Source organism: Rossellomorea aquimaris, from assembly GCF_003315075.1.
Classification (GTDB): Bacteria; Bacillota; Bacilli; order Bacillales; family Bacillaceae_B; genus Rossellomorea; species Rossellomorea aquimaris_C.
Window position 1 is genome coordinate 115,343 of the sequence record NZ_QNRJ01000007.1, and the last position, 57,671, is coordinate 173,013.

60 protein-coding genes, 4 riboswitches and 1 other annotated feature (2 of these 65 running past the window's edge) are annotated in these 57,671 nt (G+C 43.0%); of the genes, 21 read left to right on the forward strand and 39 right to left on the reverse strand.

Features of this window, described 5'->3' with window-relative positions; translation table 11 throughout:
* Positions 1 to 154 carry the 3' portion of a cysteine synthase A gene (gene cysK / locus DET59_RS11415; RefSeq protein ID WP_113969809.1) on the forward strand. The gene continues 776 nt to the left of window position 1, outside the view, so the window shows 154 of its 930 coding nt (coding positions 777–930); the start codon falls outside the window, past its left edge; its stop codon occupies positions 152 to 154.
* Positions 155 to 240: 86 nt separating this feature from the next.
* Here cysK and DET59_RS11420 read toward each other — a convergent pair whose 3' ends face one another.
* Genes DET59_RS11420 through pepV form a run of 3 tightly spaced genes read right to left on the reverse strand, consistent with a single transcriptional unit; the run spans position 241 to position 2,815 of the window.
* Positions 241 to 519, reverse strand: a complete 279-nt coding sequence (locus DET59_RS11420; protein WP_113969810.1) for a hypothetical protein — start codon at positions 517 to 519, stop codon at positions 241 to 243.
* A gap of 13 nt (positions 520 to 532) precedes the next feature.
* Positions 533 to 1,387, reverse strand: coding sequence for a D-amino-acid transaminase (gene dat / locus DET59_RS11425; RefSeq protein ID WP_113969811.1), 855 nt, complete (start codon positions 1,385 to 1,387; stop codon positions 533 to 535).
* Positions 1,388 to 1,408: 21 nt separating this feature from the next.
* Positions 1,409 to 2,815 carry a dipeptidase PepV gene (gene pepV, locus DET59_RS11430; protein ID WP_113969812.1) on the reverse strand — a complete coding sequence of 469 codons (1,407 nt, stop codon included), beginning with the start codon at positions 2,813 to 2,815 and terminating at the stop codon, positions 1,409 to 1,411.
* A gap of 1,136 nt (positions 2,816 to 3,951) precedes the next feature.
* On the opposite strand from pepV, the gene DET59_RS11435 reads away from it, so the two are divergent.
* On the forward strand, positions 3,952 to 4,173 hold the full coding sequence (locus tag DET59_RS11435; RefSeq protein WP_113969813.1) for a DeoR family transcriptional regulator: 222 nt from the start codon (positions 3,952 to 3,954) through the stop codon (positions 4,171 to 4,173).
* Positions 4,174 to 4,291: 118 nt separating this feature from the next.
* Here DET59_RS11435 and DET59_RS11440 read toward each other — a convergent pair whose 3' ends face one another.
* On the reverse strand, positions 4,292 to 5,017 hold the full coding sequence (locus DET59_RS11440) for a pseudouridine synthase (RefSeq protein ID WP_309472474.1): 726 nt from the start codon (positions 5,015 to 5,017) through the stop codon (positions 4,292 to 4,294).
* A 135-nt stretch (positions 5,018 to 5,152) separates the two neighbouring features.
* On the opposite strand from DET59_RS11440, the gene DET59_RS11445 reads away from it, so the two are divergent.
* Positions 5,153 to 5,380 carry a hypothetical protein gene (locus DET59_RS11445; RefSeq protein WP_113969815.1) on the forward strand — a complete coding sequence of 76 codons (228 nt, stop codon included), beginning with the start codon at positions 5,153 to 5,155 and terminating at the stop codon, positions 5,378 to 5,380.
* 130 nt (positions 5,381 to 5,510) lie between these two features.
* Here DET59_RS11445 and DET59_RS11450 read toward each other — a convergent pair whose 3' ends face one another.
* Entirely contained in the window at positions 5,511 to 7,130 is a 1,620-nt protein-coding gene (locus tag DET59_RS11450; protein ID WP_113969816.1) for a putative polysaccharide biosynthesis protein, read from the reverse strand.
* A 202-nt stretch (positions 7,131 to 7,332) separates the two neighbouring features.
* On the opposite strand from DET59_RS11450, the gene DET59_RS11455 reads away from it, so the two are divergent.
* A complete protein-coding gene (locus DET59_RS11455) occupies positions 7,333 to 8,595 on the forward strand; it encodes a BaiN/RdsA family NAD(P)/FAD-dependent oxidoreductase (protein ID WP_113969817.1) in 1,263 nt (420 codons plus the stop codon).
* A 50-nt stretch (positions 8,596 to 8,645) separates the two neighbouring features.
* Here DET59_RS11455 and DET59_RS11460 read toward each other — a convergent pair whose 3' ends face one another.
* The 7 genes from DET59_RS11460 to DET59_RS11485 form a co-directional block, all read right to left on the reverse strand.
* Positions 8,646 to 8,828, reverse strand: coding sequence for a sporulation protein Cse60 (locus DET59_RS11460; protein ID WP_113969818.1), 183 nt, complete (start codon positions 8,826 to 8,828; stop codon positions 8,646 to 8,648).
* Positions 8,829 to 9,140: 312 nt separating this feature from the next.
* A complete protein-coding gene (locus DET59_RS11465; RefSeq protein WP_113969819.1) occupies positions 9,141 to 9,455 on the reverse strand; it encodes a rhodanese-like domain-containing protein in 315 nt (104 codons plus the stop codon).
* A 296-nt stretch (positions 9,456 to 9,751) separates the two neighbouring features.
* Positions 9,752 to 12,166, reverse strand: a complete 2,415-nt coding sequence (gene leuS, locus DET59_RS11470) for a leucine--tRNA ligase (RefSeq protein ID WP_113969820.1) — start codon at positions 12,164 to 12,166, stop codon at positions 9,752 to 9,754.
* An 86-nt stretch (positions 12,167 to 12,252) separates the two neighbouring features.
* Positions 12,253 to 12,474: a binding site (T-box leader), on the reverse strand.
* 109 nt (positions 12,475 to 12,583) lie between these two features.
* Positions 12,584 to 12,727: a hypothetical protein gene (locus tag DET59_RS21655; protein ID WP_181778128.1), complete on the reverse strand. Its 144-nt coding sequence runs from the start codon at positions 12,725 to 12,727 to the stop codon at positions 12,584 to 12,586.
* Between the two features lie 118 nt (positions 12,728 to 12,845).
* On the reverse strand, positions 12,846 to 13,622 hold the full coding sequence (locus DET59_RS11475) for a 3-hydroxybutyrate dehydrogenase (protein WP_113969821.1): 777 nt from the start codon (positions 13,620 to 13,622) through the stop codon (positions 12,846 to 12,848).
* A gap of 15 nt (positions 13,623 to 13,637) precedes the next feature.
* Positions 13,638 to 14,960, reverse strand: a complete 1,323-nt coding sequence (locus DET59_RS11480) for a GntP family permease (RefSeq protein ID WP_113969822.1) — start codon at positions 14,958 to 14,960, stop codon at positions 13,638 to 13,640.
* Between the two features lie 297 nt (positions 14,961 to 15,257).
* On the reverse strand, positions 15,258 to 16,619 hold the full coding sequence (locus DET59_RS11485; protein ID WP_113969823.1) for a sigma-54 interaction domain-containing protein: 1,362 nt from the start codon (positions 16,617 to 16,619) through the stop codon (positions 15,258 to 15,260).
* Positions 16,620 to 16,793: 174 nt separating this feature from the next.
* Here DET59_RS11485 and DET59_RS11490 point away from each other — a divergent pair, with 174 nt between their 5' ends.
* Positions 16,794 to 17,303: a cupin domain-containing protein gene (locus DET59_RS11490; RefSeq protein WP_113969824.1), complete on the forward strand. Its 510-nt coding sequence runs from the start codon at positions 16,794 to 16,796 to the stop codon at positions 17,301 to 17,303.
* A 344-nt stretch (positions 17,304 to 17,647) separates the two neighbouring features.
* Here the strand turns inward: DET59_RS11490 and DET59_RS11495 are convergent, their stop codons facing one another.
* The 3 genes from DET59_RS11495 to DET59_RS11505 form a co-directional block, all read right to left on the reverse strand.
* Positions 17,648 to 18,835 carry an MDR family MFS transporter gene (locus DET59_RS11495; RefSeq protein ID WP_113969825.1) on the reverse strand — a complete coding sequence of 396 codons (1,188 nt, stop codon included), beginning with the start codon at positions 18,833 to 18,835 and terminating at the stop codon, positions 17,648 to 17,650.
* 156 nt (positions 18,836 to 18,991) lie between these two features.
* Complete coding sequence (locus DET59_RS11500) at positions 18,992 to 19,156, reverse strand: glycogen biosynthesis protein GlgD (RefSeq protein ID WP_113969826.1); 165 nt, start codon at positions 19,154 to 19,156, stop codon at positions 18,992 to 18,994.
* On the reverse strand, positions 19,153 to 19,446 hold the full coding sequence (locus DET59_RS11505; protein WP_113969827.1) for a YtzC family protein: 294 nt from the start codon (positions 19,444 to 19,446) through the stop codon (positions 19,153 to 19,155). Before DET59_RS11505 ends, DET59_RS11500 begins: the two co-directional genes overlap by 4 nt.
* 210 nt (positions 19,447 to 19,656) lie before the next feature.
* On the opposite strand from DET59_RS11505, the gene mnmL reads away from it, so the two are divergent.
* Entirely contained in the window at positions 19,657 to 20,613 is a 957-nt protein-coding gene (mnmL, locus tag DET59_RS11510) for a tRNA modification radical SAM protein MnmL/YtqA (protein ID WP_113969828.1), read from the forward strand.
* Positions 20,610 to 21,182 (forward strand): tRNA 5-(aminomethyl)-2-thiouridylate-methyltransferase MnmM, encoded by a 573-nt coding sequence (mnmM, locus tag DET59_RS11515; RefSeq protein WP_113969829.1) that lies wholly within the window; start codon positions 20,610 to 20,612, stop codon positions 21,180 to 21,182. The genes mnmL and mnmM overlap by 4 nt, the downstream gene beginning before the upstream one ends.
* 89 nt (positions 21,183 to 21,271) lie before the next feature.
* Here mnmM and DET59_RS11520 read toward each other — a convergent pair whose 3' ends face one another.
* From DET59_RS11520 to DET59_RS11535, 4 genes are all read right to left on the reverse strand, one after another.
* Entirely contained in the window at positions 21,272 to 22,276 is a 1,005-nt protein-coding gene (locus DET59_RS11520; RefSeq protein WP_113969830.1) for an LLM class flavin-dependent oxidoreductase, read from the reverse strand.
* Between the two features lie 102 nt (positions 22,277 to 22,378).
* Complete coding sequence (locus DET59_RS11525) at positions 22,379 to 24,766, reverse strand: immune inhibitor A domain-containing protein (RefSeq protein ID WP_472924302.1); 2,388 nt, start codon at positions 24,764 to 24,766, stop codon at positions 22,379 to 22,381.
* A gap of 343 nt (positions 24,767 to 25,109) precedes the next feature.
* Entirely contained in the window at positions 25,110 to 26,183 is a 1,074-nt protein-coding gene (locus DET59_RS11530) for a tetraprenyl-beta-curcumene synthase family protein (RefSeq protein ID WP_113969831.1), read from the reverse strand.
* 14 nt (positions 26,184 to 26,197) lie between these two features.
* Complete coding sequence (locus tag DET59_RS11535) at positions 26,198 to 27,001, reverse strand: alpha/beta fold hydrolase (protein WP_113969832.1); 804 nt, start codon at positions 26,999 to 27,001, stop codon at positions 26,198 to 26,200.
* A gap of 85 nt (positions 27,002 to 27,086) precedes the next feature.
* Between DET59_RS11535 and DET59_RS11540 the strand changes: the two genes are divergently transcribed.
* Positions 27,087 to 27,602 carry a gamma carbonic anhydrase gene (locus DET59_RS11540; protein WP_113969833.1) on the forward strand — a complete coding sequence of 172 codons (516 nt, stop codon included), beginning with the start codon at positions 27,087 to 27,089 and terminating at the stop codon, positions 27,600 to 27,602.
* A gap of 245 nt (positions 27,603 to 27,847) precedes the next feature.
* Here DET59_RS11540 and metK read toward each other — a convergent pair whose 3' ends face one another.
* Entirely contained in the window at positions 27,848 to 29,050 is a 1,203-nt protein-coding gene (gene metK / locus DET59_RS11545; RefSeq protein WP_113969834.1) for a methionine adenosyltransferase, read from the reverse strand.
* Between the two features lie 212 nt (positions 29,051 to 29,262).
* Positions 29,263 to 29,407, reverse strand: a riboswitch (SAM riboswitch).
* A 324-nt stretch (positions 29,408 to 29,731) separates the two neighbouring features.
* On the opposite strand from metK, the gene pckA reads away from it, so the two are divergent.
* Positions 29,732 to 31,321, forward strand: coding sequence for a phosphoenolpyruvate carboxykinase (ATP) (gene pckA / locus DET59_RS11550; RefSeq protein ID WP_113969835.1), 1,590 nt, complete (start codon positions 29,732 to 29,734; stop codon positions 31,319 to 31,321).
* A gap of 60 nt (positions 31,322 to 31,381) precedes the next feature.
* On the opposite strand, the gene DET59_RS11555 is transcribed toward pckA, so the two are convergent.
* Complete coding sequence (locus DET59_RS11555) at positions 31,382 to 31,531, reverse strand: lmo0937 family membrane protein (RefSeq protein WP_113969836.1); 150 nt, start codon at positions 31,529 to 31,531, stop codon at positions 31,382 to 31,384.
* Positions 31,532 to 31,767: 236 nt separating this feature from the next.
* Here DET59_RS11555 and DET59_RS11560 point away from each other — a divergent pair, with 236 nt between their 5' ends.
* Positions 31,768 to 32,556 (forward strand): GNAT family N-acetyltransferase, encoded by a 789-nt coding sequence (locus tag DET59_RS11560; RefSeq protein ID WP_113969837.1) that lies wholly within the window; start codon positions 31,768 to 31,770, stop codon positions 32,554 to 32,556.
* A gap of 42 nt (positions 32,557 to 32,598) precedes the next feature.
* Here DET59_RS11560 and DET59_RS11565 read toward each other — a convergent pair whose 3' ends face one another.
* The 5 genes from DET59_RS11565 to DET59_RS11585 all read right to left on the reverse strand — a co-directional run bounded on the left by DET59_RS11565 (position 32,599) and on the right by DET59_RS11585 (position 38,225).
* On the reverse strand, positions 32,599 to 33,165 hold the full coding sequence (locus tag DET59_RS11565; RefSeq protein WP_397540936.1) for a biotin transporter BioY: 567 nt from the start codon (positions 33,163 to 33,165) through the stop codon (positions 32,599 to 32,601).
* Between the two features lie 84 nt (positions 33,166 to 33,249).
* Positions 33,250 to 33,432 carry a hypothetical protein gene (locus tag DET59_RS11570; protein ID WP_113969839.1) on the reverse strand — a complete coding sequence of 61 codons (183 nt, stop codon included), beginning with the start codon at positions 33,430 to 33,432 and terminating at the stop codon, positions 33,250 to 33,252.
* 122 nt (positions 33,433 to 33,554) lie between these two features.
* A complete protein-coding gene (gene metE / locus DET59_RS11575; RefSeq protein WP_113969840.1) occupies positions 33,555 to 35,855 on the reverse strand; it encodes a 5-methyltetrahydropteroyltriglutamate--homocysteine S-methyltransferase in 2,301 nt (766 codons plus the stop codon).
* A 152-nt stretch (positions 35,856 to 36,007) separates the two neighbouring features.
* A riboswitch (cobalamin riboswitch) is annotated at positions 36,008 to 36,192 on the reverse strand.
* A 69-nt stretch (positions 36,193 to 36,261) separates the two neighbouring features.
* Positions 36,262 to 36,372: riboswitch (SAM riboswitch) on the reverse strand.
* A gap of 87 nt (positions 36,373 to 36,459) precedes the next feature.
* On the reverse strand, positions 36,460 to 37,152 hold the full coding sequence (locus DET59_RS11580) for a copper homeostasis protein CutC (RefSeq protein WP_113969841.1): 693 nt from the start codon (positions 37,150 to 37,152) through the stop codon (positions 36,460 to 36,462).
* A 134-nt stretch (positions 37,153 to 37,286) separates the two neighbouring features.
* Positions 37,287 to 38,225, reverse strand: coding sequence for an ABC transporter substrate-binding protein (locus DET59_RS11585; RefSeq protein ID WP_113969842.1), 939 nt, complete (start codon positions 38,223 to 38,225; stop codon positions 37,287 to 37,289).
* Between the two features lie 256 nt (positions 38,226 to 38,481).
* Positions 38,482 to 38,668: riboswitch (cobalamin riboswitch) on the reverse strand.
* Positions 38,669 to 38,798: 130 nt separating this feature from the next.
* Between DET59_RS11585 and DET59_RS11590 the strand changes: the two genes are divergently transcribed.
* The gene (locus DET59_RS11590; protein WP_113969843.1) at positions 38,799 to 39,131 is read left to right on the forward strand and encodes a hypothetical protein; all 333 of its coding nucleotides are present in this window, start codon (positions 38,799 to 38,801) and stop codon (positions 39,129 to 39,131) included.
* Positions 39,132 to 39,170: 39 nt separating this feature from the next.
* Here the strand turns inward: DET59_RS11590 and DET59_RS11595 are convergent, their stop codons facing one another.
* Positions 39,171 to 39,413 (reverse strand): DUF2584 domain-containing protein, encoded by a 243-nt coding sequence (locus tag DET59_RS11595; protein ID WP_113969844.1) that lies wholly within the window; start codon positions 39,411 to 39,413, stop codon positions 39,171 to 39,173.
* Positions 39,414 to 39,963: 550 nt separating this feature from the next.
* Positions 39,964 to 40,746, reverse strand: coding sequence for an alpha/beta hydrolase family protein (locus DET59_RS11600; RefSeq protein WP_113969845.1), 783 nt, complete (start codon positions 40,744 to 40,746; stop codon positions 39,964 to 39,966).
* 217 nt (positions 40,747 to 40,963) lie between these two features.
* On the opposite strand from DET59_RS11600, the gene DET59_RS11605 reads away from it, so the two are divergent.
* The 3 genes from DET59_RS11605 to DET59_RS11615 all read left to right on the forward strand — a co-directional run bounded on the left by DET59_RS11605 (position 40,964) and on the right by DET59_RS11615 (position 43,595).
* The gene (locus DET59_RS11605; RefSeq protein WP_113969846.1) at positions 40,964 to 41,965 is read left to right on the forward strand and encodes an ABC transporter substrate-binding protein; all 1,002 of its coding nucleotides are present in this window, start codon (positions 40,964 to 40,966) and stop codon (positions 41,963 to 41,965) included.
* Positions 41,966 to 42,037: 72 nt separating this feature from the next.
* A complete protein-coding gene (locus tag DET59_RS11610) occupies positions 42,038 to 42,814 on the forward strand; it encodes an ABC transporter ATP-binding protein (protein ID WP_113969847.1) in 777 nt (258 codons plus the stop codon).
* Entirely contained in the window at positions 42,795 to 43,595 is an 801-nt protein-coding gene (locus DET59_RS11615) for an ABC transporter permease (protein WP_113969848.1), read from the forward strand. Before DET59_RS11610 ends, DET59_RS11615 begins: the two co-directional genes overlap by 20 nt.
* Here DET59_RS11615 and ytkD read toward each other — a convergent pair.
* The 3 genes from ytkD to DET59_RS11630 form a co-directional block, all read right to left on the reverse strand.
* Positions 43,585 to 44,058 carry an RNA deprotection pyrophosphohydrolase gene (ytkD, locus tag DET59_RS11620; protein WP_113969849.1) on the reverse strand — a complete coding sequence of 158 codons (474 nt, stop codon included), beginning with the start codon at positions 44,056 to 44,058 and terminating at the stop codon, positions 43,585 to 43,587. The genes DET59_RS11615 and ytkD overlap by 11 nt on opposite strands.
* A 96-nt stretch (positions 44,059 to 44,154) precedes the next feature.
* Positions 44,155 to 44,493, reverse strand: coding sequence for a hydrolase (locus DET59_RS11625; RefSeq protein ID WP_113969850.1), 339 nt, complete (start codon positions 44,491 to 44,493; stop codon positions 44,155 to 44,157).
* A gap of 56 nt (positions 44,494 to 44,549) precedes the next feature.
* Complete coding sequence (locus DET59_RS11630) at positions 44,550 to 44,939, reverse strand: phage holin family protein (protein ID WP_258549652.1); 390 nt, start codon at positions 44,937 to 44,939, stop codon at positions 44,550 to 44,552.
* A gap of 229 nt (positions 44,940 to 45,168) precedes the next feature.
* On the opposite strand from DET59_RS11630, the gene DET59_RS11635 reads away from it, so the two are divergent.
* Positions 45,169 to 45,414, forward strand: a complete 246-nt coding sequence (locus DET59_RS11635; RefSeq protein ID WP_113969851.1) for a DUF6154 family protein — start codon at positions 45,169 to 45,171, stop codon at positions 45,412 to 45,414.
* Between the two features lie 61 nt (positions 45,415 to 45,475).
* Here DET59_RS11635 and DET59_RS11640 read toward each other — a convergent pair whose 3' ends face one another.
* On the reverse strand, positions 45,476 to 45,658 hold the full coding sequence (locus tag DET59_RS11640) for a hypothetical protein (RefSeq protein ID WP_113969852.1): 183 nt from the start codon (positions 45,656 to 45,658) through the stop codon (positions 45,476 to 45,478).
* A 195-nt stretch (positions 45,659 to 45,853) separates the two neighbouring features.
* Here DET59_RS11640 and ytzI point away from each other — a divergent pair, with 195 nt between their 5' ends.
* Positions 45,854 to 46,027, forward strand: coding sequence for a YtzI protein (gene ytzI, locus DET59_RS11645; protein WP_113969853.1), 174 nt, complete (start codon positions 45,854 to 45,856; stop codon positions 46,025 to 46,027).
* Between the two features lie 48 nt (positions 46,028 to 46,075).
* On the opposite strand, the gene DET59_RS11650 is transcribed toward ytzI, so the two are convergent.
* Positions 46,076 to 46,549, reverse strand: a complete 474-nt coding sequence (locus DET59_RS11650; RefSeq protein WP_113969854.1) for an S-ribosylhomocysteine lyase — start codon at positions 46,547 to 46,549, stop codon at positions 46,076 to 46,078.
* A 697-nt stretch (positions 46,550 to 47,246) separates the two neighbouring features.
* On the opposite strand from DET59_RS11650, the gene yidD reads away from it, so the two are divergent.
* The 5 genes from yidD to DET59_RS11675 all read left to right on the forward strand — a co-directional run bounded on the left by yidD (position 47,247) and on the right by DET59_RS11675 (position 52,720).
* Positions 47,247 to 47,492: a membrane protein insertion efficiency factor YidD gene (gene yidD / locus DET59_RS11655; RefSeq protein WP_220154062.1), complete on the forward strand. Its 246-nt coding sequence runs from the start codon at positions 47,247 to 47,249 to the stop codon at positions 47,490 to 47,492.
* 156 nt (positions 47,493 to 47,648) lie between these two features.
* On the forward strand, positions 47,649 to 48,611 hold the full coding sequence (locus tag DET59_RS11660; RefSeq protein ID WP_258549653.1) for a metal ABC transporter substrate-binding protein: 963 nt from the start codon (positions 47,649 to 47,651) through the stop codon (positions 48,609 to 48,611).
* 864 nt (positions 48,612 to 49,475) lie between these two features.
* On the forward strand, positions 49,476 to 50,834 hold the full coding sequence (locus tag DET59_RS11665; protein WP_113969856.1) for a cytochrome ubiquinol oxidase subunit I: 1,359 nt from the start codon (positions 49,476 to 49,478) through the stop codon (positions 50,832 to 50,834).
* Between the two features lie 24 nt (positions 50,835 to 50,858).
* Entirely contained in the window at positions 50,859 to 51,890 is a 1,032-nt protein-coding gene (locus tag DET59_RS11670; RefSeq protein WP_113969857.1) for a cytochrome d ubiquinol oxidase subunit II, read from the forward strand.
* A gap of 107 nt (positions 51,891 to 51,997) precedes the next feature.
* Positions 51,998 to 52,720, forward strand: a complete 723-nt coding sequence (locus tag DET59_RS11675) for a 3-ketoacyl-ACP reductase (RefSeq protein WP_113969858.1) — start codon at positions 51,998 to 52,000, stop codon at positions 52,718 to 52,720.
* Positions 52,721 to 52,779: 59 nt separating this feature from the next.
* Here DET59_RS11675 and DET59_RS11680 read toward each other — a convergent pair whose 3' ends face one another.
* The 6 genes from DET59_RS11680 to menD form a co-directional block, all read right to left on the reverse strand.
* The gene (locus DET59_RS11680) at positions 52,780 to 53,151 is read right to left on the reverse strand and encodes a VOC family protein (protein ID WP_113969859.1); all 372 of its coding nucleotides are present in this window, start codon (positions 53,149 to 53,151) and stop codon (positions 52,780 to 52,782) included.
* A 75-nt stretch (positions 53,152 to 53,226) separates the two neighbouring features.
* Entirely contained in the window at positions 53,227 to 54,333 is a 1,107-nt protein-coding gene (menC, locus tag DET59_RS11685; RefSeq protein ID WP_181778132.1) for an o-succinylbenzoate synthase, read from the reverse strand.
* Positions 54,323 to 55,813, reverse strand: coding sequence for an o-succinylbenzoate--CoA ligase (locus tag DET59_RS11690; protein WP_113969861.1), 1,491 nt, complete (start codon positions 55,811 to 55,813; stop codon positions 54,323 to 54,325). The genes menC and DET59_RS11690 overlap by 11 nt, the downstream gene beginning before the upstream one ends.
* Positions 55,814 to 55,909: 96 nt before the next feature.
* The gene (gene menB / locus DET59_RS11695) at positions 55,910 to 56,728 is read right to left on the reverse strand and encodes a 1,4-dihydroxy-2-naphthoyl-CoA synthase (RefSeq protein WP_044340358.1); all 819 of its coding nucleotides are present in this window, start codon (positions 56,726 to 56,728) and stop codon (positions 55,910 to 55,912) included.
* Positions 56,729 to 56,743: 15 nt separating this feature from the next.
* Positions 56,744 to 57,553 carry a 2-succinyl-6-hydroxy-2,4-cyclohexadiene-1-carboxylate synthase gene (menH, locus tag DET59_RS11700; protein ID WP_113969862.1) on the reverse strand — a complete coding sequence of 270 codons (810 nt, stop codon included), beginning with the start codon at positions 57,551 to 57,553 and terminating at the stop codon, positions 56,744 to 56,746.
* Positions 57,550 to 57,671, reverse strand: partial view of a 2-succinyl-5-enolpyruvyl-6-hydroxy-3-cyclohexene-1-carboxylic-acid synthase gene (gene menD, locus DET59_RS11705; RefSeq protein WP_113969863.1) — the 3' portion only. Its footprint extends 1,621 nt past the window's final position; 122 of the gene's 1,743 nt are visible here — the last part of the coding sequence; its start codon lies off the right edge, out of view — the gene reads right to left on this strand; its stop codon occupies positions 57,550 to 57,552. The genes menH and menD overlap by 4 nt, the downstream gene beginning before the upstream one ends.

Consider the following 57,671-nt stretch of genomic DNA (forward strand, 5'->3'; position numbering starts at 1 on the left):
AAGTGAAGAAGGTATCCTGGTAGGACCTTCATCAGGGGCCGCTTGTTATGCAGCCATAGAAGTGGCGAAGAAATTATCACCTGAAGATGTAGTCGTGTGCATTGCCTGCGATACAGGAGAAAGATATCTCTCAAGCGACCTGTTTAGGTTTTAATTACAAAATCGGAACCGGCTTGCCCCTCAAGCCGGACGATAACCAAGAGAGGCTGCGCCCATGACGGCGCAGCCTCTTTCTTATGTTTATTTAACCTTATGATACTGCGTGATGAAATGTTCAGGAGAAGACTTAACAACAAACGTCCACACTCCTTCTATCGTGTGAAGATACAAAAAAGTATAGTAAGCTGACAACGGCTTGCTTGTCACATCCATCACGTCCTTGATGGTGAAGCTTTTCGCAGGAGTCTCAATTCGATCATTGTATAAATAAAGATGCTCCTCTGTCTCTACCGTGAATTGCTGGTTGTCTTCTATTCTTCGTTCTGTCTTCATAAATGGTTGTGAACAAATCAATCTCATTTAAAGCCTCCAACTATTTTACCGGGCTTTGTTCCCTTTTTCTCTCACTAAAGAGTGCCTGCAGCTTTTTCGTTACAGAACCGGGTTTCCCATTCCCGATCACCTGTTGATCGATCTTAATGACGGGCATTACTTCTGAAGTCGTACTTGCGATGAATACTTCATCCGCTTCGAGAAGATCAGGGACAAGAAATGCCTCTTCTTGAAAGGAGATAGCATTTTTTCTGCATAAATCTTCAATGACTCTTCTCGTAATGCCATTGAGTATCAAGTTTGTTACGGGATGCGTGTAGATGACCCCACCTTTCACCATGAATGCATTCGAAGAGGAACCTTCCGTCACCGTATCACCTCGATGCAAAATGGCTTCGAAATGGCCTTCAGAAGCCGCTTCTTCTTTTGCCAGCAGGTTTCCGAGAAGATTCAAGCTCTTAATATCACACCTCAACCACCTGATATCTTCGACCAGCTTAGCTGTTACACCTTGCTCCATCTGGTGAAGAGGGACAGGGAAGTCTTTCGTATAGGCAACAACACTTCCCGTTACATCTTTCGAAGGAAAATGGTGCTGACGGGAAGACACACCGCGTGTCACTTGTAAATAAACAATCCCGTCTTGCACTTGATTGGAATCGATAAGTTCCAGAAGATGCCCAGTCAGTTCTTCTTCTGAATACGGAATGGACAGCTTCATCTTTTCAGCACTTTGATAAAGTCGCTCCATATGCTCCTTCATCGTGAACGTGTTTCCACCGTATACGCGAATCACTTCATAGATGCCATCCCCGAATTGATACCCGCGATCCTCAATATCAATCTTCGCATCGGCACGATCGATGACTTCCCCATTTACAAATACTGTGTTCATTCTGCTCTCCCCTTGTCTCTCTTATGATTCACATGCTAATTCATAGATAGCCTGTGCGTAAATAGCCGTTGCTTTCAGGAGATCCTCAATATACATATATTCATCCTTCTGATGAGCAATATCTTCACGTCCCGGGAATAATGCCCCAAAGGCTACGCCTGCCTCCAAGCTTCTGGCGTAAGTCCCTCCACCGATGCTTAATAACTCGCCTCTCTCACCGGTTTGATCCTCATATACTTTTTTCAGCGTTTGAACGAGTTCATCGTCTTTAGACACATGATGAGGTTTACTATCTGAGAAGTTCTCAATCGAATAGCCTTCTATGTTCTCAATGATTGCCTTTCCTTTTTCCATCTCAAACGTAACCGGATAACGCATGTTTAATCCTAATCGTCCGCCATCAGCATCTGAATAGCGCAGCTTCCCTACGTTGATAGTTAAATCTCCCGTAATATCGTCACGGTAGCTTACACCGAGCTGGATCCCTCTTGAATCTTTAAAGAAATGCTTGGTCGTGAACTCAAAGAATTCTTTCCCCTGAGAAGAAAGGGGCAACTGTGATAAGAATGCTCCTAAGTAGAGACCGGCATTCTTCCCATTGTCAGGCTCCATTCCATGAGAGGAAACTCCTTCTACTTCAAAAACAAGCTCGCCGTTTTCAATGTAATAGTTGCCTTTGATGTTTTCTTCCTTAGTGAAAATTTCAAAGTTTTGAACCCATTTTGTGTGGTCCTCATCGACCAATAGTACCGCTTTGGCATAGTCAGGAACCATGTTGTAGCGGCGTCCGGACTCAAAAGACAAGACTTTTATGCCCGATTGAGACGTCTCCGCCGATTTTGTTTGGACTAAATCATAGTCGGCGATCCCTTTTTCTGCATGGATGATCGGGAAGTCCGCATCAGGGGCAAATCCCATTGTAGGCATTTCTTCGTTTTTAAAATAGTGCTCTACACATCTCCAGTCGCTTTCTTCATCTGTTCCAATGATCATCCGGACCCGCTTATTGAAGGTGGGATCAAGATCCTTTACGATTTTCATGGCATAATAGGCAGCCATTGTAGGACCCTTGTCATCGATCGCTCCACGGGCGAAAATCTTACCGTCTTTTATCTCACCGCCATAAGGATCGACGCTCCATCCATCCCCTTCAGGCACCACATCCACATGACAAAGGATACCAAGAAGATCATTCCCTTCCCCAAACTCTAAATGTCCGGCAAGATGGTCCACATTCTTAGGGATGAAACCGTCTTTTTCACCAAGGGTTAACAAATAGTCCAGCGCTTCCTTCACGCCTTTCCCCAGCGGTGCTTCCTCCGTCGCATTCTCTTCATCCAGCACACTTTTAATCTGCAGGAATTGCTGCAGATCCTTAAGCAAATCGTCTTTCCGCTTCTCCACTTCATTCGTCCAATTAATACCCATTCGTATCCACCTGCTCTATATGTATTTACTTCTACATTCATTTTATACTGTTTTATGGGGAAATCCAAACAGAGAGAATCCTAAGTGCTTAGCTCTATTCAATGAACATATCGCTTGATTCGATGGGGATTCACTTTAACTCGGCTACTCTCTCATTCTTAACAACAATATTTATAAAAGGCTTTTTTCGTAAATGTTGTTTTTTTACATATAGCCTCCATGGGCTCTGTCAATCAAGTGTGTACTGGATGGTGAGGGGAACTGCTCCGCTTTCCGCGGACGCGCGGCCGAGCCTCCTCAGCTTCGCTTCCGGGGTCTCGGCACGCCCGTACTTCCGCAGGAGTCTGCGCAGTTCCCCTCACCATCTTTAATAGATTTTTAGTGACAGAGCAAAAAGGCAAAAGGCTGAATCAAAGCAGATCTTTATCATAAACAAGCTGAGATTGTATAACTTTTAATAGTTAATAAATTTAAAAGAGGGCAAGCTAAATCCTCCATTGGTAATAATAACTTATTATTAAGCTATCATAATGAGGTCCATTTGGTATCCCTCTGTATATACTCTGTTTGGAACAAACGCTCAACATATCTTCAATAGGATCTTTATTGTTTTGTCTCTCTGTCACTAGGCAGTCAGAATATAGAAGCACAGAGTGGATTGTAGCGGAAGGCACTTGACTCCTGCGGGAAATAGAGGAAAGGTCGAGACCCCACAGGGCAAAGCCCGAGGAGGCTCGACTTCCTCCCCGCGGAAAGCAAGTGCCTGCAGCGGAAAGGAACGGTCCACGTTTTGTTCCTACACTCATCCTCTGGCGTAAAGCAACTACTTCCTTTTTTCAGTAAAATAGCAATAACCTATACGAAAAGAACTTTATAAAGATTACATATATTTAGCATTTTCTTCATATTCTAGGAATACAACCATCAAGTTACTACGTAAATTGTTTGTAAATTTGGACAATAATTTTGAAATTTTGTCGGATTAGGAGTACAATGTAATTGTCTGACATCTTATGAGTAAACTTTATATGTAGAAAAGGGGTTGTCTAAAGCGCATAGTACATATGGTAGCACGTGAGGTGCACAAACGACACATGTAGTCTTTGCCTTTGGAAAAATGATGAGGGAGTGGTTCTTTGAAACCTTCAACCAATCGTATGCTAACTAGAATCAAAGCTGTGTACATGTACATTAATCAGAAAGGTACTGTAACAACTCAAGATCTTGTAGACGAATTTGGCATTACTCCTCGCACCATACAAAGAGATCTCAACGTGTTAGCGTATAATGACTTGGTGCAAAGCCCGAGTCGGGGTCAATGGACAACTACGGAGAAGAAAGTGAAGATGACTTCGTAATCAGATTTGACGGATTATCTCCCAGATCTGATCACTGAATAACGGACTAACTAAAATGACTACTAAAGCAAAGAAGCGGGGCAGCACCCTTACAGAAAGGTGCCGCCCCGTTTTATGTTTATTCCGGCTTGTATTCCTTAAGCAGCGTTACTTCTTCTTCTGTCAGCTCACGATACTCCCCGAGCTCCAGATCTTTATCAAGCTCGAGGGGCCCCATCGTTAAACGCTTCAGATACATGACGCGCTTCCCTACGCTTTCGAACATTCTTTTCACCTGATGAAATTTGCCTTCAGTAATCGTCAATTCAATATCAGAGGTCAATCCTGATTTTAGAATCGTCAATTCCCCCGGCTTTGTTTCGTAGCCATCTTCCAACGTTACCCCTTTTTTGAAAGCTTTTACATCCGCTTCTGTCACTTCCCCGTCAATCACGGCAAAATACGTTTTCGGAACATGGCGCTTCGGAGAAAGGAGCTGGTGGGATAATTGGCCGTCATTCGTAATGAGAAGGAATCCCTCTGTATCCTTATCGAGCCTTCCAACCGGAAATGGATTGAATATTTGATCTTCCAATTGAAGTAAATCAATGACGGTTTCATCCTGTCCATCTTCTGTAGCGGAGATGACTCCCGGCGGCTTATTCATGAGAAGGTAGATGAACTCACGATACTCAACCTGCTCACCGTACAACATCACCGTATCTTTTTCCGTATTGATATGTACTTTCCCATCCTTAATGACCTCTCCATTGACTTGAAGACCGCCATCCTTTAATAATTTCTTTACTTCTTTCCGGCTGCCATAACCCATATTGGCAAGCATTTTATCTATTCTCACATTAATCACGCTCCGTTTATATATTATGTTGAATTATCAGTGATTTGACCCGTCCATAGGCACCTACCCATTCATGTTTCTATTCTTAACATAGGCTACTAAAGGTAAGCAACTTTGATAAAAATAATTGAGGTGAAGCGTATGTATCCATATCGACAACAAGGTTCAGGTGGATTATTAATCCCTATTCCACTCCCTGGAGGCGGCGGACAGGGATATCCAGGTTTCCCTGGTCAAGGGTATGGCGGCGGCATCAATGACCGGCTAGATCGACTCGAGAGACAATATGAGCGTCTGGACCGTAAAGTCGACCGCTTGGAACGAAAAGTAGAGCGACTTGAAAGACAGCTTGGGTATTATAATAATTAGCGTTTCCATTTCACTTTTATTGGTGAAAGATGAATAAACCCATTAAATAAGAAAGAGGCTCACTTTCCATTACGGACCTGCGCCAGAAATAAAAAAAGGGATGATCGGCATGTATCATCCCTTTTCCTTTTTACCCTATGCGAAGTTTACTGCGAATTCTCGTAATTTTATCCCCGAATAATCTATCTGCCAATTTACTCCTTAAGCTTAAGTAGAAGTAAACGAGTGCTCCCACCCCTCCACAGATCGCGACGAGAAGAATCGATTGGAACCCGGACTCAGGGTTGAGGAATTGAACCAGTATACCATACAGCACCAATACCACTACTGCCATGACGGCATTCAGTGCTCCAATGAACATGGTTCTTCTCATAATCAGTCTGAATTGATATCTCGCGTATTTCTTGATGATATACAGATTAATTAGAATCGCTACCGAATACCCAATTACAGTGGCGATGACTGCACCTTGAGTTTCAAACAAGCGAATCAATGGTATGTTCAGGACAAGCTTGAGAAGCAGTCCGACAAGCAAGCTGAAGATTGTAAATTTCTGTTCGTCAATCCCTTGAAGGATCGCTGCCGTAACAGCAAATAAAGCAAACAGGATCGCAACAGGTGCATATGATCTTAAAATAGACGTTCCTAATTCATCACTGTGATAGAACATTGTATACGTTGGCTCAGCTAAAAGCGCAATTCCTAAAGCTGCCGGTACTGTTAAAAACAATAGAATTTGAAACGTTTGGTCGATGTTTCTACGCATCGTTTTCCGGTCGCCGCTTGTATAAGACGTCGTAATCAAAGGAATCAGCGTCATAGAAAAGGCGGTTGCCAATGACACTGGAATAATCACAAGCTTATGAGTATAGAAGTTTAATACGGCAAAGGCATGATCGGAAACTTTCGCATTTCCAATCGCAGACATCGCAGTGTTAAAGGTAATCTGATCCACCAGTTGAAATAATGGATTGGCAAGCCCTACAAAAATAAACGGAATCGAATAGGCGATGATTTCTTTGTACATCGATCGTAACGAAACCTCTTCCTGACCGCGATCTTCCTTTAATAGCTCGTCTAAATGAGGTTTTCGTTTAAACCAATACCAAATCAATGCCCCGAGACTCGCCAGCCCCCCGACAAATGCAGCAAACGTAGCTACAGAAATGGCGGTTGTCACTGATCCGTCCAAGATGTTTAATACAACATAAATCCCGCCCAGTAAGAAGATAATCCGGACAATTTGTTCGATCACCTGGGAAACCGCAGTCGGCCCCATAGATTGATGACCCTGGAAAAATCCCCTGATCAAGCTCATAAACGGAATGATGATCAGTGCAAAACTTACTGCCCGAATGACGGTTGTCACCTGTGCAACCGAAATGACCTGCTCATCACTTTTGATCGTCATTTCAGCAAAAATTGGTGCAAATGCATACATAATGAGGAACGAAACAATCCCCGTCAGCGTCATCAACACCAAGCCTGACTTAAATAGCCTTCGTCCTACAGCATATTCCCCTATGGCATTATATTTTGAAACGAATTTCGAAACGGCCAGGGGCACACCTGCAGTCGCTACAGTCAGAAAGATTGTATAGGGTACATACCCATATTGATAAAGGGAAGCCCCCTCTTCATGACCTTTTAACAAATCATCAAACGGTATAACATAAAAAAGACCCAGAAACTTCGAAATAAAGGTCCCTAACGTTAAAATAAACGTCCCTCTTATTAATTTAGATGACATAGTATCCCTCTCTATATATCTTGTTGCTCATTAAACAAACAAAATAAAATCCTACTTGAATATTTACACACTATCAGTAGTTTACTACTGTACGAATCGAATGACAATTTTTTTCGAATGTTGTATTTAAAACCCATCCCATTTAAAATAAGGAGAAACTTCTTTTGAAAACGAAAGAGCAAAACTAAAAGTTGGTGGAAAAATGGTAAAAAAATACGATGTGATTGTCATAGGTGGAGGACCATCCGGATTGATGGCCAGTATCGCAGCCGGTGAAAACGGGGCGAACGTCCTTCTTGTGGATAAAGGAACGAAGCTTGGTAGGAAGCTTGCGATTTCCGGAGGCGGCCGCTGCAACGTGACCAATCGACTTCCCATAGAAGAAATCATTAAGCATATTCCAGGAAATGGACGCTTTCTATATAGTGCCTTTTCCGAGTTCAGTAATGAAGATATCATCGCTTTCTTTGAAAAGCTGGGCATACAATTAAAAGAGGAAGACCACGGCAGGATGTTTCCCGTATCGAACCGGGCCATGGATGTTGTGGAAGCCTTATTGAAGCGCATGAAGGAGTTAAAGGTGGATACCCGGACGAGCACAAGCGTGGAGGAAGTTCTGTACGAAAATGGCGAGACGGTAGGTATCCTCTTGAAAGACGGGGAAACCATTGCCGCAAAGGCTGTCGTCATCGCGGTTGGAGGCAAGTCCGTCCCTCATACCGGATCGACCGGGGATGGATATCCTTGGGCCACAAAAGCGGGGCATACGATTACCGACTTGTTCCCGACGGAGGTTCCCCTTACATCGGACGAGCCTTTTGTTAAAAAGAAAGAGCTTCAAGGACTATCATTGCGAAGTGTTGATTTAAGCGTATTAAATCCTAAGGGAAAGAAAATCATCACGCATAAAATGGATATGATCTTTACCCATTTAGGAATTTCCGGACCGGCTGTTCTCCGTTGCAGTCAATATGTAGTAAAGGCCATGAAAAAATGGAACCTGACCCATGTTGCCATGCAAATCGATTCCATGCCTGATCAAAATGAAGAACAACTATTCCAGACTCTTCATAAGCAAGTGAAGGAAGAGGAAAAGAAAGCCGCAAAGAATATATTCAAAGGATTGGTCCCAGAGAGATACCTGTTATTTTTACTCGACCGTGCAGAAATCGATCACGATGAAAAAGGAGACCATATCTCCTCAGAGAAGATCCGACAATTTACCAAGTTGTTAAAACAATTCACCTTCAATGTGAACGGAACATTATCCATTGATAAGGCGTTTGTAACGGGGGGCGGGGTCTCCATTAAAGAAATCGAACCGAAAACGATGGCTTCAAAGAAGATGAACGGCCTCTTCTTCTGCGGGGAAGTACTGGACATCCACGGATATACTGGTGGGTACAACATTACATCTGCCCTTGTTACCGGAAGACTGGCAGGCTTTAATGCAGCAAAGGTATAATCCAAAAAGAAAGGTTGATCCCATCTGCATCTGCAGTACGATCAACCTTTTTATTTTCTGTAAACAACCATGGCCGAGAAACAATAAATTTGATCTTCCACTTCCTCCGACAATGCTGCTACATGATATTTAATATCCACGATTTTTTTATCTTCCAGTTTACTGAGAAAATGATTCATATCTTTCTCTAAATCTTTCTCATGCTCATAATCGAAGACTTTTACTTGAATCATAGAGCTCCCTCCCCATTGTTGATTGATATTATTATCGTCAGAATATTTAGTTTTCAAACAATTGGTGGGGGATTTTTTTATTGAGGATGGGGTTGTGATAGGAGGGGTTTTAGGATTTCGCCGTTATAATTTGAATTTCGCCGTTATATCCTGTATTTCGCCGTTAAATTTAATATTTCGCCGTTAAAATGAAAATTTCGCCGTTAAATCAGATTACCGGAGTATTTTCACACTGCCAGCCACACTTAAATACATCAAGAAAAGAAAAAAGCACACCCTTTTCAAAAAAAGGATGTGCTTCCTCCCAGAAAATTATTTCTTCTCAGCTGTCTCCCCAGCCCAGTTCATCATGCCGCCTTCCATGTTCACCACTTTGTATCCTTGTTCCTGCATGTAATGAGCGACATTTCCGCTGCGGTTTCCTGAACGGCAGATAAAGATGTACTCTTTATCTTTATCAAATTGATCAAGTGACTCAGGAATCTCACCCATTTTGATATGCTTTGCTCCAGGAATCACTCCCTCTGCCACTTCTTCATCTTCACGAACATCCACCAAAAGCAGATCTTCACCATTTTTCAACTTTTGCTCCAACTCATCAGTCGTAATCGTTTTAATTGTATCCAATCTTCTCAACTTCCTTTCATCATTCATTCCTTATTCATAATTCATTCATCACAATTATACCAAAGCCCGTCTCCCAAACAAAAAAATCAGATTGAAAGAGGGTTGAAAGAGGGACGGACCTCAATGGAATGCTGATTTAAAGCGATTTCCGATTAAAATCCGACCGATATAGGAGGTCTATCCCTCCAAATAGAAAGTGGGACGGACCTTGGTGAAATACAGAATCCCCAATTGATAGTATTTCCTAACAATCAGATGCATTTCAAGGTCCGTCCCTCAACACACTCAACACAATATTAGTTAGCTACGATGTTCACTAGTTTGCCAGGTACGGCGATGACTTTGCGGATGGTTTTTCCGTCGATTTGTGTTTTGATTTCATCGTTTTCCATGGCGGTTTTTTCTAGATCCTCTTTGTTCATATCGCGAGGGATCATGACTTTGGCTTTCACTTTTCCGTTCACTTGAAGGACGATTTCGACTTCGTTGTCGACAAGCTTCGATTCATCGAATGTCGGCCATGCTTCGTAGGAAAGCGTTCCTTCGTGACCAAGCTTACTCCAAAGTTCTTCTGTCATATGCGGAGCGATCGGTGCCAGCATCTTAATGAAACCTTCCACATAATTTTTAGGAAGTGTGTCAGCTTTGTACGCATCATTGATGAATACCATCAGTTGAGAAATTCCTGTGTTGAAACGAAGGCCCTCGTAGTCTTCCGTCACTTTCTTAACGGTTTGGTTATACGTTTTGTCCAGGTCACTGTTCGGTGCATCTGTCACCTTAGAGGATAGTGTACCATCCTCCTCGACAAGGAGGCGCCATACACGATCAAGGAAGCGACGGGCTCCGTCCAGGCCGTTTGTGCTCCATGCAATTGACGCTTCCAGTGGCCCCATGAACATTTCATATAGACGAAGGGTATCTGCTCCGTGAGATTCTACCACCTCATCCGGATTCACAACATTCCCTTTTGATTTACTCATTTTTTCATTGTTTTCCCCGAGGATCATTCCTTGGTTGAACAGCTTTTGGAATGGCTCTTTCGTTGGAACTACGCCGATATCATAAAGGAACTTATGCCAAAAACGGGCATATAGCAAGTGAAGGACCGCATGCTCGGCTCCTCCGATATACGTATCCACCGGCAGCCAATTTTCCATTTTCTTCGCATCAGCAATAGCATCTTCGTTATGTGGATCGATATAACGAATGTAGTACCAGCAGCTTCCTGCCCATTGTGGCATTGTGTTTGTTTCACGGCGGCCTTTTTTACCTGTTTCAGGGTCTTCAACATTCACCCATTCACTGATGTTCGCAAGTGGAGATTCACCTGTACCAGACGGTTTGATCTCAGTTGTCTTTGGAAGTACAAGAGGAAGCTCGTTTTCCGGAACGGTCGTTGTTGTACCGTCTTCCCAATGGATGACTGGAATCGGCTCGCCCCAGTAACGCTGACGGCTGAATAACCAGTCACGCAGACGGTACGTTACTTTCTTCGTTCCGATATTCTTATCTTCCAACCATGAAATGGCTTTCGAAATCGCTTCTTCCTTCTGCAGTCCATCAAGGAAACCGGAATTCACATGCTCCCCGTCACCTGTATAAGCTTCTTTCTCAACGTTGCCTCCAGCGACCACTTCCACGATTGGAAGATCGAATTCTTTGGCAAACTCATAATCTCTCTCGTCATGAGCAGGAACAGCCATGATGGCACCAGAACCGTAGCTCATTAGAACGTAATCGGCAATCCAGATCGGGATTTTGCTTCCGTTAGCCGGATTGACCGCATAGGCTCCTGTGAATACACCCGTTTTTTCTTTTGCAAGATCTGTACGTTCAAGATCACTTTTTGACTTGATCTTATCGATATACTCATTCACTTTCGAGCGTTGTTCCTCAGTTGTGATTTTCTCGACGAACGGATGCTCAGGAGCAAGAACTGCATACGTTGCACCAAAGATCGTATCAGGACGGGTCGTGAAGACATCGAATGATTTGTCATGACCATCGATCACAAATTTCACTTCTGCTCCTTCAGAGCGTCCGATCCAGTTGCGTTGCATGTCTTTAATGCTTTCAGGCCAGTCTACATCTTCAAGGTCCTCAACAAGACGGTCGGCATAAGCGGTGATCTTCAGCATCCACTGCTTCATCGGACGGCGCTCTACTGGATGCCCTCCACGTTCGCTCTTCCCATCGATGACTTCTTCATTGGCAAGGACCGTCCCCAGTGCCGGACACCAATTCACGGCAACCTCATCCACATAAGCCAAGCCTTTTTCATAAAGTTTGGTGAAGATCCATTGTGTCCATTTGTAGTAGCCTGGATCTGTTGTATTGACTTCGCGGTCCCAATCATAAGAAAACCCCAGTGATTTAATTTGACGGCGGAAGGTATTAATGTTCATCTCTGTGAATTCTGCCGGGTCATTCCCTGTATCAAGGGCATATTGCTCAGCCGGTAAACCGAATGCATCCCACCCCATCGGATGAAGGACATTATACCCTTGCATGCGCTTCATGCGGGAAAGGATGTCCGTTGCCGTAAACCCTTCCGGATGTCCTACGTGAAGGCCTGCGCCTGATGGATACGGGAACATATCCAGTGCGTAGAAATTGGATTTCCCTTCGTCTTCCGTCACCTTGAACGTTTTATTTTCTTCCCAATACTGCTGCCATTTTGTCTCAACACTTCTATGATCAAAACTCATATTGAGATCCTCCTTTAATTGTCATTCGAAAGGCAGGTGCCTTCCTTTTTTTTAAAAAAATAAAAAAACTCTCATCCCAAATAAATATTTGGGACGAGAGTTTGTATTAACATTCTCCCGCGGTACCACCCACATTAGTGTACGCGCACTCAGCTTCATTCATCCTTAACGCGGAAAACGGCAAGTCTTACTGATGTTCACACTTGCAACTCAGCAGGCGAGTTCATGATGCTTCTGGTTGACTTTCACCACCCGTCAACTCTCTACGACAGAAATCCATCATTACTACTCCTGATCAACGTTTCGATATAGGTAAACAATATATGTATTCACTATTTTAGTGAAAAATATACAGAAGCGCAAGCCTATTGTTGGTTTGCGGATGAGATTATTGCCATTTTATTAAATTCTATGAGATTACAGGTGACACTCACGAGTAATTTTGTCCTCTTTGATGAAAAATCCATCTGTTTCAATCAAAAATCCGGCCGTTATCGAGAAAAATCCAGCCGTTTTGACCAACAATCCGGCCGAAACCGCAGAAAATCCGGCCGTTTTCATTAATTATCCAGCCGATTTACATTTTACACCAAATACAGACTCACCATAAATTGCCGCCATTTCAACTTCACCCAATAAAAGAAACGACCTCCTAAAAGGTCGTTTCTCCTCCTCCTGGCTACTGAACCGTATACCCGCCGTCCAGCACGACTGCCTGCCCGGTAATTCCCTTGGCTGCGTCGCTGCATAGGAACAGGGTATAGAATGCAATTTCTTTGACATCCAGTAATCTTCTCTGCGGTACGAGAGGATAGATGACTTCTTCTATCACTCTTTCAAACGGTATATTGCGCGTTTTGGCAAGGTCCCCCAGCTGATTGCGAACCAGGGGGGTGTCCACGTAGCCCGGACAAACCGCATTCACGGTAATTCCATGCTGTGCCGCTTCCAATGCCGCTACCTTTGTGAGGCCGATGACTCCGTGTTTGGCAGAGTTATAGGCGGCTTTGCCGGAAAAACCGACTAAGCCATTAATGGACGCCATGTTGATGATCCGTCCCGACCCCTGCTCCTTCATGTAAGGCAGGGCATGCTTGATCGCGACAAATGGAGCGGTCAGCATGACTTTTATGAGAAGTTCAAATTTCTCAGTCGGGAACTCTTCAATATGGGACACATGTTGAAGTCCTGCATTATTGATTAATACGTCCAGCTTCCCGTAGTGATCCACCGTTTTAGCGATTGCCTCTTTTAAATCGGATTCCGATGTCACGTCACATCGCAATCCAAGAACTTCATATCCTTCTGCCTTAAGGGCCTCTGAGGCTTTTTGAACGGTGTCTTCCTGCAGATCCGTCAGGACGACTTTTGCTCCATTAGCAGCGAATTCTCTTCCGATTTCATATCCGATCCCTTGCGCTGCCCCTGTTATGAATACAACTTTATTTTCAACCATGATGATACTCCTTTCTTAGATCCCTACGCCAAATGAGAATAAAAGAATCGCTAATGCTAAACCGATAAGTGGGACAATGACGGTTACTGCACCTACCGCGCCATACGCTTCTCCATGTGATTCATTACAGATCGAGCGGATTGTCGTCACGACATATCCATTGTGCGGCAATGAGTCCAGTGCTCCTGAAGATATCGCGACTACCCGGTGAAGGGCTTCAGGATTCACACCCATATCAACATAGTGAGGAGCGAGGATCGGCAATGCGATCGCTTGACCACCGGAAGCTGAACCGGTCATCCCTGCTATCACACTGACGGCGATGGCCCCACCGATCAATGGGGATCCAGGAATATTCGTCATGACATCAACGGCTGTACTGAAGGCTGGAACGGCTTTGGCCACTCCTCCGAATCCAACGACGGCTGCTGTGTTACCGATGGCGATCAATGCTCCAACCGTACCTTCGGAAACCGCGCCCCAGAAGCCTTTAAAATATTTGCGATTCAACACATAAGCCGAAATCACACCACCTAATAAGGCAATGATAAGAGCGGATTGTTTTAAAGAATCGTGGAAAGTGAAAGCCAGGATAAGGACGACTAATAATGGCACCAATCCCATGAACGGATTAGGTAAAGGTCTTCCTTCATCAATGACCGGATCTTCTTCACGTGAATGAAACTTCTCTCCTTTATTGACTGCTTTGGTGATCATACGTTTTAACCACCAGTAGCCAAACACCGCCATAAACACGGCAACGATCAAGCTGACTTCCCAGCCGGCATAGGGTGTCGTCCCCAGATATTCAATCGGGATCCAGTTTTGGATCTCAGGAGAACCTGCAGAAGTCATCGTGAATGTGACCGATCCGAATGCTAATGCCGCAGGAATGAAACGGCGTGGCAGATCCGCTTGTTTAAATAAACTAACGGCCATAGGATAAACAGAGAATGCCACTACAAAGAGACTGACTCCCCCGTATGTTAAGACCGCACAGGCAAGCACAATGGCGAACACGGCATACTTCATCCCCAGTTTTTCTACTACAAACCGTGAGACACTATCAGCAGCCCCGCTGTCTTCCATCACTTTTCCGAAAACGGCACCCAATAAGAACATCAGATACCAGGCAGCGACGAAGCTTGTAAAGCCTGACATGTAGTTTGAAACGAGATTCGCTTCCCCTTCTCCCGCTAACTGCGGAAAGAGCGGCATCCCACTCAACACTGCGACGAATAAAGCCGATATGGGACCAACAATCAATATGTTCATGCCCCTCATCGTTAAAAAGATTAATAAAATGAGTCCTCCAATAAGACCGATCATGCTTAACATGATATTTCCCCCTTTGTTCTCTAAAGATGATCAACACAAAATGAAATCGTTTACATTTTTATCTAACCTTCTTCTCTCCTTTCCATAAAATACTTTCAAATAGAATACATGCAATAATTGTGCCAACTTTCAGATTACTAATCAATCACCCCTTTTCTCATTCATAAAATATAAGAATTCCAGAATTCTGGACAAATCCATCGTTTTAGTCACGAAATGTACATATTTTCACTAAAAATAAAACAGTCCGGAAATATGGACTAATTTCCATATTTCCGGACTGCCGGCACACCCCCATCATAGAAGCTGATATTTATTTAATTTCTCATACAAGCTTGATTTACTTATCCCCAGTGTCTCTGCAACCTTTCGTTTATCGTGCTGATGCGTTTGCAGGCTTTGAGTCAACACGGATTTCTCCGTTTCTTCGAGGATTTCTTTTAAAGTTTTAGAGCCGACATCATAAAGGTTTCCAACCTTCATATAAGAAGGCAGTGACTGAAGAGAGATCCAGCTTTCATTAGACAAATAGGTGGAAGCGTTTATGACATTTTCTAATTCACGCAGATTCCCGGGCCAGCTATAGGAACGAAAAATCTGGATCACTTCGTTTTCAAATCCCTGGATCCGTTTTCCCGATGATTTTGTGGATTTTCCCAAGAAAAAGGCAGCCAAATTCTCGATATCTTCCTTCCGCTCACGGAGAGGGGGAATTTGAAAGGGGACTACATTAATACGATAGTACAGGTCGCTTCGAAATCGTTTTTCTTCCATCATTTTTTCAAGGGGTCGGTTCGTTGCGGCGATGATGCGGACATCCACATGCTGAATCCTTGTAGAACCGACGGCCTCGACCTCCCCTTCCTGTAAAGCCCTGAGAAGCTTCGCCTGCATGTTGAGAGGCATGTCCCCGATTTCATCAAGGAATAGTGTCCCCTTATGAGCCAACTGAAACTTCCCTTTTTTACCACCCTTTTTCGCTCCTGTAAAAGCTCCTTCTTCGTAACCGAATAGCTCTGATTCCAGTAGCTGCTCCGGGATCGCCGCGCAGTTCACTTTAATAAATGGCTGTCCGCTTCTTTCGCTCAGCTGGTGAATACTATGGGCGAACAGCTCTTTACCCGTTCCACTCTCCCCTCTGATCAGGATCGAAATGTCACTGGGGGCAATCATTTGAGCTTTGTCCTTCAATTCATTCATCCCGGGTGATTCACCGATAATATCATTCAGCGTGTATTTCACGCCCGTATTGATATCTTGAATGTAACTTTGAATTTTAGACATCATGTTCTTTACGTGAGAACTCATTTGCATCCATTCACTCGTGTCCCGGAAGATCACAGATCCAAATGCTCCTATCACCTTACCATCCACTCGAATCGGAATTCGATTGGCGATCATATAGTTCCCTTTTATATATTGAAGGTCTGCCACTTCCTCTTTGCCACTATTCGCAACAATATGCATGCGTGTGTTTTCGATGACGTTCGTCACATGTGAGCCAATCGCTTTATTACGCTCAACCTCCAGAAAGCGACAGTAATTGTCATTTATATAAATAATCGTGCCTTCGTCATCAACGACGACCAACCATTCGAAAGCGTTCTCAAGAATGATTTCAATCATTTCGACGGATACCTTTTTTAATAAGCTGCTCATTTCCGTTGCCTCCTCTGTTTTTGAAAGAGAACATATACATCTATAGTAGCACATACACTCACCTTCGTTGCGGAAATGAAAGCGGTTTGCCAATCTTTCAATTACTAGTGGAGAATCGGTTTAAATTATACGGAATTAGGGAAACTTCTTAACAATGAATGGAGGAATGAAAGGATGAAAATCGCAGAACTGAAGATATTTTATTTCGAAGACGATGGAATCATCCCGAACAACCCGGACCTGCCCGTAATCATTTACCGGAATGCACTTGATCATCCTCATGACGCTGAAAAGCTCTTCAACAGAAATCAGTGGCTCAATAGTTGGACAAATGGCATATATGATTATCACCATTACCATAGTAATGCACATGAAGCATTAGGGGTTATGGAAGGTGAGGCAACGGTTCAATTAGGCGGCGAAATGGGCGAGGAAGTGACGATTCATAAAGGTGATGTGATCATCCTCCCAGCCGGGACAGGACATAAGAAATTATCTGCAAGTCCCGACTTTAAAGTCGCAGGTGCCTATCCGAACGGGGATGATTATAATTTAAAAAAAGGTTCATTACGAGAACGCCCAAGTGTTTTAATTGAAATTAAGAACGTTCCGCGTCCATCATTGGACCCTGTGTTTGGAAATACGGGTCCACTCATAAAATATTGGCTCAAGAAAAAGGTTTAACTTAAAAGTTCTGCGTTCAAAGGTTGCGTTTTTATTCGATTTTTCCCATTCCTATTTTTCTATAGTAATGCTTCTTAGAAACGACTATAAATATTTCTAACACTTCCTATAATCTAACTGATTAGATTATTTTTTGTAAAATAGTCTTGTTTTCTTATAAGTCCTATGCTATTCTATTATAGCGATGAGCTGAATTGTGTAAGTCGGGGATCACGTCCTTGTGACAACAAACGATGTGGCGTTTGCTGATCTCTCGCCTCAATTTTTTGCAAGTGGGCTTCCGTAGGAAACGGGAGCCCTTTTTATATGGAGAAACCCCCAATGAATCCTCATTGGGGGCTTCTTTATTGTTGAACCGATACGGGGACTGGGCTTTTCTTTTTCAGCGGACGGTCATATTGACTCGTAATGACTAATGAGACCATGAAGAAAGCGATCAACGTCATAAACAATACCTGCATGCTGAATACGTCCACTAATACTCCTCCGATAAACGGTCCGATCATTCTTCCTCCTGTTGCTGTACTATTGACGATTCCCTGATAGAATCCCTCTCTCCCTTTTGGAGCCAGTGAGTTAGCAATGGTAGGAACAGCCGGCCATATAAGCATTTCACCAATCGTCAGAATGATCATCGCAATGGCAAACCATTGAAATTGATCGGCAGTCGAAGCCACTGCGAACGAAAGCATGAAAATAATCGTCCCAATCATAATCTGAAGCTTTAAATTATGTTCAAAACGCTTGATCACTTTCGATAAAAGTGGCTGTGCAAGCACAATCAATGCTCCATTGATCGTCCACAATAAGCTATATTGTTTCAAGGAAATATTGATTTCCTGGGTGTACGTTGCAATGGTGGATTGCCATTGTACATAGCCCATCCAGCATAATAAATAGGCCACACAAATGAAGAGCAGTGCCTTCAGTTTCGATTTATCCCTTATCACCTTAGACTCATTCAACACGGATGTTTGATGACCGTTAACGGAAATGTTTCGATAACCCAATAAGGCAATGAAGAAAAAGACGATATACATACTAAGATTCGCTAAGAATATATAGTTAAAGGAAAACGAGGCGACGAACCCGCCTAATGCGGCTCCAACGGCAACTCCAATATTTTGCGCCACATAGACGGAATTGAATGCTTTCCGTCCACCTTCAGGCCATACCGAACCTGCCATGGCATACATGGAAGGAAAGACGATCCCTGAGCCAAATCCAACAATGGTCAAAAAGACCACATAGTGAGGCCAGCCATGCCAAATATTCATCCCGATGAGTGCAGTCAAGGTAATCGAAATCCCTACTAATATCGAGCGGTATCCACCAAGCTTATCAAAAAGTGTTCCCCCGATCAGATTTCCGATGACGCTTGCTCCAGCGTTCATCATCAGCACAATTCCCGCTACAGACAGTGATTTCCCTAAATTCTCATGTAGATAAATCGTATTAAGAGGCCATAAAAAAGAGGCACCTGTCACATTCACCATCATTCCAATGACAAGCAGCCATAATGATTTGGGCATGATTCTGCCCCCTTTCCACCATTTTATTTCGAGTCCCAAAAGGATTTTACTCTTTTTTGTGAAAGGGGGCAAGAATTTTTTCTCAAAAATAGATGTCCTTTCTCATAACTAAAAAAACCAGGTGCACGTATGTAAAGAGCACCTGGTTTCTGTCCATTATTTTCCGTTATGATGATCGGATTTAACAGGCTGTCCCTGTTTTTCGTAACGCTTTTTTGCAGCTTTGAGAGGATTGTTTTCAGCCCCGAATTCTGTATCTAAATTACGGAAATCACTGCGGGTCTTTTGTTCAGGGTTTTTTTTATCGGAACGTGTGGTCAATGTAATTTACCTCCTACTACATTTGGATCATGATCTAACAAAATCATCTCATTTTGTAAGGCCTGAAGCTGAAGTCTCATGCGATGCAATTGTTCACGCTGTTGAGAGTTTGCGCTATTGGCCAAATGAGCCACGTCATTTACCGCTTCTTCAAGCTGCTGCATGGCTTGAGTGTATTCCACATCGTGGTAATGCTCTTGCTGTGTCCCGGATTTATATTGTTCTTGAGCGTAACGAATGGCATCTTCACACTTTTGAATGCATTCATCAACCGAATTTCTTGTTGCCATTTCGACTACCTCCTTGACGTATAGAATAAAGAAGAGGAAGGTCCCATCCTTACTCTCCTCCATCTTAGTTTGAACCTGATTGCCCGTTTCAGAAGTGGTAATCTTCACCTATTTTCTCTATGCAGGATACATTTGACCCCGTGTTCATGTTAAAATCTCTTTGAGCCATACATACTTTTTTTATACATTAAAACGTAGGAGGTGTTTGTCATGGAGACAAACCCATTTCCATATGCCACAGATTTAAAACGATATCATACGTGGAACTACCATTTACGAAATCACTTTGGACATAAAGTCTTTAAGGTTGCTTTGGATGGCGGCTTCGATTGCCCGAACCGGGATGGCACGGTCGCCCATGGAGGCTGTACGTTTTGCAGTGTTTCAGGCTCTGGGGACTTTGCCGGAAGCAGGGTCGACTCTTTAGAAAAGCAATTCAATGACATAAAAGGAAGAATGCACAAGAAGTGGAAAGACGGTAAGTATATGGCGTATTTCCAAGCCTTCACCAACACTCATGCACCTGTTGATGTGCTAAAAGAGAAATATGAATCCGTTCTCGGGCAAGAGGGTGTTGTAGGTATTTCCATCGCTACCCGTCCGGACTGCCTTCCTGACGATGTAGTCGAATATTTAGCTGAATTGAACGAAAGAACCTATTTATGGGTAGAATTGGGGCTGCAAACGGTTCACGAGAAAACCGCCGTCTTGATCAATCGGGCCCACGATTATCAGTGCTATGTCGAAGGAGTCAATAAATTAAGAAAACACGGTATACGGGTCTGTTCCCATATTATTAACGGACTTCCTCAAGAAGATGAAGAAATGATGATGGAAACGGCACGTGAAGTGGCCAAACTTGACGTCCAGGGAATCAAAATCCACCTCTTGCATTTGCTGAAAGGAACTCCCATGGTCAAGCAATACGAAAAAGGACTGCTCGAATTCATGGATTTCGATCATTACGTCAAATTGGTCTGCGATCAGCTGGAAATCATTCCACCGGAAATGATCGTTCACCGCATTACGGGGGACGGACCTATCGACCTGATGATCGGACCGATGTGGAGCGTGAATAAATGGAGTGTATTGAACGCCATTGATGATGAACTTAAACGCCGGGACAGCTGGCAGGGAAAATACTATAAAGTGGATGTGAAAGCATGAAATTAGATCGAATCTTACCTTTTGCGAGAGAGCTTCTGGAACGGGCTGTCAAACCAGGAGATATTACAATAGACGCGACACTCGGAAATGGACATGACACCTTATTCCTGGCTCGGTTAGTGGGAGAGAATGGCCGGGTATACGGTTTTGACATCCAAGACGAAGCTATTGAAAACACGAAAGAACAGCTCATCACCCATGATCTTGCCCACCGGGTTACACTCTTTCATCAAGGGCACGAGACAGTAATGAACGTCATTCCTCCATTGCATCACGGGAAAGTGACGGGGGCAGTATTTAATCTTGGATACTTACCGGGCGGTGACAAGGATATCGTTACCCGTCCGAAAACGACGATACTCGCCTTGAATCAAATCCTGGAAATGATGGCACCTGAAGGGATCCTCGTCCTTGTCATTTATCACGGACATCCTGAGGGTGCGGTAGAGAGGGATTACATCCTTCGCTATGTTGAAAGACTGGATCAAAACTATGTTCATGTCCTGAGATACCAATTCATGAACCAGCTGAATAACCCTCCATTTATTGTGGCATTGGAGAAACGATAAAAAAAGCGGAAGGGCTTTGCCTAGAGGCGACAAGCATAAGCTGGACAATATAAATAGGGACGGACCTCGAAAAGGTCCGTCCCTATTTTTTATAATAATTCCTTAGCAATTAATTCAAATGATTTGAGTTTATCTTGAAAATCATGAGTGATGCTGACGAGCATGATTTCATCTGTTTCGTACTGTTCACTGAGTGAAAGTAGTTGTTCTTTCACTTTTTTAGGATTTCCCACGACCATGCGTTTGCGATTTTCCCTCACTCTCATTTCTTCAAATGGGGTGTACTGATAAGCTGCCGCTTTTTCAGGGCTTGGTGTCCCGTTTGAACGCATGCCTTGTTCAATCATTAAGATCGCTAAGTCTATGCTGGATGCGACTCTTTCTGCTTCTTCATCCGTTTCGGCACAGATGGCAAACACGGCTACGATGTTCTTTGGCTCCTTCAGGTATTCGGAAGGAACAAAGTTATTTCTGTAAGCCTGCGTATATTGAGGGCCGCCTTCCCCGTTAATAAACTGGGCAAAGGTATACGGTAATCCTTTTTGCGCCGCCAGCATCGCACTGGATGGACTTGAACCGAGCATCCAAACTTCCGGCATCGTTTCAATGATCGGTGCTGCGGTTAAGCCCTGGTAGGGATGGGTATCCGGTAATGAATCGGTTAAGTACCCCAGCAGATCATCGATTTGTTCAGGATATCGATTGACGTCCCTCGGCTTCCCGTCGTGCAGGGCCATCGTTGCCATCGGCATTCCGCCAGGTGCCCTTCCTAATCCTAAATCAATCCGATTCGGATTCAATCCTTCAAGCAATCGGAAGTTCTCCGCTACTTTGTATGAAGAGTAATGAGGAAGCATGACCCCTCCCGAACCGACACGGATTCTTGATGTATTCTGTGCAAGGTGTGCAATCAAGACCTCCGGTGATGAACCGGCAAGACCCGTTGAATCATGATGCTCGGATACCCAGAAACGTTCAAATCCCAACTTCTCGACCTGCTGTGCTAATTGTACTGTATGATGTAAAGCCTCTTGTGGGCTCATTCCTTCTGAAATGGGTGACTGATCTAAAACACTAAGCTTCAAAATGGACATCTCCTTTAATTGATGTGAGTATTATTATCAATTCAGTAGTAAAAAATGTCCACTAACATGCTTAAAGGGTGACTGCCGGGAAGGCAGTCACCCTTAACTTTCTTATTTTTTGTAGATTAACACTTTACCGACTGTACCGTCAGCACTTTCTCCTGTAACACGGAAATTCAATCCGTAATTTGGTACGTTACGTCCCGCGTCTACCATACCTTTGTTGCTGTAATCCGCACTATCGTCAAATAATGGGTTACGTTTAGTGTGGTTGTCTTTCATCGTGATACCGGTAATACCAGAGTAATCCAAGAACATTTTCTCAGATTTATTCAGGCTGAATGCAGCATCATGAACCTGGTAACGAGTCGATCCAACTGTGCCGTCGCTCCAATAATTTGTCTTTTGGTCTGCATCGACAACACCGACGAATCCATCTCCAGGATGAGCTCCTGTCCAGTTTTCGCTGAATTGTTTGTCAACGTACCATACTACCAGACCACCATCATATTTCATTAAGCTTGCACCACGGCGAATGTTGGCAAGACCTTCATCTACACCGTTGTGGCTGCGCCATTCCAGTAGGTAGTAGTGGTCTGAGCGCTTGATACCGTCGTTTTTCGTGAAGCCGTCTAAATCGAATTTTTCATCGCCTTCAGCGTCATCAAACAATACTTCTTGTCCATTGACCACTACAGATAAATCATCTGCATATAGACCAGGATTTGAAACTGCTCCGTCTGTTACGTACTCAATGGCTACCTCAACTTCTTCTCCTGCATAATCAGACAAATCGAATGAAGCATCTATCCAACCGTCAGAAGAGCCCGTGATACCATTTCCTTCATTAACATCATATGGATCCTCATTTGTAGTAATGTCACTAGCAATAGGCTCACCATTTATTGTTACATATGCATAATCCCAATCTTTCTCGATGTCATACCAAGCTTTGAAATTGAACTCAGCAGATATAGCATTCGTTAAATCAACAGTAGTAGTTAAAGAATTGTGTAAGTCATCTGCACTTCCTGAGAAATACTCATATTCACCGCTTGCCGGCTCATTGATGACTGTTTCTTTTTGTGGAAGATTAACTTTCACTACGTCGTTGTTTGTTCCTTTTGTGTTTGCCTCGTCGAGTAATAGTTCTGTTCCTGCTTTAGTAATGTCTTCTAAATTGGTTTCTTCTCCATCTAACCAGTTCCCTTGAGTACCTTCATTATCCACTACTGCAGAAGACTGAAGCATTTCCTTCATATAAGGACTGAATCCAGTAGGCTGAGTCCCTGGAATATCCCCGGCCCAGCTTCCGCTTGCCATGATGGACCAGTAACTTACCGGTTCACCGGTTCCTGTGTACTGAGTATCGTACTCATCCGGAAGACCTAAATCATGGCCGAATTCATGGGCCATGACACCAACCGCACCATCTTCAGGTTCGATCGTGTAATCGTAGGCATACATTGTTCCAGCGCCCCAATAATCCACTTCAGGTGTCGGAGAACCTGCGATTGGGAAAATACCACCTAAGTTCCAACGATGAGACCAAATTGCGTCTGACCCTATCGATCCACCACCTGCTTCTTCACCCACACCAGAGTGAATAACCATTAAGTGATCAACAAGTCCATCTGGTTCAAGATAATCTCCATCTCCATCTAGATCATATCGATCCCATTGGTCATAATCGGCAATGTTTACGGTTGGATCTGCCGCTGCTGCTGCTAAAGCTTCTTTTACAAGACCTCGAGCATTCACATCATTATCTCCTGCTTCCGGATCATTTCCACCATATGCTGCAGCCGGCTTACTCGCTGTATACCACCCTGCGACTTCACCTTCAACAGAATAGCTTCCACCTGACTGCTGTTCATAATATTGCTTCATGGAAACATAGTTTTTACCATCCGGGCCTGTCCAACCGCCATCACCAAACAACATGTCTTGATAATGCGCTCTTGAATAAGCATCTTCGTCTTCGTAATACATATCCGTTTCATCAGCTGTCATAGAATTATGTGGCTTGTCCGGATAATCAACTAAAAGTACCAATACTTTATCCGTACGCATTTCGCCATCATACGCTTCTTCTTCCACAGAAGCCGGTGCATTCTTCTTAGCTTGTCCAAGCTTATTTCCCTTACCTGAAGTCAAGCTGTTATTCTTCATTTCTTTTTGAAGCTTAGACTTCGCTTCTGCTTCTTCACCATGTAGTTCGCCTTCTTCCGCTTGTTTTTCAGCAGAATCCGCTTTCGCTTTCAGGAACTTTTGCAATGCTTTCTCCGCTTCGGCAGGTGTCGCATTTTGCTTGATCTTGCCTTCTTCCTTCAGCATTTCAATCAGGCGCTCGTCATTCGCAATGCCTAAATCAAAAGGCCCTCCATGTTTATGATCTTGTTTCACCGTCGGCTTCGCTAACACATTTTCAGGCAATGAAGTTGCAGCTGATGCAGGTACAGCAAATGCCCCTACACTTAATGCCGCGACCATGGCCATCGATAATACTTTACGAGATTTCAAACACGTTTCCCCCTCTTGTTATGTACTAAATTTTTACACTAATTAAAATATACTCCATTATTCTGAAAAGTAAATATTTTCAGAATACATTAGTTATTTAGTATTACGAAATAATATATATTTAGATAAATAGTATGATATTTCGCTATATTTAAAATGAGTAAATTGTCATAAATTGAAAGATGTCAACGAATATTATTTGTATAAATATGGTATTAAAGGTCGAATTTAGTATATTAGATACAGACTATAGTTTGATAAAACAGACAGAAAGAGGGACGGACCTTCGAAACTTGTTTCGAAGGTCCGTCCCTCTTTTTCAGGATGTTTTTTTCCGATTTCTCCATTTGCGGTAGATTTTTCCGTTGATGTAGAAGAATCTGGTGATCCAGCCGGCTTGTGCGATGAATTGTTTGGAGAAGGATTGTACTTTTTCTTGTTTGTTTGCCTTGTCGTCTGACAGGTAGACGCCTATGAGTCCTTTGTTGATCAGTCGGTGAAAATGGGCATGGGGCAGTTCATGGGTGTGTTCGTCTGCTTTCTGAAGGAAATGAAGCAGACGCTCCTTTAAATGCTCATCATCCTCGTAATAGAAGCAGAAGTTCAAGTCTCCCCCCTCATGATCCTCATCCTGATCGATGAAGTAATCAAGAAGAATGTGTAAGCCTTGAATGTATGGAAAATATCCATGTTTGATTTTTTCTGTAAAAGATGGTTGAAAATCGCTTCGGCACGCGTATGACACTAAACAGAAGATGCCGAGTGTCGACCCGGAGCAGGCGGAAAACTCGTACCAATTCATTTCCGGAAGGTTCGAACGGTGAGTTTCAAACCAATTCTGCAGCCTTCCCACCCTTTCCTCTTTTTTTACATGTTTATGTATCTGCAAGTCGCAGTAGTATTCACAAAGCTGTATAAGATCCTTTTGGATACTATTATAGTGGGTCAATGATTCAAGAACGGACTGACAGGTAAGCACTAAATCCCTCAGATACCCCCCGTCATCCTGATCGGCCCTCAAAGCATAGTAATTGGCAGGCTCAGCACCCAACGTCAGGGCGTCTTTCATGGATTGATGAAGAAGGGCAAAATCGTCGGGATCCAGGGAAACGCTTCGATCACACAGATTATCCAAATAATCGCTTATGGTTTGATAGGCGACGATAAATCGAATCGTGTCTTCTTTTTTGTCCAGCGCCAGCAGGGAAAGGATCGATCCCCCTTCACAGTGAAACGTTTTATGTTCGATACTGGCAAGGGCCTGACTTCTTAGTTCCTGATTGGGGATCGCTTCTGCCCGTCTCTTCCACTCATCTAATTCTTTATGAACAATCGGAAAAACATTTCGGTATACTCTTGTCATTAACGAAAAGGGATCACTTGGGATCGACACCTTTACCACCTCTTTTACAAAATGTATCCTAGCGCTTTCAAACGACTTTCAATGAAAATCTTCGAGTATTCAAAGATATCTTCTCTTTCAGGTTCATTATAGATTTCATGATAGCATTTCGGCCATTCTTTGTAATGCATTTCAGATAAAGACAGTTCGTTGAACCATTTTTTCACTGCTTTTTTATCGACGATTTTGTCGTCACCGGCCTGCAGCACGAGCAGAGGAACGTCAGGCATTTTTTCCAGGTTTATAAATGCCAGTTTGATTGCATGGGCGAGCTCCCTGTACCAGCGGACAGACACCTTGGTGATATAGAGTGAATCGTTGCTGTCAATTTCACGTACATCTGCATTTCTTGTTGCCATATCGATCGTTAATCCTGATGGAAACTTCACCATGGGAGCGATCTTATTCAAACCGTGGGATAAGAGCTCGATCGGTTTTGAAGGGGTCGTGACCAAGCCTAAACAAGGTGAGGACAATATCACACCTGCCAGGTTCACATGGGATTCCTGAAGCATACGCACCGCAACAAGCCCACCCATACTATGACCAATCACAAATACAGGCAATTCAAATTGATACGCCGCCTGTACCCAATCTTTCACTTCCACTATATATTCATCGAACGAATCAATATGTCCTCTTTGACTTCTTGAAGTCATACCCTGACCCGGTAAATCCCCCATGATGACATGGAAGCCTGCTGCACGCCACATTTCAATGAGCCAACCGTACCGGCCATGATGCTCCATTGCTCCATGAATGATAACGATGACTGCCTTGGCTTCTTGATCTGTTTCCCATTTCCACATGGCAATTCCTCCTTAATAGTTCTCTATGTGAATGAATTCTGCTACCATTATTATAGTAAATATTATTGAAAGGGGTAGTAAAAAAATGCTCTATCCATATTATGATAAAAAACCAATCATCGCCCATTCGGCATACATTGCCGATCATGTGACCATCTCTGGGGATGTGGAGGTCGGTGAAGAGTCCAGCATCTGGTTTAACACCGTCATCAGAGGGGATGTCGCTCCAACGAAAATCGGTAATAAAGTAAATATACAGGATAATTCCATTCTTCATCAGAGTCCAAATAACCCTCTTATTCTTGAAGATGAAGTAACCGTAGGCCATGGAGTGATTCTACATAGCTGCAAAATCAGAAAGAAAGCTTTAATCGGCATGGGGTCGATCATTCTCGATAATGCTGAAATTGGTGAAGGGGCATTTATTGGGGCAGGAAGCCTTGTTCCACAAGGGAAAGTCATTCCTCCCAACACACTGGCATTCGGCCGGCCGGCAAAAGTAGTGAGAGAGTTAAACGAACATGATATTAGCGAAATGAAGCGCATTTCCAGAGAATACGCAGAAAAAGGACAATATTATAAAAGCATCAAACCATTTTAATATCCTATACTTGGGATACCCCAACCAGCCTTTGATTACTCATGGAATTTTTTCATGTGTGACTGGTAAAAAAATTGATGGTTGTCTGCCACTTTCAAGATTCATCTGCCAAAAATCAATTTTATCTGCCGAAATCGAGATTTATCTGCCGATAGACACAGAACATCTCATTTCACTACAATCCACCATCACTAAAAAGACCAACACCCTATAAAAGTGTTGGTCTCTCCTATCTCTATCTTTCCTTATTCGCTTAACGCTTCCGCTTTTATTGCTTCTGCTTTGTTTGTACGCTCCCAAGGAAGATCAATATCGTTACGGCCAAAGTGTCCGTAAGCAGCCGTCTGCTTGTAGATCGGACGACGAAGGTCCAGCATTTTGATGATTCCTGCAGGACGCAGATCAAAGTTATTGCGAACAACGTCAATGAGTACGTCTTCTGATACTTTCCCTGTTCCAAATGTATCAATTGAGATGGATACCGGTTGAGCCACACCGATTGCGTACGCTAATTGAACTTCACATTTGTCAGCAAGTTCTGCTGCCACAATGTTCTTCGCTACATAACGTGCTGCATAGGCCGCAGAACGGTCCACTTTTGTTGCATCCTTACCAGAGAATGCACCGCCACCGTGACGAGCGTATCCGCCGTATGTGTCAACGATGATTTTACGTCCTGTTAACCCTGCATCACCTTGTGGTCCGCCGATAACAAAACGACCAGTCGGGTTGATGAAGTATTTTGTTTGCTCATCGATCAGTTCTTTCGGTACAACAGGATCGATGACATATTCTTTTAAGTTACGTTGGATTTGCTCAAGCGACACTTCAGGGTGATGCTGAGTTGAGATAACGATCGTGTCAATACGAACCGGCTTATCGTTTTCATCATATTCAACGGTTACTTGAGTTTTTCCATCCGGACGTAAGTAAGGAAGAATTTCTTCTTTACGAACTTCAGTCAGACGACGGGAAATTTTGTGAGCAAGGGAAATCGGAAGAGGCATAAGCTCTTTCGTTTCATTACAAGCGAATCCGAACATTAACCCCTGGTCACCTGCTCCGATTGCATCGATTTCTTCATCCGTCATTTTACCTTCACGTGCTTCAAGTGCCTGATCAACACCTTGAGCGATATCAGCAGATTGCTCATCAATGGATGTTAATACAGCACATGTTTCAGCATCAAAGCCATATTTCGCACGAGTGTAGCCAATTTCACGGATCGTTTCACGAACGATTTTTGGAATATCGACATACGTACTCGTTGTAATTTCACCTGCAACAAGAACAAGACCCGTCGTAACAGACGTTTCACATGCTACACGAGCATTCGGATCATTTGTAAGAATTGCATCAAGAATTGAATCAGAGATTTGGTCACAAATTTTATCTGGATGTCCTTCGGTTACGGACTCAGATGTAAACAGACGACGTTTAGTTGACATCAAGGTTCCTCCTTAAGCATAATTGTTAGACTTTAATCTAACAAAACATTAAACAGATACGGTACTCATTTCCCTAAGTAGTATGAAGTAAACATGAATTTTTTATAAGAAAATCATGAATTATGTGCATTTGATCCACTATAAACAGAAAAAACCCTTCCTCGAAAAAAAGCATTAGAGGAAAGGTTTCAGATCATAGCCGCGCCTTTTCTCTCTTATCGTTCAAGGTTCTTAGACCTTGCCTCAGTTTAGCACCTTCGCTTAATCGGATCATTTCAAACAGAAAGGATCCATTCACTATATAGCAGGTTGCTGGGTTTCATAGGGTCTGCTCCCTCCACCAGCTCAGGATAAGAGTATCCGTTCAAGGAACTATGATAACGTTTCGTACAAAGGGTGTCAACTTTTTTTCGAGTGACATGTTTAACCATTCAAGCTTACTCTTTTCATGATTCCAACCTATCTTGCCTCTTAAAATAACCTAATTAGGCAATGAGGCTAAACATTATGATATTTCCTTCATATATATAAGAAGATACAAGCTATATTTGGACAAAAAATGTGACAATATGAAGACACATTATAAAAATGAATAAATAGTATAGACTAATGGTTCAATTGTGTTATACTATTTTTGTGAAGTAAACGAGATCATTAAATTTATATAAAGGAAGGGTTCTAATGAATTCAGTGAGCATGTCTAATGAATTAACAGAATTACTTAACGGTCAAAACATTCAGGAACAATTATCTGTTTCCCAATTAGTTGAAAAAGTCCTTCAACGAAATGAAGGCGTTTTAACATCATCAGGTGCAGTCAGAGCAGAAACTGGTAAATACACAGGACGCTCTCCTAAGGATAAATTCATTGTAGAAGAACCATCCACGAAGGATAAGATTGAGTGGGGTTCTGTCAATCAACCAATCTCTTCAGAATCATTCGATAAACTATATACAAAAGTATTAGATTACTTAAAAGAAAAAGAAGAAGTATTTTCATTCAAAGGGTTCGCAGGTGCTGACCCAAAACATAGACTACCGATTCAAGTGATCAACGAATTCGCTTGGCATAATCTTTTCGCTCACCAATTATTCATTCGCCCTTCAGAAGAAGAGTTAAAGGGTCATCAATCAGAATTCACCGTCGTTTCTGCCCCGAACTTCAAGGCAGATCCAGCAGAAGATGGAACTCACTCTGAAACATTTATCATTGTATCATTTGAAAGAAGAATTGTCTTAATTGGCGGAACTGAGTATGCAGGAGAAATGAAGAAATCGATCTTCTCGGTCATGAACTATGTGCTTCCAGAATCCGATATCCTTTCCATGCACTGTTCTTCAAATGTCGGACGCGAAGGAGATGTGGCATTGTTCTTCGGTTTATCCGGTACAGGAAAAACGACATTGTCCGCAGATCCAAACCGTCGTTTAATCGGCGATGATGAGCACGGATGGTCCCCGAACGGTGTATTCAATATTGAAGGCGGCTGTTACGCTAAGTGTATTGGTCTGACACGAGAAAAGGAGCCTCAGATCTTTGATGCGATCCGTTTCGGTTCTGTCCTTGAAAATGTGGTTCTCGATGACAATTCCCGCATCGCTGATTATGAGGACAACACGTTGACAGAAAACACTCGTGCTGCGTACCCTCTTCAAGCGATGGAAAACATCGTTGAACCAAGTGTTGCAGGACATCCAAATACCATTGTATTCTTAACGGCAGATGCATTCGGGGTATTGCCTCCAATCAGCAAACTGACGAAAGAACAAGCAATGTACCACTTCTTGAGCGGCTATACATCGAAGCTTGCAGGTACTGAGCGAGGAATCACTTCACCACAGGCCACATTCTCGACGTGCTTTGGCTCACCATTCCTGCCACTCCCTGCCACTCGTTATGCCGAGATGCTTGGGAAGAAAATCGATGAGCACAATGCACAAGTATTCTTAGTGAACACTGGTTGGACCGGTGGAGAATACGGTGTTGGTAACCGCATGAAATTATCGTACACTCGTGCTATGATTCAAGCAGCTCTTGAAGGGGAACTGACTCACGTTGAAACAGAAACGGACGACATCTTTGGTCTGAACATCCCTGTTCACGTTCCTGGTGTTCCTGACGAAGTGCTTCAACCAAAGAGAACCTGGTCCAATGAAGCAGCCTATGAAGTGAAGGCAAAAGAACTTGCCCACAAATTCAACGAAAACTTCAAGAAATTCTCAAACGTACCATCTGAAATCGAACTTAAAGGCGGCCCAGCCGTTAAATAGTCTATATAACAAAGGTCCGTCCCTCGAATCGAGGGACGGACCTTTGACATTATAAAGGGGTTATAGCCCTTTCTTTCGCCCGGTTATTCTGTTAAATAAGAATACAACAATGGCAATAACAAGTAATACATGGATGATGGCTCCTCCGATTTTAAAAATCAATCCAAGTAACCAAAGGACTAAAAGAATTCCAATAATGGTCCAAAGCATGAGTTTCCCTCCTAGTAACTGTGTTTGATGCTAAGATTCCCTATTTTAATGAATTTAAAACCACGCATGGTATTTCATAAAAAAAGTGTACCTATTCATAATTTCTGTTAGTCCCACTGAATTTATACAAGTTACATCACTTGTACCATCTATTATTGAAATTCCCCTAAAAATAATACTTTACTAAATATTTCTAATTTTGGTATGATAATGATTATTTACAGGAGGGGAACATGATGATCAGACAGCTTACAGAACAGGATCATGATATTTGCCAGCAACTCATTCATCAGCAGCCGGCTGAGAATTTGTTTATCATCGGGGATATTGAAGCCTTTGGGTATGAACAGAATTTTCAGAAAATTTGGGGCGACTTTGATGCGGAAGGGAATTTGAGGGGAATCCTCCTTAAGTACAGAGAAAACTTCATCCCTTTTTCCATGGGTGAATTTGATGCAGAAGGGTTTGCCGGAATCATCAATGGGACCGAAGACTACAGCATCGTTTCCGGTTTAAAAAGGATTGTGAAAAAGGTCGAACCTCTTTTATCCAGAGAAATTAAATCCAAAAGACATATGTACTATGCGAAATGTGACAACACGGAAGCAATGGATCGACAAGACCTGCCTCATGTAAAAAAGGCTACCCTCACTGATTTACCTAAACTTGTGGACCTGTTGAACAGCATCCCTGAATTCAGTGGTGGCGATTTTTCTGTAGAAAAGAGAAAACATAGCATGGAAGCAGGAGTGTCGAGAAGCTATTACGTAGAGGACGACGGAAAATTTGTTTCTTCTTCTTCCACAACCGCGGAAAACAGTATGTCTGCGATGATTGTCGCTGTCTGCACACACCCTGAGTATAAGAAAAAAGGATATGCGACCGAGTGCATGACGAAGCTTTGTCGTGATGTTTTAGAAGAAGGAAAAGTGTTATGCCTATTCTATGATAATCCTGAAGCAGGAAAAATTTATAAGCGAATCGGATTCAAGGATATTGGCTATTGGTCTATGTATAAATTTTAGTCATAAAAAAGTTGACTCCCAACAAAGAGTCAACTTTTTTCATTATGCTGCTACTTTTCGATTCCCAATCAATCTGGCTTGAACAAGACGTTGTCTTACCGTGATTCCAATCCAACTGGCCAGGAATGCTTTGATAAGGCCCACTACGATAAATGGATAAACGCCTGCTGCCATTGCCTGATTCCAGCTAAGATCGGCAACAAATTTCAGTTGAATGGTACCCAGGATCAACGTAATGATCATCCCAACTGTATTGGCAATCATCGCCATAGGAATGGTGAATTTTGTTTTTTCAAGAATGAAGCCTGTAAAGAAAGCCGCTACGATAAAACCGAAAATATAGCCCCCTGTAGGCCCAACCAGTACCTGTGCACCTCCACTGAAGCCTGCAAACACAGGAACACCGACTGCACCCAGGGCTGCATAGCATACCATGGCAAACGCACCATATCTGCTTCCAAGAATCGTCGCTGTAATTCCTACTGCTAATGTTTGCCCGCTGATAGGAACGAGTGGCAGTGGAATCTCGATTTGAGCGAAAATCCCCGTAATCGCAGCAAAGATGGCACAGTGAATGATCACCCTTAGTTTTTCTCCGTTCACTTGCAAATCCCCCTTGTGTATGTAAACTATGTATAATAATAAGTTAACACAAGTAAAAGGATTTTGGGAAGCTTATTTTTCTCCCTATCCTTAACTGGGAGCATAGACATTACATACCTTTTCTTTTTCCTGCCATTCTAAAGCGGTTTTTAATGAGACCCTGCCCTGGGGAAACTCATCAATGCCCTTATCACTCACAAGGTACAGGATGGTGTGATTTGGATGACGTTCATTAAATACCTGAATGATTCTTCCAATGGCTATGTATGGCATTTTCATTTCTCTCCTTATGGGCAGGACGCAATTCCTTTCAACTGCGTCCTGCGATTTGAAAAGGTGGATCAAAGGAACGTAATCAGCTGCACTCGATCCTATTTCTCCCCGCTTCCCGTCTATTATCTTTCCTTTATAAGCAGCATCTCTTCACGCACTTGTTCCGCCGCTTCCACCATGGTTTTAAGAGCTGATACCGTCTCATCGATCCCACGGGTTTTCAAACCACAATCCGGGTTGACCCAGAATAAATCGGGATCCAGCACTTCAAGAGCCCGATTTATATTACGGATTAATTCTTCACGCTTCGGCACCCGGGGACTGTGAATGTCATATACCCCCAGACCAATCCCTTTGTCATACGTATTGTCTTCAAAAACATGGATCAATTCCCCGTGACTTCTCGAGGTTTCAATCGAGATGACGTCAGCATCCAGATCACTGATGGCCTCAATAATATCTTCAAAATCCGAATAGCACATATGTGTATGGACCTGGGTTTGGTTCTGTACAGAAGAAGTGGCCAATTTGAAAGCATAAACGGCAGCCTTAAGATATTCCTCCCAATTTTCACTCTTTAAAGGCAGTCCTTCCCTAAGTGCCGGCTCATCAACTTGTATCATAGGAATCCCATTGGCTTCTAATACCTCTATCTCCTTTTGAAGAGACAGTGCGATTTGATTAGCCACTTCATACCGTGATACATCATTCCGAACAAATGACCAGTTCAGAATCGTGATAGGACCCGTTAACATCCCTTTAACCGGTTTATCGGTTAAGGATTGAGCATATACGGTTTCTTTGACGGTCATAGGTTCTTTAAAATTCACATCACCATATATGAGTGGTGGCTTCACACATCTTGAACCGTATGATTGTACCCACCCATACTTCGTAAACTGAAAACCTTCTAATTTTCCACCAAAAAATTCAACCATATCCGTCCGTTCGAATTCACCATGTACCAGCACATCAAGGCCTATTTGTTCCTGAATTTCGATCCAACGTTTGATTTCCGCATGAATATATTGCTGATACTCCCCTTCAGAAAGTTCACCTTTCCTCCACTTCAGCCTTTGCCTTCTCACTTCCTGGGTTTGAGGAAAACTGCCGATTGTAGTGGTAGGTAGAAAAGGTAATGATAAATACTTGGCCTGTTCCAATTTACGAATAGGGAAAGGATCCTTTCTCCCGACATTATGTGGATGCAATCCTTTAACCTCTTCCTGCACCTCCCTATTATTACGGAGCGGTGATTCGTTTAAATTCTTAATGCCCGTTACACTTTGTGCGATTTCTTCTTCAATGGTTGCAGATCCGTCACGAATCCCCTTTGTTAAAATAGTGATTTCATGCAATTTCTCATCAGCAAATGATAGAGCGTCAATGAGGGGTGCATCAAGTGTTTCTTCATTCTGCAAGGTTACAGGTACATGTAATAAACTGCAGGATGGTTGTATGATCAAGCGATCACTTGGAACATACCCGGTAATGAACGATAGAAGGGAATGGGTATCAGCAAGATTACTCCTCCAAATATTCCTCCCATCAAGAATGCCGGCAGCCAAAAATTTATCCTTAGGAAAACCAAATTTCTTCAGAGCCGCCAAATTTTCTCCACGATCATGCACAAAATCTATCCCGATGCCATCTACCGGGAGTGTTAACACCCGCTGGTATCTTTCCAAACTATCATAATAGGTTTGAAGGATGATCTTTAACCCGGGGCAGGATTCTTTAAGTGTTTGATAGACTTCTTTGAATTGATCCATCTCTTCTTCCCCGATAGAGGTGCATAATATCGGTTCATCCATTTGTACCCACTCTACACCCTCTTCCTGTAATTCACGCAGTACTTCAGCATAAAGAGGGACAAATTGATCAACAAGAGTCTTATAATCCCCGGTTTCATACCCTTTAGACAACTTCACAAAAGTGAAAGGACCTAAAATAACGGGTTTCCCTTCTATGCCCAGTTTTTCTTTTGTCTCTCTAAAAAAATGCAGGGGACGGTTTTCCACCAACTGGGGGATGATCCCATCAAGTTCAGGCACGAGATAGTGATAGTTGGTGTTAAACCATTTTGTCATTTCCAGTGCCACTGCGTCCTTTGAGCCTCTCGCCATTTCAAAATACGTTTCAAGAGAGACCTTACCCGCACTATAATGAAACCTCTCGGGAACCAAGCCGAACATGACCGCTGTATCAAGCACATGATCATATAAGCTGAAATCTCCAACCGGAACTAAATCAATCCCCTGATCCAATTGCTTCTTCAAATGGTTGACTCGTATTTCCTCCACTTGTTCTAAGAAGGCATCCTTTTCAATCTTCCCTGCCCAAAATTGTTCCAGCGTCTTTTTCCATTCACGCTTTTCACCAATCCTTGGATATCCTAAATTCGAACTGATCACCTTACTCATTCAATCCTCACTCCTTATCTTGATATGATTGTCATCAACAAAAAAATCTCCCTTTCAAATGAAAGAGAGATTCATACGTATCACTAACTAGAGTTGAGACAATCTTGTATTCTCAACACGTATTCCTCACCCCTCTCTATATCCACGTAGAGCATAAGCGCATACAACAGGCAGGTCTCCTGACTTAGGTTCACAGCTTCTTATCCCTTCCCATTTCAACAGAAATAGTGGTTGAATGATAAGTCGCTCCCCATCACAGTGGCGGGACCGTGCCGGATTTTCACCGGTCTTCCCTTTTAGCTGAGCATGACTCAGCACCTATTGCATTTGTCTATTTAATTTTTCTTTCATAAAAACGAAAAGCCCTCTCTTGCGATAGAGAGGGCTTCATGTTTATTAGAATCCTCTCTTATTTTCCAAAGCCATTTGCTTTGCAGGAATTAGCACCGTTTCAACAAATTTGTTGAATGGCTGCCGGGTTTCACAGGGCCAGTCCCTCCACCACTCTCAATAAGAGTAAATATTTATACAATTTTGAAATTAGTGACTATAATAGCATGAACATATTGAAACTGTCAAAAGGATTTCTATCTTTTAATTAATTTCAGTTAGAAATAATTGATTTCACAGTTTTCATTTTATAAGGATCTATCCCTGATAAGTAGCTGTTGTCCATTCGAACCCCGGAGCCAAAGTGGTACTCCCTCGCCCTTAATTCTTCGTGTATTTCCTCGATGTTTTCCACTGTGAGTCCTGAACCCGGCATGATGATAGGTCCACCCTTTTTCTCTATTTTCAGCATTTCATTAATCGTCATGACCCCTTCAAGCACTCCAGTTTCTCCACCTGAGGTTAGAACTCGATCGATTTTTACGTTTGATTGATATAACTCTTCATACAGATTCAACGGATTGTTCGAGACGTCTATCGCCCGGTGAAACGTTACGGATTGACCTTGTGCCGCCTCCAAAATCTGCTCTAAGGAAGGCTTATCGAGTTCCCCGTCGATAGTTAAAGCTCCAAATACGATTCCTTGGACTCCGATTTGATGAAAGGTTTCCACCTGTTTAATCATATCGCTAAGTTCAGAGTCAAGATAGGTAAACGACTTGCTATGTGGACGCAGCATCACTTGAACAGGGATGGAAACTGCATTTATTACGCTTTCGATAACTTGATAATCAGGTGTTAACCCGCCCTCCTGAATGGCGGATACTAATTCAAGACGGTCTGCTCCACAACCTTCTGCAATCTTTGCATCTTCTTCATTCAGTACAATCACTTCCAGTTTACTCATGGTGATATCTCCTAACGTCATTTTATACACTTACTTTATCACACGGAGGAATATCGTATAAACTGAAGTAAAAAAACTATGATCCATCTTAATGAACATTGCTTTTTACACATAGCATGTCTGTCTATAGGAACTTATTCAGAAAATAAATCCGGATACACTGTTTTGGCTGTAAGCTCGACGGCTTCACCTATCCGGGGGCCCGGTCTTGACATGATATCTGAATCCAGGAAATGGACTTGATCATTAATCACTGCATTTACATCTTTCCAGCTTTCCCGTGACTTGATTTCAGCTGTCGGCTCGTCGACATATCCCACTGTCGTCAAAATCATATTAGGATTACGTTTAATGATTTCTTCTTCTCCTACTTTCACCCAGCCTTTTTGATCTACAAAGATATTCTCGACCCCGGCCGTTTCCAGTATTTCCTGCTGAAATGTTTCTGCTCCAGCTGTATAGATATCAGGAAATGGACTGATTTCAAAATATACTTGTTCTTTTTCCTTTAGTGTACTTACTTTTTCTTTCACATCTGAAATCTGTTGCTTGATGCCGTCTACCAATTCGTTCCCCTTCTTCTCTACTCCCATTACCGTTGCAATTTGTTCAATATCCCCATAAACATCTTCAAAGGTTTGGGCAGATTGAATGACGAATACGTTTAATCCCGCCTCTTCAAGCTGCTTCACTCCGGCATCATCTCCAGTGGTATAAGCAATGACAACTTCCGGCTTTAGTGCAATGACCTCTTCAGCATTGACCGTCATGGAATCCGACACTCTTTTAATCTCTTTCGCTTCTTCAGGATAGTTGTCGAATTCAGTTGCCCCGATTACCTTATCTCCGGCTCCTATGGCAAAGAGAATCTCTGTGTTACTCGGCTGTAAGGAAATAACGGTTTCCGGCACTTTCTCAAAGCTAATTTCTTCTCCCCTGTCATCGGTCACAGAATAAGACTCATTTTCAGGCTTGACTTCCTTTGTGGATGTTACTTCTTCCCCATTGCTGCACCCTGCGAAAACTACCAGGATGATTGATAGCAGTAAACTATTTAACCATGATTTTTTCATATTTCATCTTCCCCGCTTCTCTAAATTTTTTCTCTATACGATTTACTCACAAAAGGTATTGATAGCATATGTAGCGAAAATCCATTCCATCTGTAAGTTCCTCCTTCCTGAATGATATTTGTGAAGCACCTATCGTATCTTCCGGGAGGGTATAAAAACACAAAAAAACCACCCAAGAATATTGGCCGGCAGTTGTCATCCATATGAAAAAAGAGATGCTAAAAAGCCGCACCATACCCCTAACTTCCGAAGAGCATAATACGATGGAAAATAGGCAGGTATCCTGGCTCGTGCGTCAGCCTACTCTAAGAACCTTCCCATCTGAATGATCAAATAGTGGTTTTCTTCTTATTTCGTCAGCACTTACAGTTGCGGAAACAGCTTCGGATTCACACCGAATTCCCTTTATGCTAAAGATCAGCACCTAATTTCTGCGTGGGTTTATTCACTTAAGGAACATTATACCACTTTATCCATTTCAAAGTTGATGAAGTTTTGCATAAAAAACAAACATGTTGACGTACAAGCTTGAATATCTTTTGAGTATGTGAAGAAATGATAAGGAGGAAAAACATGAAGCGATTGGTTGTTTTGATATTATGCGTATTCTTATTAAGTGCATGCGGCGACAAAGAACCTGCATCCTATGAATTATGTGGATACGGGGATATGATGGTGGTGAACAAGAAGGAATATGTAAAGGTCACTGAGGAGAAGAAGCTGGTCCTGGATGAAAAGCTCGGGGCTATTAAAGAAAAGATTGATAGTGAGTATCACCCCGTGAATGACTTTACGGCCAATACACTGAAAAAAGGAACACCCATCTATAGCGTGAAAGATCACAGCAACTATCTGATCGCCCAGACTGAGGATAACCGCTATATTTTATATGAGGAAATACAATAAAAGGAGGGCTGTAAGCGGATGTTTACAGCCCTCCTTTATTTAGTTCGTGGAATTCAAGGAAATCAACCGATATAGAATCGTCGTTTTCTCATCCGTCCACTCCATCTTTTCGATCCTGCCGTAACCACTGGGATCACTGTGTTTCGTTTTTCTTACATCTATCGGAATATGCATAGGATAAAGACGATATCCCGCCTTTTGGAGCTCGAACAGATTCTCTTCTTTCCTTACTTCTTTTCCTTTTGTCACGATCATCGTGTTTAATTCCAAGCCCATCCCCATTTCGCTTGACCTCAATCCTTTTTTATTTGCTCTATTTTAACATAAGAACTGCCTATGCTCTGTCCATTAGTATGTGCTGGATGGTGTGGGGAACTGCTTCGCTTTCCGCGGACGTTCGGCCGAGCCTCCTCAGCTTAGCCGAACGGGGTCTCGGCACGCCCGTACTTCCGCAGGAGTCTACGCAGTTCCCCTCACCATCTTCAAGAGATTTTTCGTGACAGAGCTACAAGGCATAAAAAAACAATCTAATTAGAAAACAGAATTCTTCTTCAATAAATCATTAACCTCCAACATAAAGTGGTTGTTTGCTAAAAGTTTTTGTTTTTTTATTTTCTTTTTAAAGAATAATGCTTAGAAAGTTGATTGGAGCGGAAGGATGCTCGACTCCTGCGGGAATAGCTGGACAGGTGAGACCCCGGAGGCAAAGCCGAGGAGGCTCACCGCCGGCCCCGCGGAAAGCGAGCATCCTGGAGCGGAAAACAACTATTACTTTCTTCATTAAGATAGCCACAAGCTTTGTGTAAAGAGCTTTTATTTATTACACCACTGTCTATTGATTTTTCATCCATGTGCATAGCATGGAGACGATTTGTTGATTCTTTCGAGGTGGAAAGTAGTGCGTAAACTCTTTAAAGTATCGGGACGACACAGATTTCTCCAACTCTTTCAGTCTTTTTTCTAATCTATATGCATGCTCCACGGAAACGTTCTGATCCTTTTCACCGTGAATGATCAATACGGGAGCTTCAAGGTTGTCCAATTCGTATAGTGGGGTACGCCATTCGTATCGTTCCGGAACTTTATTGGGACTTCCCCCTATGACTCTTTTCATCATTCTCCTGAGATCCTTCCGTTCGTCATATGTTAAAAACATATCTGAAACGCCTCCCCATGTAACAACGGAGGTGACGTCCCTCTGCTCTATGCCTGTCAGAAGTGCCATGACCCCTCCACGGGAAAAGCCAAACACATGGATCCGGTTATGGACCACTCTGTGATAGTCTTTAAGCAGTTCAACACCCGAAATGGCGTCTTCACGATCATCTCCCGCAAAATCTTCATTTCCCTCTCCACCAAGGTTTCCTCGGTAATAAGGAGCAAATACAATGAATCCGTGAGAAGCAAACTGAGCGATTCTCGCCGGGCGGACCATGCCGACGCCTTTGATCCCACCTCTTAAATAGAGGAAACCCTCATACTTCCCAGCTTCAGCAGGTTCAGCCAATAAGCCCTTTACCCGTAGACCGGAGGATAGATAGGTAATTTCATATAGTTCCACATGAGGATTAGGTGAAGGAAACAAGGTTTTCTTCACAATCGTTCCGTTTTTCATATTCTCTTCCTTTCAAAACGTGCATTGGGTATTCACACATTTTTTATCCTTCACATAGGATATTTTAGCAAATCTCATCATCAGCAGACGATTCAAAACCCTGCCTTTATGACCATCCTACCCTTTTACTATGGAAAGATAAACAAGGCAAAGAGAGATGCACTCATCCCCATTCTATCGTTAAACGAGTTTCATAAAGCTTAAGGAGGAATATTGAATGAAAAAATGGCTTCGTAGTGGCTTTGCCGTATTGCTCATAGGTATGTTGGCAATCGGGTTGACAGCATGTGGAGAAAAAGAAGAAGTCGTACAGAAAGTTCGTGTAGCAGAAGTAACCCGCTCGATTTTCTATGCTCCTGAATATGTCGCAATTGAAAAAGGATTCTTCAAAGAAGAGGGACTCGACATTGAACTGACCACTACCTGGGGTGGAGATAAGACCATGACCACCTTGCTCTCGGGCGGTGCCGATGTTGCCCTGGTCGGTTCAGAAACCTCCATCTACGTCCATGCACAAGGTTCCGATGATCCGGTCATTAACTTTGCTCAATTAACCCAAACCGATGGAACATTTCTTGTTTCCCGTGAAAAAGTAGAGAACTTTGATTGGGATCAGCTAAAGGGGTCCACCTTCCTGGGGCAGCGTAAAGGCGGAATGCCGCAAATGGTTGGAGAATTTGTGCTAAAGCAGAACGGCATCGATCCACAGAACGATCTGAACCTGATCCAAAACATTGATTTCGCGAATATTGCCAGTGCCTTTGCTTCCGGTACAGGGGACTACGTTCAATTATTCGAACCAACGGCATCCATTTTTGAACTGGAAGGAAAAGGGCATATCGTGGCTTCCTTTGGAACAGAATCAGGTCACGTTCCCTATACAACGTTCATGGCCAAAGACAGCTACATGAAAGAAAACAAAGAAACCGTTGAGAAATTCACGAAAGCTTTGTACAAAGCTCAAGCATGGGTCGAAGAAAACAGCGCTGCAGACATCGCCAAAGTGATTGAACCCTATTTCGAAGATACAGAGCTTTCATTGATTGAAACGGTTGTTGATCGCTACAAATCACAAGGATCCTTCGCCACAGATCCGATCCTTGATGAAGAAGAGTGGAACAATCTCCAGAACATCATGGATGAAGCAGGAGAGCTTCCACAGTCCGTTGATCATGAAACGTTAGTGAACACGTCTATTGCTGAAAAAGCAGCAAAGTAGAACGATCCGGGGCTGACTTCACATGTCAGCCCTTCCCTTATAGAAAAAAAAGAAAATGGAGGCTTAAATACAGTGAACTTTCTATCTTTAGAATCGATCCACCACACCTACTTTTCACCCAAAACGGCCACCCATGCCCTCTCAGACATTACGCTTGCGGTAAAAGAAGGGGAGTTTGTCTCGTTTATCGGTCCGAGTGGATGCGGGAAAACCACGCTGCTCTCCATTATTGCAGGACTTATCAAGCCGACAGAAGGAACGATTCTTTTAAACCAGCAACCCATTCGAAAAATGAAAGAGAAACTCGGATACATGCTGCAGCAGGACTATCTGTTTCCGTGGAAGACCATTGAAGAAAATATTTTATTAGGTTTAACCATTATGGGGACCCTGACAGAAGAAAAGAAGAAGGAAGCTCATGCTTTGTTGACTGAAATGGGGTTGGAAGGTGTCGAAGCATCTTATCCAAGGGAACTGTCAGGAGGAATGCGTCAAAGGGTGGCCCTGATTCGAACCCTGATCACAGAACCTCAATTACTTCTCCTGGATGAACCTTTCTCGGCACTCGATTATCAAACCAAATTGAAGTTAGAGGATTTGGTCTACTCCACTTTAAAATCCTTTGGCAAAACCGCCATTCTTGTGACCCATGATATAGGCGAAGCCATCTCCATGAGTGACCGCATCATTCTATTCGGGTCGAAACCAGGGTATGTCCACAAGATATTCGAGGTCCCGCCACAGTTAAAAGAGTTAATGCCCTTTGAAGTGAGGAATCACCAGGAATACCCGGGATTTTTCCAAACCATATGGAAGGAGCTTGAAAAACTTGAATCACGAATCGATTAAACAAAAACACCAGGAATACATCCAATCGATTAAAAAAGAACAGCGATGGGTTTGGTTTTATCAGGCTCTTATTTTCTTTGTGTTCTTTTCTCTGTGGGAAATCGCGAGCCGGAACAGCTGGATAGATCCACTCATCTTCAGCTCACCCTCAAAAATCTGGAAGCTGTTTCTCGTAAAACTTGGTGACGGAAGCCTGCTCGCCAACCTTTCTGTCACACTCGGTGAAACCATCATCGGATTCATTCTCGGCACCTTACTAGGAACCCTTTTAGCCGCTTTATTATGGTGGTCACCATTACTTTCTAAAGTATTGGACCCTTATCTTGTGATCCTGAATGCCATGCCCAAAGTAGCCCTCGGTCCGATATTGATTGTGGGGCTGGGACCCGGATTCACATCGATCATCGCCATGGGTACCGTCATTTCCGTCATCATCACTACGATTGTTGTGTATACTTCCTTCAGGGAAGTGGACCCGAATTATTTGAAGGTGATGCAGACCTTCGGAGCAAGAAGGGGGCAAATGTTCAAAGAAGTCATTCTCCCTGCCTCTTTCCCGACCATCATCTCGACACTGAAAGTCAACGTGGGCTTATCATGGGTCGGGGTCATCGTAGGAGAGTTCCTTGTTTCCGCCAAAGGGCTTGGGTATATGATCATTTATGGTTTCCAGGTCTTTAACTTTACCCTTGTCCTTCTATCCCTGCTTGTCATTGCCGTATTCGCTACCATTATGTATAAGCTGGTTGAGCAACTCGAAAAGAAGTTGATCAAATCATAAGGTTGAGATCCCCTATTCTTTTGAGAGCCAAGTCCACCACTTGATCTTTCATGATAAAACTAAAGGAAGGATCGTCATGAATGTTGGAGAAATCACCATTCCACAGAACGCCTCCATCAGTTTCCAGATAATCTTCCTTGCTTGCGATACCCTCAGCTTCAGCGAAAAAAATCGTTTTAATAAATGGTGAGTGATCATATACCTTATATTCCCCTATGAATAAAGGCTCCTTGATCACTCCCCCTGTCTCTTCATACGTTTCACGTACCGCAGCTTCCTCAAGGGTTTCTCCTTTTTCCCGCTTCCCACCAGGAAACTCCAGGCCTCTTTTTTTATGCCGTGTTAACAACCATTTCTCCTTGTAGCGGCATAGAACCAACACATGATGTGATTCTTGTTGAAAGCTTCCCTTTTCAAAGGATATTTCTACTCTCTTCCCATTTTCATCGATAAACTGTTCCATCTGACTTCACCTCACCCGTACACACTTTCTTTCATCTAACCATAAATAAAAAGCATTGGTCCACAGATATCTCTTCTGAACCAACACTTTTATTCTTTATTGAGGATCCTCATGAGGCTGAGAATTCAGAATACCCATTTCTTCAATGAATTTCTTCGCTTCGTCGTCTCCTAGACGATGAAGCATTTCATACACAATATGCAGGTTTTCATCGTACGCATCATTCTGCCTGTCAAAATGATATTGAATATAAGGGACATGCGCACGATAGAAGTTCTGCCAATCGACCGAGTGATTGGAATCGAATACCTCCCGCAGCTGGGTGATTTCTTCATCTGTTGCAGATATCTTAAAGTTCCATTCGGAATCGGTCGAGCTTCTTGAAATCTCACCAGTGGCTACTTCAATATAATAATCGTGTCGTTCTTCGTTCATCTTCCCACCCCTTCACTGTGCTTACCCTTCATTTTCCTCAATTGACGAAATTCTATTCACTTCGATTTCTTCTTTAAAACTTCTACCGCTTTCCTTAGAAACTCCGGTACAGGTACTCCTGCACGCCCTACATTTTCTATGATCGATATCATTTCATTACATAAGTAAAAAATAATCGTGGCATTACGAATAAAGTGTTGATTTGTTAGTATAGTATCAATAAGGTGGGCAACCGTGACAAGGGAAAAAATCAGCACCTTCCGGCCAATCCCCCTCAAACCGAATTTACTGGATAACTTCCCTTCAATCCCACTTGCAATCATCCCTGTAACATAATCCAAAGTCACGGCAATTAACAAAATGGTCAACAGCGAATTCCATTCTCCAAATAAGTTTAAAATGATTGCACCCAGTCCCGATCCAACGAACAGCATACTTTTTTCCAAATAAAGCATCTCCTTTTTCTAATGGTTGGGTTGTAACAAGTGAATGTGAAACCAGGACTTCACCGGCTTTAACAGCAGCTTCTCGTGTCAAAAAGTGCAAAAACCTTTTTATAGCCCATGGTTAATTAGTCTGATAAAGGGTAAAGACAAATAAGAGTTGTCCTAGCATAATATGTAGAGTAATTCATAAACGTTCATGGTAAAATGAAACGAAAGGGAGGTGAAGCGCATGAAGTTAATCGAAGAAATTTATGAAATGTACCGTGGAAGGATCAAAGGTACCGACGAAGACTTAGACCTCATTGCCCTTACAATCTTAGAAGATACCTCCAGGAGCGAGCTACTGGAACTAATTCAGGAAATGGAAACAGAAGAATTACAATACTTCTTCCGCTTATACATATTTGAAACACTAAAAGAAAAATGGTCCAACAGCGAAGAACGAGTGAGACTGGAAAAAAGGAGCCTTCATTAATTGAAAAGGTGAAAGAAGAAGCCTTGATCCGAATTTCCCGGAACAAGGCTTCTTCCCTTTTTCATCCCTTCACATCAAGGACATGTCCTTTATCGGGATGCGGCGCAGGCTGACTGACCTGCATTTCTTTCATCATTACGGTCGCTTGAGCCGTTTGAGTCGCCATCTGACTTTTCAATAAGTTCATACTGAGTGTACGTTGAAGCTCGGCAACTTGCTTACCCATCATTGAAGAAACATCCATGGTAACATTCCCCTCGTTTCGACTATTAAAGCTGGTACATACTAATAAAAAATTTATATGTAACTTTGAAGATACCAAATATTTCTAATCATTAACAGATAAACCTGCATAATTACGTCATAAAAATGTTGATATTCATCCACGACCATCCCATTCATCTATGGTAAAATAGTGAAAAAAAAAGGGGGTTGCATAATGTCAGTAACTCTTGTCCTGGTCATTGCTGTTGCTATATGTATCTTAGTGATATTCGTAAGTGCCCTTACGACTTCCAAAGCATATACAGCCGTTAAACATACAGTCGATCCACTTGAAGATAATCCTCACTTGGAAAAGATGAAGCAAGAAGAGGAAAAGCAAGACAAATAAAAGAAAATCCACCGTTCTAAATTTGAACGGTGGATTTTTTAATGTTTCTTATGCAAAAACCTGCTTTAGCTCTTCGTTGCTTTGGCTAAGCCAGAATTTCATTAATTTCTTTGCTCCTTCTAAATCATGGAGCTTCGCCTGGCCGCATTGTTTTTCATTGGCTGCCGGAATTTCTTCTATCTCGACCGCTTCTTTCATCGTATCATTCAAAAGGTCGATGATTTCTTCCACTTTCGGCTCTCCGCTGACGACAAGATAGTAGCCAGTCTGGCATCCCATCGGGGAAATATCAATAATATCGAAATGAGCATATGGCTCTGCGTATTTACGGATGGTGAAGGCTAATAAATGCTCAAGTGTATGAATGGAATCAGGCTTCATCGCTTGTTTGTTTGGCTGACAGAAACGAATATCAAACTTGTTGATAAGTCCGTCGCTACCTACCTTATGGACACCGCAATGTCTTACATAAGGTGCTTTCACTGCATTATGATCTAATTCAAAGCTTTCTACTGAAGGCATTAAAATCACTCCCATTTAGTTTCTAGTTATAAGTATAACGTAAATTCATAGTTATTTCATCAACTTAATCTGAATTAGGGTGAAAACCTTTTTTTAAATAAGTTTATGGCTATTATAGAGAAGAAAGTAGTAGTAGTTGATTTCCGCTACAGGATGCTCGCTTTCCGCGGGGCTGGCGGTGAGCCTCCTCGGCAAGCCTCCGGGGTCTCACCTGTCCAGCTATTCCCGCAGGAGTCGAGCATCCTTCCGCTACAATCAACTTTCGAAGCATGTATCTTTAATAGAAATAAATAAACTCAAAAGATTTTAGCAAACAATTTCTTCTGAGGTGAGTAGAGCAATGTCCTATTGAAGAATTCTGCCTCCTAATTAGTTTGTTTTTAACACCTTGTAGCTCTGTCACAAAAAAACTCTTAAAGATGGTGAGGGGAACTGTGTAGACTCCTGCGGAAGTACGGGCGTGTCGAGACCCCGTTCGGCTAAGTGAGCTGAGGAAGCTCGGCCTAACGCTAGCTGCAAGCGAAGCGGTTCCCCACACTATCCAGCATATATTAATAGACAGAACCTAGGCAGATCTTTGTTAAAAAACAACTGAGACGCAATTACATGTGAAACTTGGACTAACAATCAGTCAAAAACATTTTAATCCCCTATACAGTTTTGATATAGTAAAAGAAAATCAATCAGGAGACAAATTATGAAAAGGTTATTGTTATTTGTATTTAAGGTGTACCAACGGGTCATCTCTCCCCTCAAGCCTCCCACTTGCCGGTTTTATCCAACCTGTTCCCATTATGGTCTGCAGGCAGTGAGTCGGTTCGGTGCATTACGCGGAGGATGGTTGACAGTGAAACGGATTTTGAAATGCCATCCTTTTCATCCTGGTGGAATTGACCACGTGCCTGAAGAATGGCCTTCTAAGAATACGAATCATTCCGACTAGCTCCTATCCGGAGATGGTCTTTCTTTTTTTAAAGGATAAAAATTTTAAAATTCATCCATATATCTTGCTTATTCCCCATATCGGTAGTAAAATAACCTTTGTGCTAAATCGTAATCATTACAGTTATCAAACTATTACCCTTAAGGAGGATTCCTCTTGAACTATATTCGTATGAGTTTACTTTTATTATTGATTTTAGTATTATCCGCTTGCGGAGCCTCTTCAGAGCAGGAAGAAGGAAAAAATAAAGATAAATTGAAAGTGTACACCACCGTGTATCCATTGGAGGATTTCACGAAGAAAATCGGCGGGGAACATGTGGATGTGGAAAGCATTTATCCTCCAGGTGCCGATGAGCATACGTTTGAGCCTTCTCAGAAAGATATGATTAAAATGGCTGATGGAGATGTTTTCTTCTACATCGGTATGGGACTTGAAGGATTCGTTGAAGGATCGAAATCGATTCTGGAAAACGAAGATGTAGTCGTTGTACCGACCAGTGAACATGTTGAATTGAATCATGAAGAAGATCATGGTGAAGAAAGTGCGGAAGAGCATGAAGAACATGGAGGATCTCACGAGGATGAGCACAACCATGACGGTGATCCTCATCTTTGGTTAGACCCGGTGTACTCTAAAGAAATGGCGAAAACCATTGCCGATACCCTTTCAAAAGAAATGCCCGAACATGAGGAAGATTTCCAGGCGAACCTCGCTGCATTAACGAAAGATTTAGATGCGCTGGACGCTGAATTTAAGGACATGGCAGAAAATGCGCCGAAGAAAACCTTCTACGTTTCTCATGCTGCTTACAACTATTGGGAAGAACGCTACGGACTGCACCAGGAAGCCATCGCCGGATTGAATACGGCTGATGAGCCTTCTCAGCAAGAGCTTAAGAAGATCATAGAAAAAGGGAAACAAGACAACGTTCAATACATCCTCTTTGAACAAAACGTCTCTTCCCGTCTAACAGAAGTCGTTCAAAACGAATTGGGTGCAAAAGCCCTGACCCTCCATAACCTATCTGTCCTTACCGAAGAAGACAGAAACAATGACGAAGACTATTTTTCACTCATGAAGAAGAACATCGAGACGTTAAAACAGGCATTACGATAGAACATTTTGAGAGAGAAGCTGGTGGTGATAACGGGTTCCGTAAACTATCGCAAACAATAAAAATGTAAGTTGAAATGCGTATCCATTTGCCTATTAAATGGATACGCATTTTTCATTGGTTTAAAGCCATTATAGGGGGGTTAATATGGGGATTTGTATAGGGAATTGCACCGCAAATGGTAGGGGTACAATGGCTGTTGTAGCCCTACCAATTTACCCTCAATTTGGTAGACATTTTGTCATGCCGAAAATGCTACACAACACATTCAAGTTCCCTATATATTTGTTGATGTAAAGTCTTATAAACCAGTGATATTTAAAATAACCGGAGTTTTTCCGGTTAGTTTGCAGAATAGAGCTCGGTACGGGGTATTTAGGCGGAGTTTTTCCGGTTAAGCAAATTAAAATCACCCATTTACACGTTTTACGAGTCAATAGTCGGAATCTTTCCGTCTATTTAAGGTATTTTTAATTCTTTTTCCTAATTAAGAGAAATTTCTCCGCTTATTTATCACAACATGCTGATTCCTCATCTCTGGGTCCGTGAGAGTGCGCTCTTTTACCAAAAATAGAGGTTAAAACGGCTCAATATAGTGAAATCAAGCCATTTATTTTTAAATCACCATCTTACCTGAATATAAATCCTCGATCCTCCACACCGCTAAGCCAAATTACAATTAAATTTACTTTGAATCATATATTATCGACTCTGCCTATTATATTATCAACTTACAAAAATCGACATACCCCTGCAGCATTCTAGATCCCCAATCAAACTTTCTCCCCCTACTAAAAATCATGAATATTATTTTCCATTAAGTGGACAATAAGGAAATGTTAAAGACTAGTAAGGGAGACATGAGAATGGATGAATTAGTAATTGCTCGTTCCTTGTTTGGTACTACAATGGCCTTTCATATCATTTTTGCCACACTTGGAGTCGGTATTCCGTTAATGATTCTTGTGGCAGAAATTATGTATCAGCGGACGAATGATCTTGACTATTCCGTGATGGCAAAACGCTGGACGAAGGCGTTTGCCGTGCTGCTGGGGGTAGGGATTCCGACAGGGACGATTGCCGGTGTTCAATTGTCGCTCCTGTGGCCTGGATTCATGGAGGTTATCGGACGGGTGATGGCACTGCCGTTCCAAATCGAAATCTATGCGTTTTTTGTGGAAGCGTTATTTATGTCTATTTATGTGTATGCGGCGAATCGGATCGCTCCATGGATGAGGATCGTGAGTCTTGTCCTGGTCGCCATCGGGGGACTTGCATCAGCTGTATTAATCACGAATGTGCATGCGTTTGAAGGGACACCTGCCGGTTTTGAAATGGTGAACGGAGAAATCACCAACGTGGATCCTTGGAAAGCCTTCTTTAATCCAAGCTTTTTCGTAACGGCGGGGCATGTAGCCTTATCTGCTTATGTCGTGGGGTCGTTTACGATTGCAACAGTCTCTGCATTTAAGATGCTCCGAACTTCATATGGGTCAAGAATTTATAAATTTCATCAAAAATCCCTTATGATTTGTTTATTAGTCGGGGGCGTCTTCTCCTTCTTCACGGCGATTAATGGTCATGAATCGGCTCAAATGCTCCATGAATATCAGCCTGAGAAACTGGCTGCGGCTGAGGGGTTGTTCGAGACGCAAACCCATGCTCCGCTTGCGATTGGTGGGTTCACGGATCCTGTGGAACAGGAAGTGAAATGGGGTATCGAAATTCCTTGGGCCCTTAGTTTCCTTGCTGGAAACAGCTTCGATACGGAGGTTATCGGCTTAAATGACTTCCCTAAAGAATATTGGCCGCCTCTCTTCGTTCATACGTTATTCAACGCGATGGTGGGGATTGGGTCTCTACTCATTTTACTTTCTCTCATTGCCTACGTATGGAACAAATTATTGAAAAAAGACCGGTTCCCTAAATGGTTGATGTGGTCGTTTGTAGCCGGCGGTCCCCTATCGATCTTAGCCATCGAATTCGGATGGATTTTCGCTTGTACGGGCCGGCAGCCTTGGACGATTTACCGCATTCTCAGTACAGAGGACTCGGTTACCACGTCAGGAAACTTAGCCGTTCTGTTCGTTCTGTTCGTTTCGGTTTATGCGATTTTGGCTGTGTCAGTAGTTCTTGTTCTTTTGTATTACTTCAAACGGAATCCGCCTGAAAAAGATATCAACAAAGCGGAAGGAAATGATAAGGATATTCCTCTATCCACATAACCAGCAAGAATTGGAGGTGAAGTTATGACACAAGCATTGATTGCCATCACGATACTATGGGGATTTGTCTTTATTTATGCCGTCATGGCAACGATGGATTTCGGGGCCGGCTTTTGGTCGATGGTCTACATTAATCATGACAAAACAAAAGCGACCAATATCGCCAACCGGTATCTGTCTCCAACCTGGGAGGTGACGAATACATTCATCGTTGCCCTGGTAGTGGCAGTGTATAGTATGTTTCCGGGTGCAGCCTATTCATTAGGAACGGTCCTGCTCGTCCCGGGAAGTTTAATCCTGCTGCTTCTGGCTCTTCGAAGTGCATTTCTGGTATTCTCTCACGTGGCAGATGATTACAGAAAGCCATTGACCTATGTAACAGGGATTACAGGCTTGTTGATTCCAGGTCTGCTCATCAGCGTACTTCCCATCTCTCACGGCCCTTACATCGATTTTGAAGACGGACAAACGCTTCTTCTGGGGAAGCTGTTTACGAGTCCGCATGAATATGCCTTCTTCGGATTTGCCGTTGCCAGTACGTTGTTTCTTTCATCATTACTTCTTGCTGACTACTCCAAAGCTTCCAAGGAATTTGAAGCTTTTAAAGTGTATCGGCGGGATGCCATGATCATCGGTCCAATTTCTGTCGTTATGGCGTTCTTCATTATGTTCACCATGAAAAATGAAGCGTCATGGATATATGAAAGAATGATGGAAGACCAGGTATTATTATGGGTTTCCTTGATTGGGTTCCTGGTTGCCGGGGGAGCATTATTTCTACCCACCAATAAAGAGGGCATGAAGGGAATGCCCCGTGTGGCTGTCATCGCCGTGACATTTCAATATGTTCTGGCAAGCTATGTATACGGTAAAGCCCACCTGCCCTATATCATCTACCCGGAAGTCACGATCCAGTCCGGATTCACGGATCCCAACTCGTTTAAGGCTGTGTTCATCACCTATATCGTCGGATTCATCATCCTGTTTCCCGGGTTTGTGTACTTTTGGAGCTTGTTTATGAATGACAAACGATATTTGAGGCAAAAAAGTGAATGACTGCACCATAGCTCCGAGACTCTCGGAGCTATTTTTCTTATCATTTGCTTATCTATTTCCCTGGCCTTACACTAACGGTAGAATTAGATTTGAAAGGATGATCCATAGTGGCACAATCGATTAAAGGTAAAATCGCTTATATTACGGGTGCTGCCCGGGGAATCGGAAAGGCAACGGCATTGGAGCTTGCACGTGAAGGAGTTCATGTCGGGTTGATCGCACGTACACAAAGTACGCTGGAACAAGTGGCAGGGGAAGCGAAATCTCTGGGTGTGAGGGCAAGTGTCGCTGTAGCTGATATCTCAGATATGGAGCAAGTGGATGAAGCCATTTCGAAACTGAAAAAGGAACTCGGACCAGCCGATATCCTGATCAATAATGCGGGTATCGGAACGTACGGCTCTTTTCTGGAAATCGATCCGGCAGATTGGAAGAAAACCTTTGAAGTCAACGTATTTGGAACGTATCATGTGACGCGTGCCGTCCTGCCTCAGCTTATCGAGAAAAACCGCGGAGACATCATCAATATTTCTTCCAGCAGCGGATTGAAAGGCACGGCAAAAAGCACGGCTTACAGTGGTTCGAAATTTGCCGTTCAAGGTATGACAGAAGCGTTGATGCAGGAAGTTCGACCACATAATATTCGTGTCATGACTCTGAACCCAAGCCTCGTGGCAACGGATCTTACCTTTGGGGATAAGCTCGATGAAGCGGACAAAGAGAAATACATGCAGCCGGAGGATTTAGCGGAACATATGGTTTCTCAGCTGAAATTACACCCTCGCATCTTTATCAAGCAGTCTCTTCAGTGGGCGACGAACCCTTTTTAATAAACATAAGAAGCAAGAAAAGCTCAGATTAAGCTCTGAGCTTTTCTTGCTTCTTATGTTTATCTGTGTTGGTCCACAAGAATCGGATTGCCATCAGGATCTTCAATCGTGAAACTTGCAGGGCCATCACCTGATTCATCTGCTTCAGTCAACATGTTTACCCCTTGTTCTTTCAGCTGCTTTTGAAGGTCCCGAATGTCCGTAAACGATTCGAGATTTTCGGCATTTTGATCCCAGCCTGGATTAAAGGTCAGGAGGTTCTTTTCGAACATACCTTCGAACAGACCGATTACAGTACTTCCATTCTTCATGATAAGCCAATTTTGGGCAATTTCCCCTCCCAAAGTTTGAAATCCAAGTTTTTCATAAAATGCTTTTGATTTATGAATGTCTTTCACACTTAAACTTACAGAGAATGCACCTAGTTTCATATTTCCTCCTCCTGAAAATTGATCATTCAGATATTCATGTAGGTCAAGTATAAGTAAGTAACGTGGGAAAGACAACTATGCGTTAAACTTTTCTCTAAACGTGGTCACTTCACTCAACCGTTTTCTATTCAACTCCACACCTATCCCCGGACCATCCAAACGTTCCGTCACACCATTTTTCACGACGATAGGAGAAGAAATGATATCTTCTTCCCAATATTTCGAGGAGGAAGAAATATCCCCGGGAATCGAGAATCCCTCGAGGGTGGCAATGGCCAGATTATGAGCCCGGGAAACCCCAAACTCGATCATGCCCCCGCACCATACTTTGATGTGATTCTCCTGGCACAACCGGTAGATTTCCAAAGCACTTGTGTACCCTCCGACTCTGCCAATCTTGATATTGACAACTCCGCAGCTATTTAAATAGATGGCACTCTTCATATCATGGGGGGTTACGATGCTTTCATCCAAACAAATCGGAGTCGACAACTCTTTTTGCAAAAGGGAATGTTCTACTAAATCGTCAACTCCCAAAGGCTGTTCAATCATCTCAAGACCAAACTCGTCCAGAGCTTGTAGCCGGCTTTTGTCTTCAAGGGAATAAGCTGAGTTCCCATCTGCCAGAAGAGAAAGCGAAGGAAAATGGTCCCTCAACTCTTTCACCAGCTCCACATCCGCTCCAGGAGAGATTTTCAGCTTTATGCGTTGATACCCTTCTTGCACAAGATCTTCGGCCTGCTGGATCATTTCGTTCAAAGAGTTGGCACCTACGACTGCACCGGCAAGAATTTCAGAACGCGTCCCCCCGAGCATCTCCCAGAGAGGGACGTTCTGCTGCCTTGCATAGAGATCCCATAAAGCCATTTCAAGTGCAGCCTTCGCCATTGAATTTCCCCGAATGGCTGCGAATCTGTTTCCGATTTCTTCAGGGTGTTGAAATGGGTTGCTGTATACGAGAGGAATGAGTACATCCTTAAGCATATGATAGGATGTTTTCACGGTTTCTTCTGTATACCACGGTGTGGAAAAAGCAACCCCTTCTCCGAGTCCAATCAACCCATCGGCATCTTGAACCTCAACGATGATCCCTTCCCGTTTTTCAACAGTTTGCAGGTGTGTCACAAATGGCTTTTTCAATGGCATCGATAGGATGTGAAGCGTAATCGATTTAATCTTCATCGGCATACAGTCCTTTTTCCCACTGATCCCTGAGCACTCTTCTCAGCAGTTTATTCGAGGCATTTCGTGGTACCTCATCGACAAAGATTATTTTTTTCGGCTGCTTATATGATGCCAGATTTGCGCTGCAGTAATACAAGATCTCTTCTTTTGTAAGACGCTCTTTCTTAACGATAAATGCACAGGGAATTTGCCCCCATGTGTCATTCGGAATTCCAACCACACCGGCATCCTCTACCCCGTCACAGCCCATCAGCACACTTTCAATTTCCGCAGGATACACATTTTCTCCCCCGGAAATGATGAGGTCTGATCGCCGGTCCAATACAAATAAGAACCCCTCTTCATCTACATAGCCGATATCCCCAGTATGAAACCAGCCATCGTCAAAGCTTTTCGCATTGGCATCCTCTCTCCGGTAATATCCGTTCGTCACATTCGGGCCTTTCACCAGGATTTCACCCTCTTGATTCGCCCGTGTTGCACCCTTTTCATTCTTGATTCTTAATTCGGAGGGAAAGAGTGGTTTCCCTGCTGAACCCAGCTTCGTCATACTGTATTCCGGTGATAACGTCACGATTTGAGAAGCCGTTTCCGTCATTCCATATGTTTGAAACACGGGCACTCCCTTATCTTTACAAGCTTGAAGTAATGGAAGTGGTGCAGGTCCGCCGCCTAACAGCATACAGCGGAAATTCGGGTGATACGCTCGGTTCCCAGCATCTTTCATCATACGCTGCAGCATATTGCTTACAACCGACATGATCGTGACTCTTCCACTTTCAAGCTCCTGATTGATGGTCTCGACGTCGAAGGTTTCAAACAGTCGTACCTTCATTCCATAAATCACACTTCTCATAAGGATCGAATATCCGCTTATATGAAAGAGAGGAACCGAGCAAAGCCAGGCATCATTTTCACTTATTCCCAGGTTCAAAGAAGATCCAATCGCACTCCACCAATGGTTTCCATATGATTGAAGAACTCCTTTGGGAGCTCCGGTCGTTCCCGATGTGTACATAACCGAGCATGCTTGGTCTAACTGAAAATAATCCTTTACTTTAAAGCTTGTAGGGACTGTTTGCAGCAATTGAGAGAATGAGATCCCATCCACGTGTTCCCCTAAAAAAGACAGCTTCCCCTCAAACTCATCGTCATAAATGACCGTCGATAACTCCATATCCTGTATTTGAAAAGATAATTCCTTCGAACTTAATTTGTTATTTAATAGTACAGTCGTGAATCCGAGCTGTTGAATGGCATGAACGACCAACACAGATTCCACTTTATTTTTAATCATGAGTCCCACAAAAGGATGTGCAGAAGATTGCACTATGGTATGAAGCTGCTCACCGATGTGAATGGCTTTTTCCCAGAGCTCTCCGAAGGTATATTCCACATCACCATTGCTTATTGCCATCCGATCAGGGGTTAAGAACGCTCTTTGTTTTAGCCAGTTAGGCAATTGCTGTGTTGTCATCCTGTCATTCTCCATTCCTTTCTTATGTGTACTCTTTCAATACTTCATTTAAAAAAAGCCCGACGAATCCATAAAGATTCATCAGGCCACCTTAGATCAAGGGAAACGAGGGAATTGTCCAAAGTCCGGTTTACGCTTTTCTTTAAATGCGTCGCGGCCTTCCTTGGCTTCTTCCGTTGTGTAGTATAGAAGTGTAGCGTCTCCTGCAAGTTGTTGCAGACCCGCCAATCCATCTGTATCTGCGTTGAATGAAGCTTTTAAGAAACGAAGGGCAGTCGGACTTTTCTCAAGCATTTCTGATGCCCACTGAACCGTTTCCGCTTCAAGCTGCTCATATGGAACGACTGTATTGACAAGACCCATTTCAAGCGCTTCTTGTGCGTTATACTGACGGCACAGGTACCAGATTTCCTTTGCTTTCTTGTGACCGACGATGCGTGCAAGATATCCTGCACCGTATCCGGCATCAAAGCTACCTACCTTAGGACCCGTTTGTCCAAAGATTGCATTGTCAGCAGCAATCGTAATATCACATACGACATGAAGGACATGTCCTCCTCCGATGGCATAACCTGCTACCATTGCGATGACCGGCTTAGGGATCACTCGGATCAGGCGCTGTAAGTCCAATACATTCAGTCGCGGAATTTCATCTTCCCCGACGTATCCGCCATGTCCTCGTACTCTTTGGTCTCCACCTGAACAGAATGCCTTTTCTCCAGCACCTGTTAAAACGATGACACCGACTTTGGAATCGTCACGTGCATAGGCAAATGCATCGATTAATTCCATTACCGTTTTAGGACGAAATGCGTTGCGAACTTCTGGTCGATTGATCGTGATTTTTGCGATCCCATTGTATGTTTCGTACAAAATATCTTCGTAGTTTCTTTCTGAAACCCATTCAAAAGCCATTGGTTTGTTCCTCCTTTATGTAGTTAACAGTAGTTCCTCTATTATTGTACCAAACTTTCGCGGTTCTTCCACATGAATTGCATGACCTGTGTTGGAAATTGTCATGATTTGAAAGTCCGGATTGAGTTTTTTCATTTCTTCCGCAATATGAACAAACTTATGATCCAGCTCACCAACAAGTAAATGGACTGGAAGAGATAGCTCACCAAGCTTGTCCCACCATGAGGTTTGAGCCCCTGTTCCCATTCCTTTCAAGCTATTGGATAAGCCCAAAGGGGACTGACCCAGGCGCTGCTTCCGAATCTCGGCACGCTCTTCATCAGTAAGTCTTTTTTGAGTAGCAAACAAGGGGATCTCTTCCCAAAAGTCGACAAAGGCTTCCATTCCTTCACTCATGATCCTGTCGGCTAACGCATGATCTTTTTTCCGCCGTTCCCCTCTTTCTTCACCCGTTTTCAATCCGGGAGAGGCACTTTCAAGAATCAAACTCTTCACCTTTTGAGGATAGCTCATGGTGAAGTGAAGGGCCGTCCGACCTCCCATGGAATAGCCGATCAAGATTGCCTGGTCTGCTTCAAGTGCAGACATAATGGAATTAAGATCATTCGATACATGATCCATTGTATACCTTGATGGATCTTCAGGGGATTCTGTACGACCATGACCAATCAAATCAATGCTAATGCACCTATACCTAGTAGATAAACGATCAGTAATCCGTGACCATGTCGTCGTATCCCCTGTAAAACCATGAAGAAAAACCAAAGGCTCTCCTTCTCCTTTAACTTCTACAAAATAGCGGATATCATTCACTTGAAGGATCAATGAACATCACCCTTAAATTTCTTCACCATTTCCCGGGAAACAAAATTCCACAAATTGCGATGATTTGCTACATTTTCTTCACGGTTCGTCATGACTTCAATGATTTTTAAGCCATTTC

Coding starts and splice junctions, on each gene's coding strand:
- DET59_RS11420 (WP_113969810.1), bottom strand. CDS start 519: ATGAGATTGATTTGTTCACAACCATTTATGAAGACAGAACGAAGAATA.
- dat (WP_113969811.1), bottom strand. CDS start 1,387: ATGAACACAGTATTTGTAAATGGGGAAGTCATCGATCGTGCCGATGCG.
- pepV (WP_113969812.1), bottom strand. CDS start 2,815: ATGGGTATTAATTGGACGAATGAAGTGGAGAAGCGGAAAGACGATTTG.
- DET59_RS11445 (WP_113969815.1), top strand. CDS start 5,153: ATGTATCCATATCGACAACAAGGTTCAGGTGGATTATTAATCCCTATT.
- DET59_RS11450 (WP_113969816.1), bottom strand. CDS start 7,130: ATGTCATCTAAATTAATAAGAGGGACGTTTATTTTAACGTTAGGGACC.
- DET59_RS11455 (WP_113969817.1), top strand. CDS start 7,333: ATGGTAAAAAAATACGATGTGATTGTCATAGGTGGAGGACCATCCGGA.
- DET59_RS11460 (WP_113969818.1), bottom strand. CDS start 8,828: ATGATTCAAGTAAAAGTCTTCGATTATGAGCATGAGAAAGATTTAGAG.
- leuS (WP_113969820.1), bottom strand. CDS start 12,166: ATGAGTTTTGATCATAGAAGTGTTGAGACAAAATGGCAGCAGTATTGG.
- DET59_RS21655 (WP_181778128.1), bottom strand. CDS start 12,727: ATGAAAACGGCCGGATTTTCTGCGGTTTCGGCCGGATTGTTGGTCAAA.
- DET59_RS11475 (WP_113969821.1), bottom strand. CDS start 13,622: ATGGTTGAAAATAAAGTTGTATTCATAACAGGGGCAGCGCAAGGGATC.
- DET59_RS11480 (WP_113969822.1), bottom strand. CDS start 14,960: ATGTTAAGCATGATCGGTCTTATTGGAGGACTCATTTTATTAATCTTT.
- DET59_RS11485 (WP_113969823.1), bottom strand. CDS start 16,619: ATGAGCAGCTTATTAAAAAAGGTATCCGTCGAAATGATTGAAATCATT.
- DET59_RS11490 (WP_113969824.1), top strand. CDS start 16,794: ATGAAAATCGCAGAACTGAAGATATTTTATTTCGAAGACGATGGAATC.
- DET59_RS11495 (WP_113969825.1), bottom strand. CDS start 18,835: ATGCCCAAATCATTATGGCTGCTTGTCATTGGAATGATGGTGAATGTG.
- DET59_RS11505 (WP_113969827.1), bottom strand. CDS start 19,446: ATGGCAACAAGAAATTCGGTTGATGAATGCATTCAAAAGTGTGAAGAT.
- mnmL (WP_113969828.1), top strand. CDS start 19,657: ATGGAGACAAACCCATTTCCATATGCCACAGATTTAAAACGATATCAT.
- mnmM (WP_113969829.1), top strand. CDS start 20,610: ATGAAATTAGATCGAATCTTACCTTTTGCGAGAGAGCTTCTGGAACGG.
- DET59_RS11520 (WP_113969830.1), bottom strand. CDS start 22,276: ATGTCCATTTTGAAGCTTAGTGTTTTAGATCAGTCACCCATTTCAGAA.
- DET59_RS11525 (WP_472924302.1), bottom strand. CDS start 24,766: ATGGCCATGGTCGCGGCATTAAGTGTAGGGGCATTTGCTGTACCTGCA.
- DET59_RS11535 (WP_113969832.1), bottom strand. CDS start 27,001: ATGTGGAAATGGGAAACAGATCAAGAAGCCAAGGCAGTCATCGTTATC.
- DET59_RS11540 (WP_113969833.1), top strand. CDS start 27,087: ATGCTCTATCCATATTATGATAAAAAACCAATCATCGCCCATTCGGCA.
- metK (WP_113969834.1), bottom strand. CDS start 29,050: ATGTCAACTAAACGTCGTCTGTTTACATCTGAGTCCGTAACCGAAGGA.
- pckA (WP_113969835.1), top strand. CDS start 29,732: ATGAATTCAGTGAGCATGTCTAATGAATTAACAGAATTACTTAACGGT.
- DET59_RS11555 (WP_113969836.1), bottom strand. CDS start 31,531: ATGCTTTGGACCATTATTGGAATTCTTTTAGTCCTTTGGTTACTTGGA.
- DET59_RS11560 (WP_113969837.1), top strand. CDS start 31,768: ATGATCAGACAGCTTACAGAACAGGATCATGATATTTGCCAGCAACTC.
- DET59_RS11570 (WP_113969839.1), bottom strand. CDS start 33,432: ATGCCATACATAGCCATTGGAAGAATCATTCAGGTATTTAATGAACGT.
- metE (WP_113969840.1), bottom strand. CDS start 35,855: ATGAGTAAGGTGATCAGTTCGAATTTAGGATATCCAAGGATTGGTGAA.
- DET59_RS11580 (WP_113969841.1), bottom strand. CDS start 37,152: ATGAGTAAACTGGAAGTGATTGTACTGAATGAAGAAGATGCAAAGATT.
- DET59_RS11585 (WP_113969842.1), bottom strand. CDS start 38,225: ATGAAAAAATCATGGTTAAATAGTTTACTGCTATCAATCATCCTGGTA.
- DET59_RS11590 (WP_113969843.1), top strand. CDS start 38,799: ATGAAGCGATTGGTTGTTTTGATATTATGCGTATTCTTATTAAGTGCA.
- DET59_RS11595 (WP_113969844.1), bottom strand. CDS start 39,413: ATGGGGATGGGCTTGGAATTAAACACGATGATCGTGACAAAAGGAAAA.
- DET59_RS11600 (WP_113969845.1), bottom strand. CDS start 40,746: ATGAAAAACGGAACGATTGTGAAGAAAACCTTGTTTCCTTCACCTAAT.
- DET59_RS11605 (WP_113969846.1), top strand. CDS start 40,964: ATGAAAAAATGGCTTCGTAGTGGCTTTGCCGTATTGCTCATAGGTATG.
- ytkD (WP_113969849.1), bottom strand. CDS start 44,058: ATGGAACAGTTTATCGATGAAAATGGGAAGAGAGTAGAAATATCCTTT.
- DET59_RS11625 (WP_113969850.1), bottom strand. CDS start 44,493: ATGAACGAAGAACGACACGATTATTATATTGAAGTAGCCACTGGTGAG.
- DET59_RS11635 (WP_113969851.1), top strand. CDS start 45,169: ATGAAGTTAATCGAAGAAATTTATGAAATGTACCGTGGAAGGATCAAA.
- DET59_RS11640 (WP_113969852.1), bottom strand. CDS start 45,658: ATGGATGTTTCTTCAATGATGGGTAAGCAAGTTGCCGAGCTTCAACGT.
- ytzI (WP_113969853.1), top strand. CDS start 45,854: ATGTCAGTAACTCTTGTCCTGGTCATTGCTGTTGCTATATGTATCTTA.
- DET59_RS11650 (WP_113969854.1), bottom strand. CDS start 46,549: ATGCCTTCAGTAGAAAGCTTTGAATTAGATCATAATGCAGTGAAAGCA.
- yidD (WP_220154062.1), top strand. CDS start 47,247: ATGAAAAGGTTATTGTTATTTGTATTTAAGGTGTACCAACGGGTCATC.
- DET59_RS11665 (WP_113969856.1), top strand. CDS start 49,476: ATGGATGAATTAGTAATTGCTCGTTCCTTGTTTGGTACTACAATGGCC.
- DET59_RS11670 (WP_113969857.1), top strand. CDS start 50,859: ATGACACAAGCATTGATTGCCATCACGATACTATGGGGATTTGTCTTT.
- DET59_RS11680 (WP_113969859.1), bottom strand. CDS start 53,151: ATGAAACTAGGTGCATTCTCTGTAAGTTTAAGTGTGAAAGACATTCAT.
- menC (WP_181778132.1), bottom strand. CDS start 54,333: ATGAAGATTAAATCGATTACGCTTCACATCCTATCGATGCCATTGAAA.
- DET59_RS11690 (WP_113969861.1), bottom strand. CDS start 55,813: ATGACAACACAGCAATTGCCTAACTGGCTAAAACAAAGAGCGTTCTTA.
- menB (WP_044340358.1), bottom strand. CDS start 56,728: ATGGCTTTTGAATGGGTTTCAGAAAGAAACTACGAAGATATTTTGTAC.